The following is a 57,671-nucleotide window of genomic DNA, read 5'->3' as shown; positions in this document are numbered from 1 at the left end:
ATGAAGTTCCTGAAGGACGACGGCAAGGGCACCCAGTCCTTCGACGTCGAGCGCTTCGCGAAGGTCGTCGAGCTGGTCATCACCGCGATGGACATCTCCATCTGCTTCGCGGACTTCCCGACCCAGAAGATCGGGGAGAACACCCGCGCCTTCCGCCAGCTCGGCATCGGTTACGCCAACCTCGGCGCGCTGCTGATGGCGACCGGCCACGCCTACGACTCCGACGGCGGCCGCGCGCTGGCCGGTGCCATCACCTCCCTGATGACCGGCACGGCGTACAAGCGTTCCTCCGAGCTCGCCGCGGTCGTCGGCCCGTACGACGGCTACGCGCGCAACGCGGACGCCCACAACCGCGTCATGCAGCAGCACGCCGACGCCAACGCGGTGGCCGTGCGCATGGACGACCTGGACACCCCGGTGTGGGCCGCCGCCACGGAGGCCTGGCAGGACGTGGTCCGCCTCGGTGAGAAGAACGGTTTCCGTAACTCCCAGGCGTCCGTGCTCGCCCCCACCGGCACCATCGGTCTCGCGATGTCCTGCGACACCACCGGCGTCGAGCCCGACCTGGCCCTGGTCAAGTTCAAGAAGCTGGTCGGCGGCGGCTCGATGCAGATCGTCAACGGCACCGTCCCGCAGGCCCTGCGCCGCCTGGGCTACCAGGAGGAGCAGATCGAGGCGATCGTCGCCCACATCGCCGAGAACGGCAACGTGATCGACGCCCCGGGCCTCAAGCCGGAGCACTACGAGGTCTTCGACTGCGCCATGGGCGAGCGCGCCATCTCCCCGATGGGCCACGTCCGCATGATGGCCGCGATCCAGCCCTGGATCTCCGGTGCCATCTCCAAGACGGTCAACATGCCGGAGACGGCCACCGTCGAGGAGGTCGAGGAGATCTACTTCGAGGCCTGGAAGCTCGGCGTCAAGGCGCTCGCGATCTACCGCGACAACTGCAAGGTCGGCCAGCCCCTCTCCGCCAAGACCAAGGAGAAGGAGAAGACCGAGGTCACCGAGAAGGCCGAGGCGACCATCCGCGAGACGGTCGAGAAGGTCATCGAGTACCGCCCGGTCCGCAAGCGTCTGCCGAAGGGGCGTCCCGGCATCACCACGTCCTTCACCGTCGGCGGCGCCGAGGGCTACATGACGGCCAACTCCTACCCGGACGACGGCCTGGGCGAGGTCTTCCTGAAGATGTCCAAGCAGGGTTCGACCCTCGCGGGCATGATGGACGCCTTCTCCATCGCGGTCTCCGTCGGTCTCCAGTACGGCGTTCCGCTGGAGACGTACGTCTCCAAGTTCACGAACATGCGTTTCGAGCCGGCCGGCATGACGGACGACCCGGACGTGCGGATGGCGCAGTCGATCGTCGACTACATCTTCCGCCGCCTGGCGCTGGACTTCCTGCCCTTCGAGACGCGGTCCGCGCTCGGCATCCACTCCGCCGAGGAGCGTCAGCGTCACCTGGAGACCGGCTCGTACGAGCAGTCCCTGGAGGACGCGGACGTCGACGTCGAGGGCCTGGCCCAGTCGGCGCCGCGCGCCCAGGAGCTGAAGGCCGTCGTCACCCCGAAGGTCGAGGTCGCGGTGGCCGAGCCCGCCCCGAGGCAGGCTCACACCAGCGCCGAGCTGGTGGAGATGCAGCTGGGCATCCAGGCCGACGCCCCGCTCTGCTTCTCCTGCGGTACGAAGATGCAGCGGGCCGGTTCCTGCTACATCTGCGAGGGCTGCGGCTCGACCAGCGGCTGCAGCTGACGGGTCGACATGAAGTGAGGTAAGGGGCGTCGGCGTTGGCCGACGCCCCTTACCGTTGCTCCTGTTCGCTCGCCGTCACGGCCGGCCGAGGCCGCCCATCGCAGGGGCGAAGACGACGGGGTCGTCCTCGAAGCCGTGCAGACCGGGCCGGAAGCTCCAGTCTCCGGAGCCGTCGCGCACGAACTCCGCGACGGCGGCGGCCGTGGCACCGAGGACCGATCCGAAGTCGTCCTCGGCCAGCACGTTGTAGCCCTCCCGGACCCGCACCTGCGGGTTCAGGACGTTCACGAACGTACGGTGCGCCGACCGCTGCTGGATGACGACCCCGACCACCACACGGGTGTACCGGCTGTTGAGCCGGTCGAGTTCGAGCGTCATCACCTCGTCCCAGCCGAAGCCCTTGCCGTCCTGGCTGTCCCGGTTGAGGAAGATGGTTCCGTCGGGCGAGCGGCTGTCGAAGTGCACGAGGTAGGCCGCGTTCCCGTACGGGTCGTCCGCCGTGTACGTACCGGCAACGATGTCGAGATCGGTGGGTGCCTGCCCTGCCGGGCTGGGATCCCACTTCAGTGCGACCTCGACCTTGGTGATCGCCTTGCTGAAACCGCTCATCACGCGCCCCTTCCCCCCAGAGGTCCATTGCCCCGATCGGCCTGCTGCCAGGGCCTGTTGTCCATCGTGCCATGTGCGCCGGGGCGCGTGCGCGGGTGATCTCCGCCGGAGCGTGACCGGCGCCACGTCCCATGGCCTTACGATGGCGCGGTGCTGGTCAAGTGGATTCGCTGCACCGTGGTGGACCGCCGCGGCTTCGAGCGGGGGCAGCGGAAATGGGCGGGGCTTCTGGGGGAGCCGGGATTTCGGGGACAGGGCGGTGGCTGGAGTCGGCAGCGAGCCGGGGTGGCGCACACCTTCGCCTTCTGGGAGAGCCGCGCCTTCTACGATTCCTTCATGGCGCGCTCGCACGACCGCCTGGCCGCGTCCCAGTCCGGCACGTACAAGGACCAGCAGGTCAAGTTGTTCGAGTACCGGTTCGACGTGAAGACCGGCTTCGAGCCGCGCTTCACGGACTCCGACCTGGTCCGGGTGGCCCTCTGCCGGGTGCACGAGGAGCGCGTCGAGCACTTCACGCTGATGCAGGAGAAGGTCTGGAACCCGGCGATGGCCGGCTCGCCCGGCATGATCCGGGGGATGTTCGCGGAGGCCCCGGCGCACGAGTTCATGATCCTTTCGATGTGGCGGTCGGCCGCCGAGCACGGCAAGTACCGCACCGAGCGGGTGGAGCGCCTGGCGCTCCGCGCCCAGACGGAGACCGACATCGCGGCCCTCACCGGGGACATCGTGGAGCTCGAACCCAGCTGGATCGTTTGATCCTTCAATCCGTGATGGACCCATGATTTGCGTCACCAACGCGGGATGAGCCCCATCCGAGTGCTCGACTTCCGGTCACCCGATCTAGGGTTTTGGCATGGCACGACCACGGCGCATCGTCCTCGTCCGGCACGGCGAGTCAACCGGCAATGTCGACGACTCCGTGTACGAGCGGGAACCCGACCACTCCCTGGCCCTGACCGAGCGGGGCTGGCGGCAGGCCGAGGAGACCGGCAAACGCATCCGGGAGATCTTCGGCCAGGAGCCGGTCAGCGTGTACGTCTCCCCGTACCGCCGTACCCACGAGACCCTCCGGGCCTTCCACCTCGACCCGGACCTCATACGCGTACGCGAGGAGCCCCGGCTGCGCGAGCAGGACTGGGGGAACTGGCAGGACCGCGACGACGTGCGCCTGCAGAAGACGTACCGGGACGCGTACGGGCACTTCTTCTTCCGCTTCCCCCAGGGCGAGTCCGGGGCCGACGTGTACGACCGGGTCGGCGGCTTCCTGGAGAGCCTGTTCCGCAGCTTCGAGGCACCGGACCACCCGCCCAACGTGCTCCTGGTGACCCACGGCCTGGCGATGCGGCTGTTCTGCATGCGCTGGTTCCACTGGACGGTCGCGGACTTCGAGTCGCTGTCGAACCCCGGGAACGCCGAGATGCGGATGCTCGTTCTCGGGGACGACGGCAGGTACACGCTCGACCGGCCCTTCGACCGCTGGCGGGACCCGGAGGCCAACTGGATGAGCGGCTAGGCTGGCCGGGATGACCACTTCCTCCGAAAATCCGAACCCCGGGCGCCTGGACCGCGCCCTGGCCAGCCTGCGCGGACTCGCCACCGGCGACGCGCTGGGCTCACAGTTCTTCGTCCCGGTGCACTACCCGCTGCTCCAGCGGGGTGAACTGCCACCGGGCACCTGGCAGTGGACCGACGACACCGAGATGGCCGCCTCCGTCGTCGCCGTTCTCGCCGCCCATCACCGCATCGACCAGGACGCGCTGGCGCATTCCTTCGCCGCGCACCACGACTTCGACCGCGGTTACGGCCCCGCCGTCAACCGGCTGCTCCGGCTCGTCAGGGAGGGGGGCGACTGGCGCGAACTGGCGGCCGCGCTCTTCGACGGGCGGGGGTCTTGGGGCAACGGCGCGGCGATGCGGATCGCACCGCTCGGCGCCTGGTACGCGGACGATCCGGAGCAGGCCACCCACCAGGCCGAGATCTCCGCCTACCCCACGCATCAGCACCGCGAGGCGGTGGTCGGCGCCATGGCGGTGGCCGCGGCGGCGGCACTCGCGGCGGCGCCCGGCGGCCCACCCAGCCCGGAGGCGCTCCTCGACGGGGTCGTCGCGCTCGTTCCCAGGAGCGCCGTAGGCCAGGGCCTGCGCCGTGCCCGTGACATGCTCGACTACGACGACGCCGGGACCGTGGCGGCCGTCCTGGGCCGCGGGCGGCGCACGAGCGCGCATGACACCGTCCCCTTCGCCCTCTGGTCGGCGGCACGTTCCCTCGGCGACTACGAGGCGGCTTTCTGGACGACGGCTCGGGTCGGCGGTGATGTGGACACCACCTGTGCCATCGTCGGCGGTGTACTCGCGGCCGGCGTGGTCGGCGCACCCCCGGCGGCATGGGCGGAGCGCACCGAGCCGCTGCCGGAATGGGTGCCGACGGGAGCCGGGACCGCGGTCGGCTGACCGCCTACGACGTCATGGGGCGGCGCCGCCGACGGGTGACGAGGTGCTGGAGCCGTCGGCTGACTGCCGACGACGTGCCGGGGCCGCCGTCGGTTGACGGCCAACGGCGTACGGGGGTTTCCGGCGACTGGTGGCCGGCGGCGTATGAGGCTTCCGGCGGCTGCCGCCGGACTGCGTAAGCCACCAGTTCGACGCACCGGCGTCGAGGGCGGCGGGGGAACTCTGCGTGCCGAATGGGAACTCTCCGTGACCGTCGGCCGTTCTATCGGCATCCGCTCCGCCCTCCGTCCTCGTGCGGCCGGGGGGAGAGCAGGCGGACGGCGACCGGATGGGGAGGTGCTGATGATGTCCACGGCGGTGTCTCCCGCGACGCGGACGGCCGGACCGCAGCCGTTTCCGGCTGTCCCCTGGCGTCGGCCCGGCCGTCCGCGGCTTCGTTCGGACCTCGCGCGGTCAGCCCGCCACGGGGCCGGCCGTACCCGCGAGGGCCTCGAGATCGCTCTTCCGTACCTTGATCACCAGCCAGGCGGTGACCAGGCCGAGCGCCGCCATGACGGCGGCGGGGACGAACGCGGTCGAGATCCCGTGCGCGAGAACCTCGTGCCCCCAGGGCGCCGGCAGCTGGTGGGACTTGGCGAACTCCGCCTTCTGCTCCGGCGAGCCGCTGGTGAGGAACTTCGGCAGCTGCTTCTTCGCCTCGTCCTTGCTGGCCGTGCCGAAGACCGTGGTCAGGATGGACAGGCCCAGCGAACCGCCCACCTGCTGCATGGCGTTGAGCAGTCCGGAGGCCGCTCCGGCCTCGTGCTGGGCGACCCCGGAGACCGCGGTGACGGTCGCGGTCACGAAGTTCAGTCCCATGCCGAAACCGAAGATCAGCATCGGTCCGAGAATCCCGCTCAGATACGAGCTGTCGGGCTTGATGAACGACTGCCAGGTCAGGCCGACGACCACGAGCGCGGAGCCGGTCATCATGAACGGCTTCGGGCCCAGCCTGGGCAGGAACTGCTGGGACAGTCCGGCGCCGACGGCGATCGCCACGGTCACCGGCAGGAAGGCCAGGCCGGCCCGGATGGGGCTGTAGCCCAGCACGTTCTGCACGAACAGCACGATGTAGAAGAACATGCCGAACATCGCCGCGGCCAGGCTCAGCATGATCACGTACGTGCCGGAGCGGTTGCGGTCGGCGAACATCCGCAGCGGGGTGATGGGCTCCCTCGCCCGGTTCTCGATGAAGACGAAGGCCAGCAGAAGCACCACGGCGGCGCCGAAGGAGCCGAGGGTCAGACCGTCGCGCCAGCCTTCCTCTGCGGCCCGGATGAAGCCGTACACCAGGGACACCATGCCCAGCGTGGAGGCCAGCGCGCCCGCGATGTCGAACCGTCCGGGATGCCGTTCGGATTCGTTGATGTACCGCGGGGTGAGGGCGACGATCAGCAGTCCGATCGGCACGTTGACGAAGAACACCCAGCGCCAGTCGAGCCAGTCGGTGAGCATGCCGCCGGCCAGCAGGCCGATGGCGCCTCCACCCGCGGAGACGGCGGCGAAGACCCCGAACGCCCGGTTGCGCTCCGGGCCTTCCGGGAAGGTGGTGGTGATCAGCGCCAGCGAGGTCGGCGACGCTATCGCGCCGCCCATGCCCTGGAGGGCGCGGGCGGCCAGGAGTTGCCACGGTTCCTGGGCGAGGCCGCCGAGCAGCGAGGCGAAGGTGAACAACAGGATGCCGGTCATGAACACCCGGCGTCGGCCGAGGATGTCCCCCGCTCGTGCGCCGAGGAGGAGCAGGCCTCCGAAGGTCAGCGTGTAGGCGCTGACGACCCAGGTGAGGTCGGTGGTGCTGAACGCGAGCGCCTCTTGAATGTGCGGGAGCGCGATGTTCACAATCGTCGCGTCGAGTACCACCATGAGCTGGCAGGCGGCAATCACGGTGAGCGCGATGCCGGGGCGTCCCTGCCTGCGGGCGGCCCCGGGTTTCTGATCGGATATCAACTGAGAGGTTGTCACTGTGGATCCCCCACGGAAGTGTTAGTGAACGACCGCGTTCACTGTCGTCTCAACGGTAGTGAGTCCCCGGTAGAGAACGCAAGCGTTCACTTAACTGCGCGTCGTGTGCCGCGTCCCACTCTGCCGTCGCGCGCCGCGCCCACCCCCGCTCCGGAATCCCCCGCCTCCCCTCGCTTGCTGGAGAAACTCAGATGGTTACCTCGCGCTGGACTGCCGCTCCTCCCCAGGCGGCCTCTCCTCGTCGGCGCGGCGCGGTCCTCGAACGCGCGATCCTGGATGCCGCATTGGAGCAGCTCAGTACGGTCGGCTGGAACGGCCTCACCATGGAGGGCGTCGCCGCCGGCGCGCAGACCGGGAAGGCCGCGGTCTATCGGCGCTGGTCCTCGAAGGAGGAGCTGGTCGCCGACGCGTTGCAGGCGGGGCTGCCACGTTTGGAGGAGGCCCCCGACCTCGGAAGTGTGCGCGAAGACCTGCTGGTCCTGTGTCGGCAGGCCCGGGACGCGATGTTCTCGCGCCCCGGCTTCGCGTTGCGGTCGGTGATTCACGAATGCGATCCGACGCAGGTGGAGCGGTTTCATGGCGTGATCTTCGACGGCGTGGTCGGTCCGACCACCAAGTTGATCGGGGCCATTGTCGCCCGCGGCATCGAGCGGGGGGAGGTGCGTGCCGATGCGGCCAACGACTACGTCCTCGACGCCATTCCGGCGATGATGATGTACCGGAACAAGATTTCTGGAAGCGAATGGAGCGACCAGGAGGTCGAGAAGATGATCGACCAGTACATGCTGCCGCTGCTGCTCGCGCACGGATCCTGATCCACCCCTCCGGCCGCCCGTTCTGCCCCGGGGGTGGCCGGGGTGTCGCTCGGGGATCTGTGCGGCGTACGCTAAGGGCGCCATGCCGTACGAACCACCTACTCACACCGTCGAGCGCTCCCTTCGCGCCACGACCGGAGCGAAGGTCATCGCCGGAGTCGACGAAGTGGGGCGCGGTGCCTGGGCCGGCCCCGTCACCGTCTGTGCCGCGGTCACCGGTCTCCGCCGAGCGCCCGAGGGTCTCACCGACTCCAAACTGCTGACCGTCAAGCGCCGCACGGAGCTTGCCGAGGTGCTGCGGACATGGGTCACGGCCTTCGCGCTGGGTCACGCGTCGCCGGAGGAGATCGACAGTCTCGGGATGACGGCCGCGCTGCGGCTGGCCGCGGTCCGCGCACTGGAGGCGCTCCCGGTCCGCCCGGACGCGGTGATACTCGACGGGAAGCACGACTACCTCGGTACTCCGTGGCGGGTGCGCACGGTCATCAAGGGTGACCGATCGTGTGTCGCCGTCGCGGCCGCCTCGGTGATCGCCAAGGTTCAGCGCGACAAAATGATGGCCGAACTGGGTATCGACCATGCAGACTTCGGATTTGCGGACAACGCCGGATATCCGTCGCCCGTGCACAAGGCCGCACTGGAGGAGCGGGGCCCCACCCCGTACCACCGGTTGTCGTGGGCGTATCTTGATGCGCTGCCGCAGTGGCAGCACCTCAAGAAGGTCCGCAGCTGGGCGGAGGGAAGCGTTCCGGAGATCGAGGGTCAGCTCGGCTTCGACTTCTGACGTTCCAGTCGCACTGTTGTGCCATCCAGTTCACGTGACCTGCACCAATGTTTGATAGAAATCAGCTCATGCCTCTCATTCCCGAGGAGCCTCAGATTCACGAGAGTGCCCAGGGTCCCCGCGCCACTCCGGCCAGTGGCCGCGTCGCGCCGACCCCCCGTCCCGTACCCGGCCCCCGCCCCGCGGCTCCGTCGCGTCCCGGTCGTCCCGGCCCCCTGAGGCCGACGCCGCCGGTACAGCGCACGCCGCGTGACGTGGCCAAGCCAGGCCCGTCCGGCCCGGCCGTACCCGCCGCGGCAGCGGCGGGCCCGCAGATCCAGCTGATCCCGGCGTCCGTCGAGAGTGCTCTCGACTCCGCCGAGGAGGCAGTGGACATGCTGCTCGACTCGGGCCGTGCCCCCGGCGACGTGCTGGTGATCACCACCGGTGCACAGCACCCGTGGGCCGACCACGAGCTGTCCTTCGGTGAAACCTCCTACTGGGCGCAGCACGACTCGGGCGACGACGTCTTCTACGCGGACGCCGCCGTCGTCACCCGTGCCGGGACCCGCCCCGTGGTCGTCGTCGCCGTCAACGGCGGTTCCGACGCCGTCGCCGCCACCGCGCTGCCGCTGGCCCTCTCGCGGGCGGGTGCCCTGTTGATCGTCTGCGGCGACCCGCAGCGGATCAACTCGGTGCTGGGCGTCGGCGTCTGAGCGACTTCCGGCTCCTCCGGGATCCCGGAGGCACCGAAGCGGTTGTGGCGACGGTCTTGCACGGAGCTTCCTCAGGCATGCCCGGAAGCGGGGTGCGAGGTTCACGCCGTCGGGACGGTCGGTCGTAGGGCGGGCGGAGGAAGCCGGATCCTGGGCACGGGGCGGAGGCCGTCGAGTGCCTGGGCGCAGGCTCCACCTGTCATCGATTCATCGATGACACGGAGCCCGGTGAAGGGCCCCGGGAACACGCCGTGCGGCCTGTTTCAGGGGGCCGTGCCCTGCGGCGCGGATCCGGCGGGTGCCCCCGCGCGGGGACCCGGCTTCAACGGGCGGCCGCGCGGCGCAACACCTCGGAGACGGCGCCTCCGGTGCGCGGCGACAGGGGTGCGGCCTCGGACAGGGCGAGCGGTTCGGGAGGCGAGTCGGCGTTCGGCCGTCGCCCGCCGCGGCCTTCACCGAGCACCTGCCAGCCGTCGTGGGTCAGCGTGATGTACGAACCGCAGCGCAGCCCGTGCAGAGTGCAGGCGTCTCGCAGCCCCCACATCCAGGCACCGTCCTCCTCCGTCCAACGCCCGTCCCCCTCGCGGCAGTAGAGCAGTACCGCGGTCCGCACCGGGGTGCGACGGCGCAGGTCGTGCGGGATGACCCGGCGCAACTGGGCCAGCAGCGCGTTGCGGAACATCCAGCCGTCGGCCTGGACCGAGCGGCGGCTGAACGAGGCGCTGGCGCAAAGACGTTCCTCCGGGTCGAGGACGGCCACGATCGCCGTCGCCGGCTTGGGGCGGTGCCGGGCGTGCAACCCGCTCACCACCTCACGGGGGTTGCGGAGCAGCGGTATGCCGGCGTCGGCCCACTCCGCGGGCTCGAGCAGGCGGCTGGCGGAAGCGGCGGACGCGGACGTCGACAACGATGCTGGCGAGGACGGAGCGAATCCGAAGGTCACGTTCCTCCCTTCGGCTACGCGCCCACACAGCGGGCGAGATCGGATTCGGGGGAGCGCGCACCGCACTAAGGCCCAACCGGATCACGGACGAGCCGTGCGAGGAGCGGACCTCAATTCTTCCTGTCGAACTTGATTGCGGCAACGAGCAAATGGGGCCACCGACTGTTATCTGCTGGTGCGTGGCTTATATCCCTACCCGGTGGGGCCCCGGGGGACTCAGCGACGGCCGGGTGCGGCGTACGCGTTCGCCGCACCCGGTGCCGAATTCGAACAGTGTCGGGCGGATCACCCCTGTACGGCGAGGACCAGCGGCAGCACTCCGCGCGCCCCGGACCTGCGCAGCAGGCGAGCCGCGACCGCCAACGTCCAGCCGGTCTCGGTGAAGTCGTCCACCAGCAGGACCGGACCCTGGGTCCCGGCGAGCGCGGCGGACAGGGCGGGCGGCACGGTCAGCGCGCCGTCGAGGGCCTTGAGCCGCTGGGCGCTGTTGCTGCGCGAGGCGTGCGATGCGTCGCCCGTGTACGCCACGGAACCCAGCAGCGGCAGCCTGCCGATCTCGGCGATACGGGCGCCCAGGGACTCGACCAGCAGCGGCCGGGAGCGAGACGCGACGGTGACGACGCCCACCGGACGCGGCTGCGCATCCGCCGCGCCGGGGGCCCACCCGCCGGGACCCTTCGCCCAGTCGGCCAGTACCTCCACCACCGCGCGTGCCACGTCGTCCGGCACGGCCGCGTCAGGGGCCTGGGGCGCCAGCAGGGGCCGCAGCCGATTGCCCCAGCCGATGTCCGACAACCGTCCCAGGGCCCGTCCCGGCGATGCCTGTTCACCGGCCGGGATGCGGCCCTTGAGATCGATGCCGATGGCGGGCAGACCGGTGGGCCACATCCGGCGGGGCTCCACCTCGACGCCCGCGCGGTCGAGGTCGACCCGCGCGGCGTCCAGCGCCGCCGGAGAGGTGTCCGCCGTGAACCGGGGCCGCGCGCAGTTGTCGCAACGGCCACAGGGCTTCGCGCCCTCGTCGTCGAGCTGGCGCTGGAGGAACTCCATCCGGCAGTCCGTCGTGGCCGCGTACTCACGCATCGCCTGCTGCTCGGCCGCGCGCTGCCGCGCCACCCAGTCGTAACGGTCCGCGTCGTACGTCCACGGCTGCCCGGTCGCGAGCCATCCGCCCTTGACCCGCTTGACCGCGCCGTCCACGTCGAGAACCTTCAGCATGGTCTCCAGGCGGGAGCGGCGCAGCTCCACCAACGGCTCCAGGGCGGGCAGCGACACGGGGCCGCCGGCCCGGGAGAGGACGTCCAGGGTGCGTCGCACCAGATCCTCCGAGGGGAAGGCGAGCGAGGCGAAGTAGTCCCAGATCGCCTCGTCCTCCCGGCCCGGCAGCAGCAGTACCTCGGCGTGCTCGACACCGCGCCCGGCGCGGCCCACCTGCTGGTAGTAGGCGATGGGGGAGGAGGGAGAGCCCAGGTGCACCACGAAGCCGAGATCGGGTTTGTCGAAGCCCATGCCGAGGGCCGAGGTGGCGATCAGAGCCTTGACCCGGTTGCCGATCAGGTCGTCCTCGGCCTGCTGCCGGTCGGCGTTCTCCGTCTTCCCCGTGTACGACGCGACCGTGTACCCGCGCTGCCGGAGGAAGGCGGTCACTTCCTCGGCGGCGGCCACGGTGAGCGTGTAGACGATGCCGGATCCCGGTAGTTCGTCGAGGTGATCCGCGAGCCATGCCATCCGGTGGGCGGCGTCCGGCAGCCGCAGCACGCCCAGGCTCAGGCTCTCCCGGTCCAGCGGGCCGCGCAGTACCAGTGCGTCCGAGCCGCCACCGGTGCCGAGCTGCTCGGCGACGTCCGCGGTCACCCGAGCGTTGGCCGTGGCGGTGGTCGCCAGCACCGGCACGCCGGGCGGCAGTTCGGCGAGCATGGTGCGCAGCCGTCGGTAGTCCGGACGGAAGTCGTGTCCCCAGTCCGAGATGCAGTGGGCCTCGTCGACCACGAGCAGTCCGGTCGCCGCGGCGAGCTTGGGCAGGACCTCGTCACGGAAGTCGGGGTTGTTGAGGCGCTCCGGGGAGACCAGCAGGACGTCGACCTCGCCGGCCGCGATCTCCGACTGGATCGCCTCCCAGTCCTCCGTGTTGGAGGAGTTGATGGTGCGGGCGTGGATGCCGGCCCGGGCCGCCGCTCCCACCTGGTTGCGCATGAGCGCGAGCAGGGGGGAGACGATGACCGTGGGGCCGCTGCCCGCGGCCCGCAGCAGCGAGGTCGCCACGAAGTACACGGCGGACTTGCCCCAGCCGGTGCGCTGCACGACCAGGGCCCGGCGCCGGTCGGCGACCAGCGCCTCGATCGCCCGCCACTGGTCCTCGCGCAACCGGGCCGTGCCCGTGTCGTCGCCGACGAGACGGGCGAGGACGGCATCCGCCCGCGTCCGGAGTTCCGCGTTGTTCGTCTGCTCCATGGGTCCCATACAACAGGACGGGACCGACAGACGGCCGGGCTGTGGACGAGCCGGGACGGCGTTGTCGTGTCCCTGATTCGACTTGTCCACAGGAAAACCGGAAGCGCGGAATCCGCGGGATCGTCGCCGCATGACGAATCACAGCGAAACCACCGGACCCTCGGAAAACGGCGACTTCACCGACGGCCCGCAGCCAGTCGGCGGCTCCGCCCACGACACCCAGATCACGCTGCGCACCCCCGCCGAACTCGCCGACGCCCTGCCCTACCTGCTCGGGTACCGGCCCGAGGACAGCATGGTGCTGGTCGCCCTGCACGACCGGGGTGGCCGCGGCCGCTTCGGCGGGCGGGCCCGGCTCGGCATCCCCGCCCACCCCGACGACTGGGAATCCGCGGCACGTCAGCTGGCCCAGGGCCTGACGACAGGGAGCGAACGCCGTGGGAGCCGTCCCGAGCGGATGGTCGCCTACGTCTGCCAGGAACCGTCCCCGGGCGAGACGGGCCGGGACGTCATGCGCCGGCTCGCCCCGCTGGCCCAGCTGCTGCGAACCGAGTGCGGCCGCCTGGACGTACCGGTGATCGAGGCGCTCTGCGTCTCGCAGGGCCGCTTCTGGTCGTACTGCTGCCCGGCGGACGAGTGCTGTCCCCCGGACGGCGCCCCCATGGGCCTGCCCGGCACCTCCGTCCTCGCGGCAGCCGCCACCTACGCCGGTATCCAGGTGCGCGGCACCCTGCGCGAGCTGCGAGCCAGGCTGCAGCCGTGGGAGAGCGGCGCGGTGCCCGAACAGGAGGCCGCCCTGGACCGCGCCGGAATGTCCCTGGTGCCCCGCATCCTCCACGACGACTCCCGCGCGAAGGTCGCCGAGGAGACGCTCGCCCTGGCCGAAGAGCTGACGAAGCGGTACGCCTCGGCCATTCCGGTGTCCGGCATCCACCAGGCGGACCTCCGGGACGACGCCCTGCTCTGCCACGACGAGGCCGCACTGCTGATCCTCGGGCTGCAGGACCGCACCACCCGCGACCGGGCGGCCGCCTGGATGGAGGGTGACAAGGCCGCCCCGGTCCTGCGCCTGTGGCGAGCCCTCGCCCGCCGCTGCGTCGGCTCGTACCACGAGCACGCGGCCGCCCCTCTGACCCTGGCGGGCTGGGTCGCCTGGTCGACCGGGGACGACCTGGAGGCGCGGGAGGCCCTGGCGATGGCGTTGGGCGCGGACCCGGACTACCTCTTCGCCCGCCTGCTGCACCATGCCTGCAACGAGGGCCTGGACCCCGAGTCGATCCGCCGCTGCCTGCGTGGCGAACGCACGGAGAACGGGCCGGCCGGCGGCGCGCGAGACGTCGGAGCCACCGCGCCGGCCGACCCGCGCGGCGCCCATGACCCGTCCGCCGCACCCGGATCCGGGCGCCGCCGTGCACGCCCGGACGGCCGTCCGGACCCGCGTCGGCCACGGGCGGACGGTACCCGTCCGGCTTCGGCGGGCGCGGGGCGTGGCCGCACCCGCCCCGGTTCGCCCGGGCACGATGACGGCGCCCGCGTCCGTGCGGCGGAGAAGACCGACCCCCGAGGCGGCCGGACCGGGCGGGAGGACACCCCCGTCCGCAAGGGCCACAGCGAGAGCGACCGGTGAACGGCGGCCGGCCGAGGACGGCCCGCGCACGGTCGTGGGCCGGAGACGTCCGCGGCCGGGTACGGAAAATCCGTGTACCGGCGTGGTTCCCCGGCCGCCCGCCCGGGGGCCGGCACCGCGCCGGCCCGCCGGTGCTCGGCGTCCGCAGGCCCGGGCCGACCGCTGTGCGCGAGGTGACCCCGTGCCCTCGCCCCGCCGGGTCCGGTGGGCGGATGCGTGACCAGGAGGAGCCCTCATCCGTTCACCTGAGTGGCGGAACGCCTGGACGGGTTGTTCCGCCGCCCGTCCCCCGTCTCTCCGGAGCCCGACGACCGGCGCCCGGCACGTCCCAGGCGCACCGAGCGCAGAAGGTGCCTCCCATGCATCAGCCGACTCCGCCCTCGACCGCCGACCCCGACCGCCGGCTCCGGGACGGCCCACCACCTCGCCTCCCGTGGGCGGAAGGCCTGCCGGGACAGCTCCGCGGCCGCCCGACCGGAGCCGTGCCCCCACGGTCCGCTCCGGGCGTCCGGAGCCCGGGGTCCCCCGACGGGCTGCCGCCCGCCCACACCGCGCTGATCTGCGTCGCGCTGCCGGCCCTCGCCATCTCCACCGAACGGGGCCAACTGACCGGCCAGGGCCTGGAGGGGTTCTACCGGGCGGGCCGACGTCTGCTCGCACGCTGCCAGGTCCGTGTCGCCGGCCGCGAACCGCTGCCGGTGCAGGCCCGGATGTCGGGTGCGGACCGTGCCCGCTTCGTGGGCACCCTGAGGGCCTCCCGGGCCCCCGGGCCCGATCCGGACGTCGTCGTGGAACGGGACCGGCACGCCGACGGCACGGAGCGCATCACCCTGCACAGCTCGGCGCCCCACCCCCTGGGCCTGGCGCTGGAAGTGGCGCTCGGCACCGACCTCGCGGAACTGAGCGCCGTCGCCTCCGGGAGCCCGGGCCCCGAACTGCCGGCCAGCGTCCATGACTCCGGACTGCGCTGGACCAGTCCCACCGGAAGCTCCTCGGTCACGGCGCACCCGCCGCCCACCGACGCGCTGGCCTCCGCGGGGCTGCTGCGCTGGGAGTTCGAACTGTCCCCCGGCGGCACGGTGAGCGTGGAACTGCGGGTGCGCCCGGACAGCACGGGTCCGCTGCGCGCAGTGGGACGCGCCGCCACGAGCCCCCTGGCACCCGCCCGGGCCGCGGGCGACGACCCGAGAGCCGCGGCGCTGCTCAGGACCAGCGTCGAGGACCTCCAGGCGCTGCTGCTGCGCGACCCGGCCCACCCCTCCGACACCTACCTCGGGGCCGGGGCGCCCTGGCGCTGCGGTCTGGCCCCCGCAGAGGCGCTCGCCGCCGCCCGGATGACCCTGCCCCTCGGCACCCGCCTCGCCGCGGGCACCCTGCGCACCCTCGCCCGTACCCAACTGCGCGGCCCGGGAGCGCGGGCCGGCATGATCCCCGGCCCGCGCCGCGATGCCGGACCACATCTGCCCCCGGGCTGCACGGGCACGGAGGCCACCCTGCTCTTCCCCGTACTGCTGGCCGAGGCTCGCCGCTGGGGGCTCCCGGACCAGGAGTCCCGGGAACTGCTGCCCGCTGCCGAGCGCTGCCTGAACTGGCTGCGCGCCACGGTGGGCGACCGGACCTATCTCCGCGATCCGCAGCCGGGCGGGCCCGCGCGCGGCGAGACCCAGGCCCACGCCCACCGGGCGGCGCTGCTCGGCGCGGATCTGCTCGACGCGTACGGCCGGCCCGGCGGCGACGGGTTGCGGCAGTGGGCGGCCGGGCTGAGGGCGGCGTTCCAGGCGGACTTCTGGACACAGGACAGAGGCGGTGGCCGTCCGGCGGCCGCGCTGACCGAGGACGGTCGTCCCCTCACCCACCTCGGCTGCGGCGCCGTCCACCTGCTCGACACCGGCCTGCTCGGCGGCGGCAGCCCGGCGGTCGGCCTGCTCGACAAGGTGCAGACCGAGCAGCTCGCCCGCCTCCTCGGGGGCCCGGACATGGACTCGGGATGGGGCCTGCGGGGGCTCGGGGCCAAGGAGGCGGGACACAACCCGTTCGGTCACCGGGCCGGGGCGGTCCGGGTCCAGGAGACGGCGCTCGCCGTCGCGGGACTGGCCGCCGCCGGCTACGAGAAGGAGGCGGGCGGACTGCTGCGCGGACTGCTCGCGGCGGCCGAGCACTTCGGCCACCGGCTTCCCGAGATGTTCGGCGGCGGCCGGCGCACCGACGGGAGCGTTCCGCTTCCGCACCCCGCGGCCTGCCGCCCGGCAGCCACCGCGGCCGCCTCCGGGGTGCTGCTCCTCACCGCGCTCGCCGGTATCCGTCCCGATGCCCCCGCCGGGACCGTCACCCTCCGCCCCGTCCACAGCGCGCCTCTGGGCGAACTGGGACTGACCGGCCTGCGGGTGGCCGGTGCACCGTTCTCGATACGGGTCAGCCGTCTTGGCCTGGCGATGGTCGAGGAGGCCGCGAACGGCCTCCAGTTGGGAGCGTGACCCAGGGACGACCTCACGCGACGAGCGGGCGCTCGGCCGCTGGACGAACTCCGGAACGCACCACGAGACGCATTCCGGAGCGAAGTGGATCAGTCGTCGAAGCGAGCGCCGAAGGGAGTGTTTATCGTCAGGCAGACGACTATGATCACCGCATGCCCTACGACCCGTCAGCCTTTCCGCCCTTCGCCGTCACCGTGGACCTGGTCGTGCTGACTGTGCGCCGTCACGCCCTGTGCGCGCTGGCGGTACGCAGAGGCGAGCAGCCGTTCCAGGGGCGCTGGGCCCTGCCGGGCGGGTTCGTGAGGGCCGACGAGGATCTCTCGCAGGCGGCAGCGCGGGAACTCGCGGAGGAGACCGGGCTGCGCGCTCACGACCCCGAAGCGCCCGCACAGGACGGTGGAGCGCACCTCGAGCAGTTGGCGACCTACGGTGACCCCAAGCGCGACCCCCGGATGCGCGTGGTCAGCGTCGCGCACCTCGCCCTCGCCCCCGACCTTCCCGCGCCCCGCGCCGGCGGCGACGCCAGCAACGCGCGCTGGGCGCCGGTCGAGGAACTGCTCGCGCAAGGTGGCTACGGCCGGGACGGCGAACCCGTCGCGCCGCTCGCCTTCGACCACGCGCAGATTCTGTCCGACGGAGTGGAGCGCGCCCGCTCCAAGATCGAATACTCGTCCCTGGCCACCGCGTTCTGCCCGCCGGAGTTCACGGTCGGTGAGTTGCGCCGGGTCTACGAGGCGGTATGGGGCGTGGCGCTCGACCCGCGCAACTTCCATCGCAAGGTGACCGGTACTCCCGGATTCCTGGTCCCCACCGGCGGTACGACGACCCGTCAGGGCGGGCGTCCGGCCCAGCTTTTCCGTGCCGGAGGGGCGACTCTCCTCAACCCGCCGATGCTGCGACCGGAGGTCTGACCGCCCGACAGTGCGAACACCGCCAAGATTAAACCCTTCTATACCCGGAAAAACGGTCATTCCGCGCTATCTTCCCTAAGGTGATCGAGGCCTTCGGACTGACCAGCAATCCCCGCAAGGCGCACCCGCCCGCCGTCGACGACGTGACCTTCGAGGCGTGCCCGGGTCGCGTCACCGCACTCCTCGGCGAGGAGGGCGCGGGCAAGACCACGGCGCTCAGACTGATGCTCGAACTCCAACAGGGCCGTGGACTCACCTACTTCAGGGGCCGGCCCCTGCACCGCATCGCGCACCCCTCGCGCGAGGTCGGCGTCCTCCTCGGCGACGTCCCCGGTCACCCGGCCCGCTCCGTACGCGGACATCTGCGCATGCTCTGCGCGGCGAGCGGCATGCCGGTCCGGCGCGCCGACGAAGTCCTCGAAGCCGTCGGGCTCGTGAGCCTGCGCGAAGAGCGCCTGGGCACGCTGTCGCGCGGCGTGGACCGCCGGCTGGGCCTGGCCTGCGCGTTGCTGCCGGACCCGCACACGCTCGTGCTGGACGAACCCACGCACGGTCTCTCCACCCGTGAGGGTCACTGGCTGCATCGCATGCTCCAGGCGCACGCCGCGCAGGGAGGCACGGTCCTGTTCGCCACCTCCGATCCCAAGGAGGCCGCCCGCGCCGCCGACCGGGTGGTGACCCTGGAGGGCGGCAGACTCGTCGCGGACCAGGAGGCCACCGACTTCGCCCGCACCCGCCTGCGGCCACGCGTGGCCGTCCGCAGTCCCCACGCCGCCCGGCTCGCCGCCCTCCTCGTCAAGGAGGCCCGCACGAACCACCGCTCGGTGGAGGTCGTCAGCGAAGGCGGCAACCGGCTGTCGGTGTACGGCAGCACGACCGCCGAGATCGGCGAGGCCGCGTTCCGTCACGGCGTCCTCGTCCACCAACTCGCCGACGAGGTAGGTGACATGGGGGCGGGCGCGGGTGCGGAGCCGCGGACGGGCGACGTACCGGAGGGCATGCGGCGGCAAGGGGGTGCGAGCGAACCGACCGCGCCGGAAGTGGACCGGGCGGTCGACGAGGCACCGGCCATCGTCCGGCGGGAGACGTCCGGCGCGGACCGGCCACGGGACGCGACCGGGCCTGCGGTCACTCCGCAGCCTCGGACGTCGGCCGGATCGAGGCCGGTGAGTCAGCCGTGCGCCGCCGACCGGAAGCCGGGCACGGATCTGCCCCCGGACGCGGCCGAGCGCTCCGCTGCAACAGACCGGCAGGCCGGCGAATCCACCGGGACTCGCGCCGACGATCCGGCGGCAGCGCCCAGGGCTCCGCACGCGGAACCTTCGGACTGCGCCCCCGCCGCCGATGCCTCGACCGCGGCGCTCACGGCCCGGCCGGCAGGCACCTCCTCCGATGCCCGGCCGGCGCCGAACGGCACCGCGTCCGCATCGGCCACGTCCACGCCTCCGGCCTCGGCCGCGACGACCGAACCGCAGGCGCACTCCGCGGCCCCCGAGGTGATCTCCGCGACGGTCCCCGCCCAGCCGCCCTCCACCTCCGATTCCGCCCAGCCGTCCGTCGCCGCGACCGCCCATCCGGCGGCCGCCGCCTCGGCTCATTCCCCGGTCGCGGCCGCTGTCCAGGCATCGGTCGCCGCGTCATCCGTTCCCGCGTCGGCCGCCGCCGCATCAGCGCGGGCGCAGGCCGCGGCCGCGTCCGGCCCGCCCCAGGCGGCCGCCGTGTCCACCCGGTCGTCCTTCCGCCCCCTCGTGGACGACTCCTCCTCGCGTACCGCCTCCCCGCAGTCCCCGCAGTCCCCGCCTTCCGCGGCACCCGGCGAAGCACCGAACGCCGAGCCCTCCGGCACGCGGCCGCAGCCTGGCGAAGCCCAGTCGGTCAAGGTCTTCGCCCGGCTGCCCTGGCGGAGGCCGCAGGCGAGCCCCTCCTCGACGGCCGGTGGCGTGCCGGCCTCCGCTGCGGACGGGTCCCACCGGTGGACCCGCACCGTCACCTCCGACGAGTCGTCGCAGTTGCCGCCCGCCATCGCCGTCCGCAGCGCGCCCAGTCCGCTGCGCCCGCTGCGCTACGAGCTCCGCCGGGCCGCCGGGATCGGCGCGGGGTTCGTCACCTGCGGCGCTGTCCTGGTCGTGTCCGCCGTCATCGCCGTGCTGCTCGCCCGGCTCGGGCACACCCCGCAGGCCCGGCTGTTCGCCGCCTGGCCGCGGGAACTGCCGCTGCCCCCCGCGGCACTGGGCGCGGGACTCCTGGGCGCGCTGGCCTTCGGAGACGAGTTCCGCCACCCCGCGCTGGCGGCGGACCGCGGCACCGTGCCCCGACGGCTGGGGCTGCTCACCGCCAAGCTGGCGGTCTCCGGAGCCACCGCCGTGCTGCTCTCGTTCCTCGCCCTCGGCTGCGACGCCGAGATGCTCTACGTCGTCTACGGACGGGAGCTCGCCAAGGTTCCCGCGGACTGGCTTCCGATGACCGCGAGTTGGTTCGGGCTGGTAGTCGGCTGCGCCTGGGCCGGGGTGCTGGCGGCGGGCGTGTTCCGGTCCACCACCGCGGGCCTGGCCGCGGTCCTCGCCGTACCGGTCCTCGTCGTGCCCGTCGTACACAAGGCGCTGCAGGGGTCGGGTGTACGGATGGCCGCCGGACTGCCCGTGCGCATGCGCGAGACGATGCTGCTGCAGTGGCCCTTCGGAGGTGAGCGCTACCTGGTCGCGACACTCCGGATGCTGGGCCAACCCGTGGGCGGGGCAATGGCGTTGTCGCTTACGGCGCTGGTCTGCGCGTACGTGTTCACCACCCTGCGGGCCAGGCTCCGGTGACCGTGGAACCGGGCGCTTCCGATCCCCTCGTGGGCACAACTCCACGCAGAAAGGCCATTTCTTTCCGATAAGGCGTCAATTGCGATGGGGTGAGCGATCACCCTTTCGTGTGCTTTTCACCAAAGACCTCAAGGGAGTTGGAGGCAACGCCGACAAAGGATCCGTGAGTACCCTTGCGCACACCATGATGACCGCCGCCCGCTCCGCAGACTCTGGTCTGGTCGGCCCGGGCGAACTCGACCGCTACCCGTACGTGGACGCTCCCGTCACCGATCGCGTCGGGACGCCCTCCTGGGAGGGCCCCGACCCGGACCTGGGCCGTGTGGGACGACGTGCCGCGGGCAGCCGCGGCCGCGGGCTGCACGGACAACTCGTCCAACAGCTGGGTCAGATGATCGTCTCCGGCGACCTGGGTGCGGACCGCCCGCTCGTACCCGAGGAGATCGGCCAGCGATTCGAGGTCTCCCGCACCGTCGTGCGTGAGTCCCTCCGGGTCCTGGAGGCCAAGGGCCTGGTCAGTGCCCGGCCCAACGTCGGTACGCGGGTGCGTCCCGTCAGCGACTGGAACCTTCTCGACCCCGACATCATCGAGTGGCGGGCCTTCGGACCGCAGCGCGACGACCAGCGCCGTGAGCTCAGCGAGCTGCGCTGGACCATCGAACCGCTCGCCGCCCGGCTCGCCGCCGGGCACGGGCGTGAGGACGTGCAGCAGCGGCTGTCCGACATGGTCGAGATCATGAGCCACGCGATGGCGCAGGGTGACGCGCTGACGTTCTCGCGCGCGGACGCCGAGTTCCACTCGATGCTGATCCAGATCGCGGGCAACCGCATGCTGGAGCACCTGTCCGGCATCGTGTCCTCGGCCCTCCAGGTCTCCGGCGGCCCCGTCACCGGCTGTGACCGGCCGAACGAGACGTCGCTGGCCCAGCACGCCCGGATCGTCGACGCCCTCGGTACGGGCGACGCCACCGCGGCCGAGTCGGCCATGCGTCAGCTCCTCACCGTCCACCCCGAGGTCGAGCGCGTGGTCCCCGCCCCGCGTGAGCACTGACCCGCGTCGAGAGCGGTGCGCTCGGTCGGCTCCGCGCTCCGTGAGCGTCGTCGGCCACGGACCCCGCTTCCGCCGGACCTCGCCGGATCCCTCAGGGGCTCCGGCGAGGTCCGGCGGTGGGACGGGCGCGCAGCGGTCGTAGGACGGGCACCGCGACGGTCGAGCGGTGTGGGGCAGGCTCTGTGGCGGTCGCGCGGCACGTGCTCCGCCTTCCGGGCAGTCCCGAGAGATCATCGACGACAACCTCTGTCCATGTCTGACTGCTTTTGCGCGCTTACGGGGTGTGACTCGGGCCACGTAGATTGGGCGTAACGCTCTTGCGAACAACGCGATGACCTAATAGGTGACAGCCGCGGAGGGAATACGGACGCCATTCATGGCGCTGTGTATCTTCCCGGCCCCCCGCCCGCGCCGTCGGCCCATCCCCAAGCCGGCGGTCGGCTCCAGTCCGTCCAGGACGGGGCCGGAAGCCGTTTTCCAACGTTCCGAGAGGTTGTTCGTGTCGGCCAGCACATCCCGTACGCTCCCGCCGGAGATCGCCGAGTCCGTCTCTGTCATGGCTCTCATTGAGCGGGGAAAGGCTGAGGGGCAGATCGCCGGCGACGATGTGCGTCGGGCCTTCGAAGCTGACCAGATTCCGGCCACTCAGTGGAAGAACGTACTGCGCAGCCTCAACCAGATCCTTGAGGAAGAGGGTGTGACGCTGATGGTCAGTGCCGCGGAGCCCAAGCGCACCCGAAAGAGCGTCGCAGCGAAGAGTCCGGCCAAGCGCACCGCCACCAAGACCGTCGCGGCGAAGACGGTGACCACCAGGAAGGCCACCGCCACGGCCGCCCCCGCCGTGTCCCCCTCCGTGGCCGACGACCCGGCCGAGGAGGAGGCGACGGCCAAGAAGGCCGCCGCCAAGAAGGCCGCCCCGACCGCCAAGAAGGCGGCCGCGAAGAAGACCGCCACCGCCGCGAAGAAGGCGGTGCCGGCGAAGAAGACCGCCGCCAAGAAGGACGACGCCGAGCTTCTCGAGGAAGAGGTCCTCGAAGAGGCGAAGGCGGGCACCGAGGAGCCCGAGGGCACCGAGAGCGCCGGCTTCGTCCTGTCCGACGAGGACGAGGACGACGCGCCCGCGCAGCAGGTCGCCGCTGCCGGCGCCACCGCGGACCCGGTCAAGGACTACCTCAAGCAGATCGGTAAGGTCCCGCTGCTCAACGCCGAGCAGGAGGTCGAGCTCGCCAAGCGCATCGAGGCCGGTCTGTTCGCCGAGGACAAGCTGGCCAACGCCGACAAGCTCGCCCCCAAGCTCAAGCGCGAGCTGGAGATCATCGCCGAGGACGGGCGCCGCGCCAAGAACCACCTCCTGGAGGCCAACCTCCGACTGGTGGTCTCCCTGGCCAAGCGCTACACCGGCCGCGGCATGCTCTTCCTGGACCTCATCCAGGAGGGCAACCTCGGTCTGATCCGCGCGGTCGAGAAGTTCGACTACACCAAGGGCTACAAGTTCTCCACGTACGCCACCTGGTGGATCCGTCAGGCGATCACCCGCGCCATGGCCGACCAGGCCCGCACCATCCGTATCCCGGTGCACATGGTCGAGGTCATCAACAAGCTCGCGCGCGTGCAGCGCCAGATGCTCCAGGACCTGGGCCGTGAGCCCACCCCGGAGGAGCTGGCCAAGGAACTCGACATGACCCCCGAGAAGGTCATCGAGGTCCAGAAGTACGGTCGTGAGCCCATCTCCCTGCACACCCCGCTGGGCGAGGACGGCGACAGCGAGTTCGGCGACCTCATCGAGGACTCCGAGGCCGTCGTCCCCGCGGACGCCGTCAGCTTCACGCTCCTGCAGGAGCAGCTGCACTCGGTGCTGGACACCCTGTCCGAGCGCGAGGCCGGTGTCGTCTCCATGCGGTTCGGTCTCACCGACGGTCAGCCGAAGACCCTCGACGAGATCGGCAAGGTCTACGGCGTCACGCGTGAGCGCATCCGCCAGATCGAGTCCAAGACCATGTCGAAGCTGCGTCACCCCTCGCGTTCGCAGGTGCTGCGCGACTACCTCGACTAGGTCGCGGTTCTACCACCTTCGAAGGCCCGGTCTCCCTGTGGGGGCCGGGCCTTCGGGCTGCGGGTCGCGGTGTGCTGGATGACTCTGGGTGTCCTGGTACCACTCAGAGTGAGGAGCGTGCATGCGCCGCCCCATTGCCCCGGTCCTGATCCGACCGCTGATCCTGGCGGCCGTCGCCGCCGTGATACCGCTGACCGCGCCGCCTTCGGCAGTCGCCGACAGTGTCGTCGTCGGCGGGTTCCCCGTCGATGTCTCCCAGACTCCATGGACGGTCGCGCTGTCCAGTCGTGACCGGTTCGGAGGTACCCGGGCCGGTCAGTTCTGCGGCGGGGTGGCGATCGGCCGGACCACCGTGCTGACCGCGGCGCACTGCCTGGCCGACGACGTGATCGGGGGACCCGCCGACCGGGTGCGCGACCTCAAGGTCATCGCGGGCCGCACGGACCTGCTCTCGACGCGGGGCCAGGAGATCCCGGTGACCGCCGCCCGGGTCAATCCGCGCTACGACGCCGATGCGAACACCGGCGACTTCGCCGTCCTCACCCTGGCGCGGCCCCTGCCGGCCGACGCCGTCGTCAAGATGGCCGCGAAGGGCGACACCGCCTACCGGCCCGGCACCGGAGCGCTGGTCTCCGGATGGGGTGACGTCACGGGTGGCGGCGACTACGCACGCCGCCTGTACGCCGCACAGGTCCACGTGCTGCCCGACGAGGAGTGCGAGCGTGCCTACCCCGGCGGTGCCGACGGCACCTACCGGGCCGACTCCATGGTGTGCGCGGGGGAGGTGGCGGGCGGCCCCGACGCCTGTCAGGGCGACAGCGGGGGACCGCTGGTGGCCGAGGGCCGGCTGATCGGACTCGTCTCCTGGGGCAGCGGCTGCGGACGCCCGGGGAGTCCCGGCGTCTACACGCGCGTCTCCGAGGTCGTACGCGCTCTCGGGTCCGGCGGGGCCTTCAGCGACTCGCGGGGGCCACAGCGGCCCTCCTGAGGGCTTCTGTGCGCACAAGACGACGGGCGGTCACTCCCCGAAGGAGCGACCGCCCGTTCACCGGTCAGGAACCGGAGCTGGCTCGTCGTGTGTGCGAGAGGTCAGCGCTCATCTTCGGAGGCGGTGTTCGGAACGGTCGTCAGCCGCTCCGTCTCGTCCTGTATCTCAGCGGCGATCTTCTTGAGTTCCGGCTCGAACTTACGTCCGTGGTGGGCGCAGAAGAGCAGTTCTCCGCCGCTGAGCAGCACGACGCGCAGGTATGCCTGGGCGCCGCAGCGGTCGCAGCGATCGGCGGCCGTCAGGTGGCTCGCGGGGGTCAGAACAGTAGTCACGTCGCCTCTTCTCTAGCTCGACGAGCTGTCGTACCAGGGTCAACATCCAACCAGCCCGAAAACGTTCCCGCTCGGGGCTTCTCCTCGAAAAAAATCTTTCGAGGTGGCCGTCTGCTGCCGGTTGGCGGCGAATGTGCCGTATTGCGTCGTCTTCGGTGCTTACGGGTTCGCGCGATTCATCGGTTTCATCCTCCCGGCCGGGTTGCCGGTTGTTTGTGAGGACGTGCCCGGAGCCTAAATGGTTCATGCCTCGAAGGGAACGTGATATGTACTTCACTCCATCGAGGGATCGAACACGCATGCGACCCTGGACTAGGGTGAGTTCTCGACGAGGGTGGCGTTACAACGGCTCTACCAGGCCTCGGTACCCTCTGAACGGCGACCGAAGCCGGCCCCTTACCCAAAAGGGGCTCCACTGAAATTCAGCGAGGAGCGAACCGCGTGACCGCCGATACGTCCGTGCCGTCCACAGCGCTGCTGGCAGGAGCAGACCGGGACGGCTCCAACTACACCGCGCGGCACCTGCTCGTCCTCGAGGGCCTCGAGGCAGTGCGCAAGCGCCCCGGTATGTACATCGGGTCGACCGACAGCCGCGGTCTGATGCACTGTCTGTGGGAGATCATCGACAACGCCGTGGACGAAGCCCTCGGCGGCTACGGCGACCACATCGAGGTCATCCTCCACGACGACGCCTCCGTGGAGGTCCGGGACAACGGCCGGGGCATCCCCGTGGACGTCGAGCCCAAGACCGGCCTCTCCGGCGTCGAGGTCGTGATGACCAAACTGCACGCCGGCGGCAAGTTCGGCGGCGGCTCCTACGCCGCCTCCGGCGGTCTGCACGGCGTCGGCGCCTCGGTGGTCAACGCGCTGTCCGCGCGACTCGACGTCGAGGTGGACCGCGGCGGCCAGGTGCACGCCATCAGCTTCCGCCGCGGTGTCCCCGGCGCCTTCGCGGGAGAGGGCCCGGACGCGAAGTTCGAGGCCAAGAGCGGGCTGCGCAAGACCAAGAAGATCCCCAAGACCCGCAGCGGCACCCGCGTGCGCTACTGGGCCGACCGGCAGATCTTCCTCAAGGACGCCAAGCTCACGCTGGAGACCCTCCACCAGCGGGCCCGGCAGACCGCGTTCCTGGTGCCCGGTCTGACCATCGTCGTGCGCGACGAGTACGGCCTCGGCGCGGACGGCAGCAAGGGCGAGGAGTCCTTCCGTTTCGACGGAGGGATCAGCGAGTTCTGCGAGTTCCTGGCCACCGACAGGCCCGTCTGCGACGTCCTGCGCTTCTCCGGGCAGGGCACCTTCAAGGAGACCGTCCCGGTCCTGGACGACCACGGCCAGATGACCCCCACCGAGGTCACCCGCGAACTCGGCGTCGACGTGGCGCTGCGCTGGGGCACCGGTTACGACACGACCCTGAGGTCGTTCGTCAACATCATCGCCACGCCCAAGGGCGGCACCCACATGGCCGGCTTCGAGCAGGCCGTCCGCGAGACCCTCAACGAGGTGCTGCGCGCCAAGAAGCTGCTGCGCGTCGCCGAGGACGACATCGTCAAGGACGACGCCCTGGAGGGCCTCACCGCCGTCGTCACCGTCCGGCTCGCCGAGCCTCAGTTCGAGGGCCAGACCAAGGAGGTCCTCGGTACCTCGGCGGCCCGCCGGATCGTGAACAACGTGGTCACCAAGGAACTGAAGGCGTTCCTCACCTCCACCAAACGGGACTCGGCCGCCCAGGCCCGCGTGGTCATGGAGAAGGTCGTCGCGGCCGCCCGGACGCGCATCGCCGCCCGCCAGCACAAGGACGCGCAGCGCCGCAAGACCGCCCTGGAGTCCTCGTCCCTGCCCGCCAAGCTCGCCGACTGCCGCAGTGACGACGTCGAGCGCAGCGAGCTCTTCATCGTCGAGGGCGACTCCGCGCTCGGCACGGCGAAACTGGCCCGGAACTCCGAGTTCCAGGCGCTGCTGCCGATCCGGGGCAAGATCCTCAACGTGCAGCGGTCCTCGGTGACGGACATGCTCAAGAACGCCGAGTGCGGCGCGATCATCCAGGTCATAGGGGCGGGTTCCGGCCGCACCTTCGACATCGACGCGGCCCGCTACGGCAAGATCATCATGATGACCGACGCCGATGTGGACGGCTCCCACATCCGCTGCCTGCTGCTGACGCTGTTCCAGCGCTACATGCGGCCCATGGTGGAGGCCGGCCGGGTCTTCGCGGCGGTGCCGCCGCTGCACCGCATCGAGATCGTCCAGCCCAAGAAGGGCCAGGACAAGTACGTGTACACGTACTCGGACCGGGAGCTGCGCGACAAGCTCATGGAGTTCCAGAGCAAGGGCATCCGGTACAAGGACTCCATCCAGCGTTACAAGGGTCTCGGCGAGATGGACGCCGACCAGTTGGCCGAGACGACCATGGACCCGCGCCACCGCACCCTGCGCCGGATCAACCTCTCCGACCTCGAAGCGGCGGAGCAGGTCTTCGACCTGCTGATGGGCAACGACGTGGCGCCCCGGAAGGAGTTCATCTCGGGTTCGGCGGCGACGCTGGACCGCTCGCGCATCGACGCGTAGCCGCCTCGCCGGGCCCCGGCCGACGGCCGGGACGGTGCCGCGGTGCGCGGTGCCGGTGCCCGGTGTGCGGTGCGCGGTGCGCGGTGCGCGGTGTGGCCTGGCGGTGACCTGGGCGGGCCGGGTCCGTGGGACGACAGTGTTCCCACGGACCCGGCCCGCCCTGCCTCATCCGTGCCGCAGTGCCCGGCCGACGGGTCCGCCCCCGCCGGGGTCCCCGAGACAGGGCCGGCCGTCTTCCGGCCGCCCCGACCCCGCCCCACCACCGGTCTCTCCACCCTCGGGTGGAGAGATCCCGCTCGTCGGGTTCCACCCGCGATCCACCCACGCTCCGATCTGCTGACCTGCGAAGTTCCGTAGCGTCGGTGGTGTCGGCAGCTCCCGCTCCCGGCACCGCCCCTTCCCGTTCACGGAGGCTCTGATGCCCGGGCTCGTCAACGCGTTGCTGATCGTGGCAGTCGTCGTCGTGGTGATCGTGCGCCAGTTCCGCGCCCGTCCGATCGACACGGGCCGACGCTGGTGGCTGCTGCCGGTGATCCTCGCGGTCGTCGCCCTGCGTGAACCCGGCATACTCGACGCCCACCACCACACCGAGTCGGCCGTGCTCCTCGGCGCGGAGATGCTGGTGGGACTCGGGACAGGCGCCGCCTGGGCCTGGACCACCCGGGTGTGGACGGAGCCGGACGGCGTCGTGTGGACCAAGAGCACCAAGGCGAGTGCGATGGTCTGGTTCCTCGGGATAGGCGTGCGCGTCGGCCTCTTCGCCCTCGGCGCCGCCGTAGGCGTCCACCAGGACAGCTCGGCCTTCATGCTCGGACTCGCCCTCACCCTGCTGGTACGCGCAGGCATCCTCGTCTGGCGTGCGCAGCCGCTCCCCTCCGCCCCGTCCTCGGGCGGCCCCCTCCGGGCGTACGGTGACGACATGGCCGGGGTCATCAGGAAGGAAGGCGTGTGACGGAGAGCGTCTGGATGCGCTGGCCCTCGCGCGAGGCGCTGGGCCGCGTGGGGATCTCCCAGCCCCGGCGGGTACTCGGCTGGGGCGTGCGGCTCGTGGTCCTCGCGCTGCTGCTGTGGGGCGCCTTCAACCAGTCGCACGTCCACGGCTGGGAGATCCTCGCGGCGGTGGCGGGTGTCGGCGTGACCGCAGTGGCCTCCTGGGGCTTCTACCGGACCACCTACGCCCACCGGCTCGTGCCGTCCCTGCTCCTCATCGGAGTCCTCCTGGCCGTCGCGGTCACGGCGGAGGCCTGCGGCTTCCGGGGACCGGCCCTCGTGATCTGGTGCGGCTGCGGCATCTACGCCCTGGAACGGCTGCCGATCGCGGTCGCGGTGCCCGTCACGTGCGTGGCCCTGGCCTCGTACTCCGCGTTCAACAACGACGTGTGGCTGACCACGGCCGCCACCGTCGTCGGTCTGGCTCTCGCCGGCTATGTGATGAGACTGGACGCCGAGGCCCGCGGGCACGCTCAACGGCTGCTGGCCCAGGAACGCGCGGCCAGAGCGGCCGAGGCGGAGTCGGCGGCGCTGGCGGAGCGGGCCAGGATCGCGCGGGAGATCCACGACGTGCTGGCCCACAGCCTGTCGGCGCAGATGGTGCATCTGGAGGCGGCGCGGCTGCTGATCGAGCGCGGAGCCGACCGCGAGCAGATCCTCGAACGGGTCGTGGCCGCCCGGGGCATGGCCAGGGACGGGCTGGCCGAGACCCGGCAGGCACTGTCCGCCCTGCGCGGGGAACTGACCCCGCTGGAGGACTTCCTCACGGAGATCGTCGCGTCGACCGACGGCGCCGAGGTCACCGTCACCGGTGAACGCAGGGCCCTGCCGGCGGAGGCCTCGCAGGCCGTACGACGGGTCGCGCAGGAGGCGCTCACGAACGTCCGGAAACATGCGTACGGGGCGAAGGTCCAGGTATGGCTGGACTACCAGGAGCACCAAGTGACGCTGAACGTGAGGGACTCGGGCGGCCGTCCCGGCGATCTCACCGGTGTGGGCGGCGGGTACGGTCTGCTGGGTATGCGGGAGCGGGCCGAGCTGATGGGCGGTTCGCTGGAGGCGGGTCGGGACGACGAGGGGTTCGCGGTGACGTTGAGGGTGCCCGTATGACGGAGGAGGAGAAGAAGCCGGCGAGAGTGGTGGTCGCCGACGACCAGACCGTGGTCAGGGAGGGCATCGTGATGCTCCTCGGCCTGCTGCCCGGCGTGGAGGTCGTGGGAGCGGCGGGCGACGGTGAGGAGGCGGTGCGGCTGGTCGCCGAACTCGCCCCGGACGTGGTGCTGATGGATCTGCGGATGCCGCGCTGTGACGGTGTGGAGGCGACACGGCGGATCAGGTCGGAGTATCCGGGGACGCAGGTCGTGGTGCTCACCACGTTCGCGGACGACGAGTCGCTGTTCCCGGCGCTGCAAGCGGGTGCCCGTGGTTACCTCACCAAGGACGCGGGCGGCGACGAGATCGTGCGGGCGGTGCACAGCGTGCTCTCGGGAGACGCGGGACTGTCTCCGAGCATCCAACGGCGGCTCCTGGAACGGCTGTCGCAGCCTGAGCCGGTGGCCGTGGCCACGGAGGCGCCGGACGGGCTGACCGCGCGGGAGACCGAGGTCCTGGTGCTGATCGCCGAGGGTCTCACCAACCAGGAGATCGCCCGCAGACTGCACGTCTCCACCGCGACCGTGAAGACGCACATCAACAACCTGTTCGCCAAGACGGGCCTCAAGGACCGTGCCCAGGCGGTGCGTTACGCGTACGGCAAGGGACTGGTGCGGCCACCAGCGGATTGAGTCACCAGATGGGGTGAATAGTCCCGGGAAGAAGTGTCGGGGATCTTCCCGATCTGTCCATCCTTGGGCATGCAGTCAAGTAACGGTCGTCGCCGCGACGGCGGAGGCGGTCCCGAGAGCTCGGCCGAGCAGCCCCAGGACCAGGGCGATTACGGCTCGGCCTCCCGAGAAGTCAGGTACGAGGATCCCTGGTACGACGCGCTGGCCTCCGGGTGGGGCGAGTTGGACGGCACCGGGGTGCCGTCCCCCGTCGTACCGGCCGCGCGGACGGAGCGGGAGGGGGCGGCGGTTCGCGCGCGTGACGTGTATCTGGAGGTGCAGCGCAGCGCGGCCTTCCAGGAGGTGCGCAGCCGCTACCGGAGGTTCGTGGTGCCGGGAGTCGCCATCTTCCTCACCTGGTACGTGGGGTACGTGGTCACCGCGACGGCCGCGCCGGGGCTGATGGCCAGGCCCGTGGCGGGGGCGGTGAACGTCGCGATGGTGGCCGGGCTCGGACAGTTCCTCACCACCTTCCTGCTCACGTGGGCCTACGCCCGGCACGCGCGCCTGCGCAGGGACCGCGCCGCGTTGGAACTGCGTTGGGACACCCAGGAGCTGACCCGGGGCGCCCGGGGTGGGGTGTCATGACGGGGAATCATCAGACGCTGGCGTTGCTGCTGTTCAGCGCGTTCGTGGCGGTGACGCTCGGGATCACGACGTGGGTGAGTCGGCGTCGGCACGGTTCGGCGGAGGAGTTCTACGCCGGTGGACGGCTCTTCTCCCCGATGGAGAACGGGTTCGCCATCGCCGGCGACTACATGTCGGCGGCTTCCTTCCTCGGTGTGGCCGGGCTCATCGCGCTCTTCGGCTACGACGGGCTGCTGTACGCGGTGGGCTTTCTCGTCGCCTGGCTCGTCGTGCTGTTCCTGGTGGCGGAACTGGTCCGCAACTGCGGCCGGTTCACCCTCGCCGACGTGATCGCCGCCCGGATGCGGGAGCGGCCGGTGCGGATCGCGGCGGGCACGTCCTCGATCACCGTGTCCGTTCTCTACCTGGTGGCGCAGATGGTGGGAGCGGGCAGCCTGGTGGCCCTGCTGCTGGGGCGGACCAGTGAAGCCGCGCAGGTGTGGACGGTCATCGGGGTCGGCGCGCTGATGGTGATCTACGTGTCGTTGGGCGGGATGCGGGCGACCACCTGGATCCAGATCGTGAAGGCGGTCCTGCTGCTCAGCGGCACGGTGGTGCTGACCGTGCTGGTGCTGGTGCGGTTCCACGGCGATGTCGACCGCCTGCTGCTCACGGCGGCCGACCGCAGCGGACACGGGCGGGCGTTCCTGGCGCCGGGACTCAAGTACGGCGGCGGCTGGAGCGCCCGGCTGGACTTCATCAGCCTGGGGCTGGCGCTGGTGCTGGGCACGGCGGGGCTGCCGCACATCCTGTCGCGCTTCTACACGGTTCCCACCGCGCGGGCGGCCCGGCGTTCGACGGTCTGGTCGATCGGGCTGATCGGCGGTTTCTACCTGATGACGATCGTGCTCGGGTTCGGGGCGGCGGCCGTCGTCGGACCGGACGCGGTGCGCGCGTCGAACGAGTCGGGCAACACGGCGGTTCCGCTGCTGGCGCTCGACCTGGGCGGCGGTGTCGGCTCCACCGGCGGTACGGTCCTGTTCGCGGTGGTGGCGGCCGTCGCCTTCGCGACGATCCTCGCGGTGGTCGCCGGGATCACCCTCGCCTCGTCGGCGTCCGTCGCCCATGACCTGTACGCGTCGCTGCGCAGGCCGGGCGGCAAGCAGCGCAGTGAGGTGGCGGTGGCGCGGACGGCGGCGGTCGGCATCGGGGTGGTGGCGATCGCTCTCGGCCTGCTGGCCCGCGACATGAACGTCGCCTTCCTGGTCGGGCTGGCGTTCGCGGTGGCCGCCTCGGCCAACCTGCCGGCGTTGCTGTACTCCCTGTTCTGGCGGGGTTTCACGACCCGGGGCGCGGTGTGGGCCGTATACGGCGGGCTGGTCCCGGCCCTGGCGCTGGTCGTGCTGTCCCCGGTGGTGTCCGGAAGCCCGGGGGCCCTGTTCCCGGGAGTGGACTTCCAGTACTTCCCGTTGCAGAACCCGGGGATCGTCTCCATCCCGCTCGGCTTCCTCGCCGGGTGGCTCGGCACGGTCACCTCGGACGAGGTACCGGACGAGTCCAAGCAGGCGGAGACCGAGGTGCGGTCGCTGACCGGCGCCGGAGCCGTCTGATCCGGGCCGGTCTCCGCCGCTACGGCGCCACCCAGGCGTACCGGTGTTCCGGGCGGCCCGTGTCGCCGTACTTGAGGGAGAGGCGGAGCCGGCCCGCCTGTTCCAGGTGCCGGAGGTAGCGCTGGGCGGTGGAGCGGCTGAGGCCGGTCTCGGCCGCCACCTCGTGTGCGGAGAGCGGGTGTCCGGCGCGGTGCAGGACACCGCAGATGAGGTCGGTGGTGGGTTCGGAGTGGCCGCTGGGCAGTCCGGGCGCGGACGGGACCGGTGAGGTGCGCAGCGCGCCGAACATCCGGTCGACCTGCTCCTGGCCGGTCAGCCCGCGGCCGCCGACCCGGTCGACGGTGCGGCGCAGGGCCGCGTAGGAGTCGAGGCGGGTGCGCAGTGCGGCGAAGGTGAACGGTTTGACCAGGTAGTGCAGGGCGCCCAGGCGCATCGCCTTCTGGACGGTGGCCACGTCGGCGGCCGCCGTGATCATGATGACGTCCGTGCCGTGGCCCTGTTCCCGCATCCGGTTGACGAGTTCGAGTCCGGTCCGGTCGGGCAGGTAGTGGTCCAGCAGGACCAGATCGATGGTGCCGCGTTCCACGGCGGCCAGGGCCTGGGCGGCACTGTGCGCGCGGGCGGTCACCCGGAAGCCGGGAACCTTCCCCACGTATTTGGCGTTTATCTCTGCGACGCGGAAGTCGTCATCGACCACCAGGACGTCAATCATCAGGCCTCTCCTTCAAGGCCGGCGAGCGTTAAGCCCGTGTTTCGTCTGCGCAGTTGTAGCGCGCGCAAAACGAGCACAACAGATGCTTGCGAGCAAAAGAACGGCTTGCGCCCAGAAGACTGCTGCTGTGGGCCGTGCCACATCTACCGTCCCGGCCCATGAGCGCAGACACCAGCCCCGCCATCGAGCTGCGGGGCGCGAGCAAGATCTTCAAGACCCCGTCGGGGGGTCTGCACACCGCTGTCCGCGACCTCGACCTGACCGTGGGACGTGGTGAGTTCGTCGCCGTCGTCGGGCCGACGGGTTGCGGCAAGTCCACCACGCTGACCCTGGTCAGTGGCCTGGAGGAGCCCAGCCGGGGCGAGGTGCTGGTGGCCGGCGCGCCGGTGGCCGGTGTCGGCGACAAGGTCGGTTTCGTCTTCCAGCAGGACGCGACCTTCCCCTGGCGGACCGTGCTGTCCAACGTGATGGCCGGCCCCCGGTTCCGGGGCGTGCCCAAGGCGGAGGCGAAGGAGAAGGCCCGCGCCTGGCTGGCCCGGGTCGGACTCGCCGCCTTCGAGGACCGTTATCCGCACCAGCTCTCCGGCGGTCAGCGCAAGCGGGTGGCGCTCGCCGCGACCTTCGTGAACGACCCGGAGATCCTGCTCATGGACGAGCCGTTCTCCGCGCTCGACGTGCAGACCAGGGCCCTGATGTCGGACGAACTCCTGGAGTTGTGGGAGGGCACGGGCGCCTCGGTCGTCTTCGTCACCCACGACCTGGAGGAGTCCATCGCGCTGGCGGACAGGGTCGTCGTCATGACCGCCGGGCCCGCCACCGTCAAGCAGGTCTTCGACATCGACCTGCCCCGCCCCCGCAAGGTCGAGTCGGTGCGCCTGGAGCCGCGGTTCATCGAGATCTACCGCGAGATCTGGGAGTCCCTCGGCGAAGAGGTCCGCATCACCCGCGAGAGGGGTGCCGCCCATGTCGCCTGACGTCCTCAGCACACCGGTCGTCGACACGGCCAAGCCCCAGGACCGCGCCCAGTCCCGGGCCCGGGCCGCTCGTAGACGCAGGGCGATCGTGTTCGCCGTCCGCGTGCTGCTCCTGGTGGCCGTCCTCGGCCTCTGGGAGGCGCTGTCGCGGGCCGAGGTCATCGACCCGTTCAACTTCTCGATGCCGTCGAAGATCTGGGACCAGATCTGGACCTGGATCACACACGGCACCGCCCTCGGCTCGCTGGGCGAGCAGATCTGGTACACGCTCTACGAGGCGCTGCTCGGCTGGGTCATCGGGGTGGTCGCGGGTGTGGTCTGCGGTATCGCGCTGGGCCGTGTCGCCTTCCTCGCCGACGTCCTCGGCCCCTACATCAAGGTGCTCAACTCGATCCCCCGGATCGTGCTCGCCCCGATCTTCGTGATCTGGTTCGGGCTCGGCGCCTCCTCCAAGGTCGCGTCCGCGGTCGTACTGGTCTTCTTCCCGGTGTTCTTCAACGCCTTCCAGGGCGCCCGCGAGGTCGACCGCAACCTGGTCGCCAACGCCCGGATACTCGGCGCGAGCGACCGCAGGGTGACCCTCCAGGTCGTCATCCCCTCGGCTACGTCATGGATCTTCACCAGCCTTCATGTCAGCTTCGGCTTCGCCCTGATCGGTGCCATCGTCGGCGAGTACATCGGCGCCACCAAGGGCATCGGCCTGCTCGTCGCGCAGTCCCAGGGCACCTTCAACTCCGCCGGTGTGTACGCCGCGATGGTCATCCTCGCCGTCGTCGCGCTCGCCGCCGAAGGGCTGCTGACCTTCGCCGAGCGCCGCATTTTCCGCTGGAAGCCGTCGGACTCCGACAGCTGACCGGCCTCCCTCGACTCCACCCCCGCACCGCCTTCTCACAAGGACGTGAACCGACATGCGCAAGTCCGCCAGACTCTCCGCCCTGGCCGCCGCCGGCCTGCTCGCCCTCTGCTCCCTCACCGCCTGCGCCAACGACGCGGCGAGCACCGCCTCCACCGGCTCCGGCAGCAAGGGTGACGGCAAGGGCACGAAGGTCAAGATCATGGTCGGCGGCCTGGACAAGGTCATCTACATGCCGGCGATGCTCACCCAGCGGCTCGGCTACTTCGACGCCGAGGGCCTCGACGTGGAACTGCTGACCGAGCCGGCCGGCGTCCAGGCGGAGACCGCGCTCGTCGCCGGGCAGGTCCAGGGGACGGTCGGCTTCTACGACCACACGCTCGACCTCCAGACCAAGGGCAAGGCGGTGGAGTCCGTCGTGCAGTTCTCGCACGCCCCCGGTGAGGTGGAGGTCGTCTCCGCCAAGGCGGCCGGTGACATCGCCTCGCCCAAGGACTTCAAGGGCAAGAAGCTCGGCATCACCAGCCTCGGCTCGTCGACCGACTTCCTCACCAAGTACCTCGCCGTCAAGAACGGGGTGAAGGTCAGCGAGTTCTCGCCGGTCGCCGTCGGCGCGGGCGCCACCTTCATCTCGGCGCTCCAGCAGGGTTCCATCGACGGCGGCATGACCACCGATCCGACGGTCGCGACCATCCTGGACAAGAAGGCCGGCAAGGTCCTGGTCGACATGCGCACGCCGGAAGGGTCCCAGAAGGCGCTCGGCGGGCCCTACCCGTCGTCAAGCCTGTACATGCAGACGGACTGGGTCAACGGCCACAAGGACACCGTCCAGAAGTTGGTCAATGCATTCGTCAAGACGCTCAAGTGGATGTCCACGCACAGCGCGGCCGAGATCGCGGCCAGGATGCCCGCGGACTACGCCCAGGGCGACAAGACCCTCTACACGGAGTCGATCAAGAGCACGCTGCCGATGTTCACCGACGACGGCGTGATGCCCGAGAACGGCCCGGAGACCGTGGAGAAGGTGCTCAAGGCGTTCAACACGAACATCCAGAACGCGGACGTCGACCTCGCCAAGACGTACACCACCGAGTTCGTCGAGGCCGCCAAGTAGCCGCGGACCCGGGCGTTCGGCCGCGGGCCGCCCGCAAGGGACGGCCCGCCTCGCCGTACACGCCGGTCCGTTCGGCGACCTCCTGGGCCGAGAGCCGGTCCTGGCGTTCACCAGGGACCGGCACCCGCTGGACGTAGGCGGCGTCGACCGGGGCGTCCCGGGTGCCGTCGTCCACGACCAGGACCTCGATCATCGTGTCTCCTCGTAGGCGGGGGCGAGCGCCGCCTGCGGCTCCGGCTCGGTCAGCGCCTCGGGGAGTACGACCGTGAACTGCGCGCCCCCGCCGTCCGCCTGGTCCACGACCGCGCTGCCGCCCTGGCGTTCGGCGAGCCTGCGCACCAGCGAGAGCCCGATGCCGCGCTTGCCGTGCGCGGGCGGTTCCTTGGTGGACCACCCCTCGGTGAAGACCAGTTCACGCTGCTCGGCCCGGATCCCGGGCCCGGTGTCCCGCACCCTGAGGACGACCGTGCGGCCCTCGGCGCACAACTCGACCTCCACGCGCGCGTGCGGAGCGCCGGCGACCGCGTCCAGCGCGTTGTCCACGAGGTTGCCCACGATCGTCACCAGGCCCCTGGGGTCGATCAGCCGGTCCGGGAGCCGGGTGCGGTCCGACACCCACAGGGCGACCCCGCGCTCGGCCGCCACGGTGCCCTTGCCCACCAGCAGGGCGGCCAGCAGAGCGTCCTGGATCTTCTCGGTGACCTGTTCGGCGGTGACGCGATGGTCGCCCACCACCTCCCCGACGAACTCCACGGCGTCGTCGTACATCTCCAGTTCCAGCAGCCCGAGCAGGGTGTGCATGCGGTTGGCGTGCTCGTGGTCCTGGGCGCGCAGGGCGTCGATCAGCCCGTGCGTCGAGTCGAGTTCACGGCCGAGCCGTTCCAGCTCGGTGCGGTCGCGCAGGGTGGCGACGGCGCCCCCGTCGTCGGTGGGCATCCGGTTGGCGACCAGAACCCGGTTGCCGCGCACGGTGAGCAGGTCGGTGCCGGTCACCCGGCCGGCCAGGACGTCGGTCGTCCGGCCCTCGCCGAGCGCCTCGTCGGGGGTCCGGCCTACGGCCTCGTCGCCGATGCCGAGCAGCCGTCGCGCCTCGTCGTTCAGCAGTCGGACGCGGCCGCCGCGGTCGAGTGCGACGACCCCCTCCCGGATGCCGTGCAGCATCGCCTCACGCTCCGCGAGCAGCGCCGAGATGTCGGAGAAGGCCAGGTCGCGGGTCTGCCGCTGGACCCGCCGGGAGATCAGCCAGGCGGCCAGCGCGCCGACGGCGAGAGCGCCGCCCGCGTAGGCGAACAGCCCGGGGATCACGCTGATCAGGCGCGCCCGCACGCTGTCGTAGGCGATGCCGACCGACACCGCCCCGACGATCCGGTGCCGCGCGTCGTACAGCGGAACCTTTCCGCGCGCGGAGCGGCCGAGGGTGCCGCTGTCGATCTGCATGACCTCCCTGCCCTCCAGTGCCTCCTTGGCACTGGTCGAGACATGCTTTCCGATCTCCGAGGGTGTGGTGTGCGACCAGCGGAATCCCCGCAGGTCCATCACCACGACGTACTCGGCGCGGGTGGCCCTGCGGATCCGCTCCGCCTCCTTCTGCACCGGCCCGTCGACGGTGGGCGGGGTGGTCAGGACGCCCTCGGCGATCTGCGGGTCCTGCGCCGTGGTCTCGGCGATGGCCAGCGCCCTGCGCATCGCCTCCTGATCCAGCTGCTTGCTCAGCGGCGCCAGGAAGAGCCCGGTCGCGAGGACCGCGACCCCCGCGGCGATCGCCAACTGCATCAGCAGAACCTGGGAGAACACCTTCCGGGGCAGCCGGGGGCGCAGACGGCGTGCGGGGGGCGTGGGGCGGCTCATACCGACGAAGGTACGTGCGCGGGTGCGCCGTGCCTAAGGGGTCTGTCGCGTGGATCTCCTGACCGGCTCTCCTGGAGGGGCGGGGATCAGCCGGCCAGCGCCGACGTCCTCCCCAGCTCCCGCAGCGACACCACGTCCATCCGGGCGGGCGAGCCCAGTACCGACACCCCGCAGCTCTCCTCGCGGGGCGGCAGGGAGGTGCCCTGGGCCACGCCGACCCGCCAGTGGCGGCCGTCGGTGTGGGCGACGGTGACCTCCCAGCGCGGAGCCGCGCCCTCGGTCCGAACGACACTCAGCGCGCCGGCCGCGTACTCGCCCGCCGCCTCGCGCACGGCCAGCTCCGCGGCCTGTCCGGGCCGCTCCCAGGCGGAGCGTCCGCGGCAGCCCTCCAGCACCACGCGGCCCTCCTGCGCGCCGTGCAGGACCTCCTTGACGGCATGGGCCTCCGTCCGGCCGTACGCGTAGCCGTACGGCAGCACGAGCACCGTCGGCGAGAAGCGATGACCACCCAGATGGGTGACCTCCCAGGTGCCCGTCACCCCGGACGCGGCCAGCTCCGCGGCGAGCGGGCGGCCCAGCAGGGCGCAGCAGCGGTCCCGCTTGCCGTTGGTGCAGACGAGAGCGAGGGGGCCGCCCGGGTGCGGCCGGCCCCCGAGGGCCGTGCCGAACGAACGCGGATCGCCGGCACCGAGAGCGGCGAAGTCGAGGCCGAGCAGCCGCTCGGGGTCGCGGACGGCGGCGTTGTGCAGCCAGACGTTCCCGGGAACCGTGTGGGCCGCGTACACCTGGCGCACGGCGGGGCTGCCCGGATCGGCGTGCCGTCCGGGGCGGCGGATGAGCGCGACGCGTACGCCGGTCCCCTTGGCGGCGGCCTCCAGGGCGCGTCCCACCACCGGGTCCAGGTGGCTCGAAGTGAGCGCCTTGGCGCCCCACGGGCCGGGCTGTTCCAGCAGCAGCCACGTCGTCGCGGTGGCGGCGGTGCCGGAAACGGGCTCGTCGAGCAGCCGGGAGACGGTTGTGCACCTACTCACGGAGGTGAGCCTAACCTGACTTTGCCCGAGGTGACTTCCGGCCCCGTCCCGCGCCTCCGCCCGACGCCGCTTCCGGGCCCGCCCCGCGCGTCGGCCCGAGGTGACCTCCGGCCCTGCCGGGGCCGCCGGCGGTGGCGGACGGCCGGACGGGCCGCTCCCGCTACTCCGGCAGGGGCTGCGGCGGCCTCGGGCCGACGTAGTGACCGCTGGGACGCATCCGCAGCGGGCGTTCCCCGTACTCCTCCAGGGCGTGCGCGATCCAGCCCGCGGTCCGGGCCACCGCGAAGATCGTCTCGCCCGCGGTGGCCGGCATGCCGCAGGAGGCGGTGAACACGGCCAGCGCCAGGTCGACGTTGGCGTGCAGGGGAGCGTGCCGGGCGGTGGTGGCGACGACGTCCCGGGCGGCGAGCAGGGCGGGCCGCGCGCGGGGGACCTCCTCCAGGAGGCGGAACAGGACCGTCGCGCGCGGGTCCTCGCCCTGGTAGAGCCGGTGGCCGAGGCCGGGGACCCGGCGGCCTGCGCGGAGTTCGTCCGCGATCACCGGGACCGCGGTCCCCTGGTCGAGCACGTCGAGCAGCATCCGGTGCGCGAGGCCGCTGGAGGCGCCGTGCAAGGGGCCTTCCAGGACGCCGAGTCCGGCCGACACGGCGGCGTACGCGTGGGCGCGCGCGGAGGCGGCGAGCCGGACCGCGAGCGTGGAGGCGGCCAGGTCGTGGTCGACGAGCAGGGCCAGCGCCGTGTCCAGGACGCGCAGCTCGGCGTCGCCGGGGTCGATGCCGGTCAGCCGGCGCCACAGCCGCAGCGCCAGCGGGCCGTCGTCGTGCCGGCTCTCGCGGTGTACGGGCAGGGCCGCGACCAGGGTGGGGATCAGCACGCGCGCGGTTCCGAGCACGGCGTTCTCGGACAGGTCGAAGCGCAGCGGGTCCTCGGCGGCCGACGCGATCGTGGCGACCCGCAGTCGGTCGGTGGGGGAGGTGTGCTCCGGCAGCGCGCCGACGGCGCGCCGGGCGACGGCGACGGCGGACCGCGGCGCGGTGAGGCTCGCACCCGGGGTCAGCCGTCCCGTCCACAGCCACTCGGCCACCTCCTCGTAGGAGTGCCGCAGGGCCAGTTCGGTGGCGTCGACGCCCCGGAAGAAGTAGCGGTCCTTCTCGATCAGCGTGAGCCGGGTGCGTACCGACAGGTCCGTGCCAGTGCCCGATGTTCCGGCGGCCTCGCGCCTGTTGCGCCGGGCGAGCGCCTCGACCTCGTCCGCGTCGAAGGTGCTGGCGCGGCCACCGGGCGCACGTCTGCTGCTGAGCTGACCGCGGCTCACGTAGGCGTACACGGTCTCGGGCTTCACCCCGAGCAGCTCGGCGGTCTCCCTGGTGCTCAGCCGCCGGGCGGGGTTGCCGGGAGCTGGTTGTTGATCGCGCATGGCGTCACCGTAGTCGTATGGGGTGGACATTGATTCAATCAATATTGACAGAAATGAAGTCAAGCATGGACAGTCGGATCAAGTTCAGGGAGGAAAGCGGAGGCATGTCATGACCGTCAACAGGAGCGCGTCGACCCTTGTCGAGGTGCCGCGCGGGCTCGCCGGTGTCGTCGTCACGGACACCGAGGTGGGTGACGTCCGGGGGAGCGAGGGCTACTACCACTACCGGCACTACTCGGCCGTCGAACTCGCCCGCACCCGTGGCTTCGAGGAGGTCTGGCACCTCCTCGTGCACGGCGAACTGCCGGACCCGGCGCGCGCCGCCGCCTTCGCCGCCGAGACCGCCGCCCTGCGGCACCTGCCCGACGGGGTCCGGGCGGCGCTGCCCGCCGTGGCCGCGGCGAGCGGCGGCTCCGGGCCGCTGGCCGGGATGCGCACCGCGCTCTCGCTGCTCGGCGCGGCCCAGGGGTTCCGGCCGGTGTACGACATCGACACGGACCGCCGCCGCGCGGACACGGTCGCCGCCTGCGCGGCCGTGCCGACCCTGCTCACCGCCCTGTACCGGCTCGGACAGGGACTCGCCCCGGTGGAGCCCCGCGCGGACCTGCCGTACGCGGCCAACTACCTGTACATGTTGACGGGTTCGGAACCCGATGCCCGGCGCGCGCGGGCCGTCGAGCAATACCTGATCTCAACCATTGACCACGGATTCAACGCATCAACATTCACCGCCCGGGTCATCGCGTCGACGGGCGCGGACGTCGCCGCGTGCCTCGTGGGAGCGGTCGGCGCGCTGTCCGGACCCCTGCACGGAGGCGCCCCCAGCCGGGCGCTGGACACCCTGGACGCGATCGGTACCCCGGACCGGATCGACCCGTGGATCCGGGCGCGGGTCCTGGCCGGCGACCGCGTGATGGGCTTCGGGCACGCGGTCTACCGTACGGAGGACCCGCGTTCGCGCATGCTGCGCGAGATCGCCCAGGACTTCGGCGGTCCCCGGGTCGCGTTCGCCGTCGAGGTGGAACGCCAGGTGGAGCGCATCCTCGCCGAACTGAAACCCGGCCGCGAACTCCACACCAACGTCGAGTTCTACGCCGGCGTGGTCATGGAACTGTGCGGTCTGCCCAGGGAGATGTTCACCCCGACGTTCGCGGCGGGCCGCGCGGTCGGCTGGAGCGCCAACATCCTGGAACAGGCGGCGGACCCCAAGATCATCCGGCCGGTCGCGCGGTATGTCGGACCGGAGCCGAGGGTGGCGGACGCGGTGCGGTAGGCCGCCACGGCGACCGTCACGGGCCGGCGCCGCCGGGTTACGGCCGTCACGGGTCGGCGCCGCCGGGTTACGGCCGTCACGGGTCGGGCCCCCGGCCAAAACCGTCACGAGTCGGGCCGCCGACCGCGACCGTCACGGGTCGGCCTCCCGCCCGCGACCGACACGGGTCGGCCTCCCGCCCGCGACGGTCACCGGCCGGGACACCCGAGGCGGCGGGCAGGTCCGGGGCGGCACGCCGTTTCCTATGCTGGACCGGCCGCCACCCCGCCCGTGCGAAAGAGGTCCCCGTTGGAGCACCGCCGCAGCCCCCAGCAGATCCCGGTCGTCGTGCTCGCCGGATTCCTGGGCTCCGGGAAGACCACGCTTCTCAACCACCTGCTGCACCGCAGCGGAGGCAGTCGGATCGGCGCGGTCATCAACGACTTCGGATCCATCGAGATCGACGCGATGGCCGTGGCCGGCGCCCTCGGCGACTCCACCGTCTCACTCGGCAACGGCTGCCTGTGCTGCGCCGTCGACGCGAGCGAACTGGACCGCTACCTGGAACGGCTCGCCGACCCGGCCACCGGCATCGACGTGATCGTCATCGAGGCCAGCGGTCTCGCCGAACCCGAGGAACTCGTCCGGATGCTGCTCGCCAGCGAGCACCCCGGCATCGTCTACGGCGGTCTCGTCGAGGTCGTGGACGCCGTCGAGTTCGACGAGACGCGCGCCAAGCACCCCGGGATCGACCGCCACCTCGCCCTCGCCGACGTGGTGGTCGTGAACAAGCTCGACCGGGCCGGGCGGGGCGGCGAGCGTGTCCTCGGGCTCGTGCGGACGCTGAGCGGCCACGGGGCCGCCGTCGTGCCGGCCACCTACGGCCGCGTCGACCCCGAGTTCCTCTTCGACTGCCGGCCCGCCGAGGAACGCATCGGGCAACTGACCTTCGACGATCTCCACGAACACAGGGAGGACGACGAGCACGGGCACGCGCGCGGAGAAGTCGACGGGCACGCCGGACACCTGCACAGCAGGTACGACAGTCTGTCCTTCGTCGCCGGCCGGCCCCTCGACCCCCGCCGGGTGATGACCTTCCTGGACAGCCGGCCCGAAGGGCTGTACCGGATCAAGGGGTACGTCGACTTCGGGCCGCACGACACCGGGAACCGGTACGCCGTACACGCCGTGGGGCGTTTCCTGCGGTTCTACCCGGAGCCTTGGGGGCGCGGCGAGGAACGGCTGACCCAGCTCGTGCTGATCGGCTCCGGCATCGACGCACCCGCCCTGCGCAAGGAACTCGACGCGTGCGCGAGCGACGCCCCACACGCCGACGAGTACGGCATGTGGGGCGTGCTGCGCTACGTGCAGGGCCTGGAGGAGGGTCCCGCGGAGCGGTAGGTGCCTAGACCGGGCCCGCCACCACCGACACCGTCTTCGGCAGGGAGACGCCCGAGCCGTCGCGGCGCGGGTCGATCTCGGGCAGCTCTGCCGGTGTGCCGTTCTTCTGGGCCGCCTTCGCCGGCACCGGTCCCGCCCAGGCGAAGGCCAGGCAGTCCTCGCCCTTCAGGAACCGCTGGCAGCGCACCCCGCCGGTGGCACGGCCCTTGCGCGGGTACTGGTCGAACGGGGTCAGCTTGGCCGTGGTCTGCACCGAGTCGTCCAGGGTGCCGCGCGAACCCGCCACCGTGAACACCACCGCGTCGGCCGCCGGGTCCACCGCCGTGAAGGAGATGACCTTGGCGCCCTCGGTGAGCTTGATGCCCGCCATACCGCCCGCCGGGCGGCCCTGCGGGCGCACCTGGGAGGCCTGGTAGCGCAGCAGTTGCGCGTCGTCCGCGATGAACACCAGGTCCTCCTCGCCGGTGCGCAGCTCCATCGCGCCGACGATGCGGTCGCCCTCCTTGAGGGTGATGACCTCCAACTCGTCCTTGTTGGACGGGTAGTCGGGGACCACGCGCTTGACCACGCCCTGTTCGGTGCCGAGCGCGAGGCCCGGGGAGGACTCGTCCAGCGTGATCAGGCAGACCACCGTCTCGCCGTCCCCGAGGGTGAGGAACTCGGACAGGGGCGCGCCGCCCGCGAGGGTCGGGGCGCTCGCCGTCTCCGGGAGCTGCGGCAGGTCGACCACGCTGACGCGCAGCAGGCGGCCCGACGAGGTCACCGCGCCGATCTCGCCCCGCGCGGTCGCCGGGACCGCCGAGACGATCACGTCGTGCTTGGCGCGCTTGCCGTCGGCGTCCTCCGGGAACGGCTCGCCGTTCGTCGTGCGCGCCAGCAGGCCCGTCGAGGAGAGCAGCACCCGGCACGGGTCGTCGGCCACCTGGAGCGGCACCACGGCCGCGGGCGCGCCCGAGGCCTCCAGCAGGACCGTGCGCCGCTCGGTGCCGAACTTCTTGGCCACCACGGCCAGTTCGGCCGAGACCAGCTTGCGCAGTTCCGCGTCCGACTCCAGGATCCGGGTCAGCTCGGCGATCTCCGCCGTGAGCTTCTCCTTCTCCGCCTCCAGCTCGATGCGGTCGTACTTGGTCAGGCGCCGCAGCGGGGTGTCCAGGATGTACTGCGTCTGGATCTCGGAGAGCGAGAAGCGCTCCATCAGGCGCTGCTTGGCCTCCGCGCTGTTCTCGCTGGAGCGGATCAGCCGGATGACCTCGTCGATGTCGACCAGGGCGGTGAGCAGACCCTCGACCAGGTGGAGGCGGTCGCGGCGCTTGGTGCGGCGGAACTCGCTGCGGCGGCGGACCACCTCGAAGCGGTGGTCGAGGTAGACCTCGAGCAGTTCCTTCAGGCCGAGGGTGAGCGGCTGGCCGTCCACCAGGGCGACGTTGTTGATGCCGAAGGACTCCTCCATCGGCGTGAGCTTGTAGAGCTGCTCCAGGACCGCCTCGGGCACGAAACCGTTCTTGATCTCGACGACCAGGCGCAGCCCGTGCTCGCGGTCGGTGAGGTCCTTGACGTCGGCGATGCCCTGCAGCTTCTTGGAGTTGACCAGGTCCTTGATCTTGGCGATGACCTTCTCGGGGCCGACCGTGAAGGGCAGTTCGGTGATGACCAGGCCCTTGCGGCGGGCCGTGACCGTCTCCACCGCCACCGTGGCACGGATCTTGAACGTGCCGCGGCCGGTCTCGTACGCGTCCCGCACGCCGTCCAGGCCGACGATCCGGCCGCCGGTGGGCAGGTCGGGACCCGGGACGTGCTTCATCAGCGTGTCCAGGTCCGCGTTCGGATAGCGGATCAGATGGCGGGCGGCCGCGACCACCTCGCCCAGGTTGTGCGGAGGCATGTTCGTCGCCATGCCGACCGCGATCCCGGACGAGCCGTTGACCAGCAGGTTCGGGAAGGCGGCGGGGAGCGCCACCGGCTCCTGCTCCTGGCCGTCGTAGTTCGGCGCGAAGTCGACCGTGTCCTCGTCGATCGACTCGGTCATCAGGCTGGTGGCCTCGGCCATCCGGCACTCGGTGTACCGCATGGCGGCCGGCGGGTCGTCGTTGCCCAGCGAGCCGAAGTTGCCGTGGCCGTCGACCAGCGGGACGCGCATCGAGAAGGGCTGCGCCATGCGCACCAGCGCGTCGTAGATCGACGCGTCGCCGTGCGGGTGCAGCTTGCCCATCACCTCGCCGACCACGCGGGCGCACTTCACGTAACCGCGCTCGGGGCGCAGTCCCATCTCGTTCATCTGGTAGACGATGCGGCGGTGCACCGGCTTCAGGCCGTCGCGGGCGTCCGGCAGGGCGCGCGAGTAGATGACCGAGTACGCGTACTCGAGGTAGGAGCCGCGCATCTCGTCCACGACGTCGATGTCGAGGATCCTCTCCTCGTACGAGTCGTCGGGCGGCGGGGTCTTCGTGCTGCGGCGGGCCATCGCTGCCGGCTCCTTGCTCATGCGTGAACGGATCTGACGCTGACCATTGTGGACCGCGGCACCGACAACCCGGGCCAGGACCCGGTCTCCGCGGCCCGCCCCGGTGCCGGGGAGGCGTCCGGGGGCGAGTGGGACGCAGGCTACGCGATCCGCTCTGGGCGTACGTGGTGCGGGAACTTCGCCGGGTCCCCGCGCGCTTGCATACAGTGGCAGGACCGGTAGAAAAACCGCGGTTCGCGACCGCTTCCGCGAGTGAGTGACGCGAGTGAAGGGACGTACATGCCCATGGGTCACACGACCACGGCCGAGACAGGCTCCGGAGGCCTGACAGCGACCGAGCACCGCTTGGCCAACGGTCTGCGCGTGGTGCTCTCCGAGGACCACCTGACCCCGGTCGCGGCGGTCTGCCTCTGGTACGACGTCGGTTCCCGGCACGAAGTCAAGGGACGCACCGGCCTGGCTCACCTTTTCGAGCACCTGATGTTCCAGGGTTCCGCGCAGGTGTCGGGCAACGGCCACTTCGAGCTGGTCCAGGGCGCCGGCGGCTCGCTCAACGGGACCACCAGCTTCGAGCGCACCAACTACTTCGAGACCATGCCCGCCCACCAGCTGGAGCTCGCCCTCTGGCTGGAGGCCGACCGCATGGGCTCGCTGCTCGCCGCCCTGGACGACGAGTCGATGGAGAACCAGCGGGACGTCGTCAAGAACGAGCGCCGCCAGCGCTACGACAACGTCCCCTACGGCACCGCCTTCGAGAAGCTCACCGCGCTCGCCTACCCGGAGGGCCACCCCTACCACCACACGCCGATCGGCTCGATGGCGGACCTGGACGCGGCCACCCTGGAGGACGCCCGGGCGTTCTTCCGCACCTACTACGCGCCCAACAACGCGGTGCTCTCGGTGGTCGGCGACATCGACCCCGAGCAGACCCTCGCCTGGATCGAGAAGTACTTCGGTTCCATCGAGGCGCACGACGGCAAGCCCGCCCCGCGCGACGGCTCGCTCCCCGAGATCATGGGCGGGCAGCTGCGCGAGGTGGTCGTCGAGGAGGTGCCCGCACGCGCGCTGATGGCCGCCTACCGGCTGCCGGAGGACGGCACGCGCGCGTCCGACGCGGCCGACCTGGCCCTCACCGTCCTCGGCGGCGGCGAGTCCTCGCGCCTGTACAACCGCCTGGTGCGGCGCGACCGTACCGCCGTCGCCGCCGGCTTCGGCCTGCTGCGCCTGGCCGGGGCGCCCTCCCTGGGCTGGCTCGACGTGAAGACCTCCGGTGACGTCGAGGTGCCGGTCATCGAGACCGCCATCGACGAGGAGCTCGCCCGGTTCGCCGAGGAGGGCCCCACGCCGGAGGAGATGGAGCGCGCCCAGGCCCAGTTGGAGCGCGAGTGGCTGGACCGGCTGGGCACCGTCGCGGGCCGCGCGGACGAACTGTGCCGGTTCGCCGTCCTGTTCGGCGACCCCCAGCTCGCCCTGACCGCCGTCCAGCGCGTCCTCACGGTGACCCCGCAGGAGGTCCAGGAGGTCGCCAAGGCCCGCCTGCGGCCCGACAACCGCGCGGTGCTCGTCTACGAGCCCAAGTCCCCGGAGGCGGTCGAGGACGCCGACGTGCCCGCGGACCCCGAGGCCGAGGCCACGGTCGAAGCCGGCGACAACAACGAGGAGACGGCCAAGTGACCGAGCTCGCCACCATGGACTTCCACCCGCAGCCCCAGCCCGGCGAGGCGCGGCCCTGGGCCTTCCCGGCCCCCGAGCGCGCCACCCTGGACAACGGGCTCACCGTGCTGCGCTGCCACCGTCCCGGCCAGCAGGTCGTCGCCGTGGAGGTGCTCCTGGACGCGCCCCTGGACGCCGAACCGGCCGGCCTGGACGGCGTCGCCACGATCATGGCGCGCGCCTTCTCCGAGGGCACCGACAAGCACTCCGCCGAGGAGTACGCCGCCGAGCTGGAGCGGGCCGGCGCCACCCTCGACGCACACGCCGACCACCCCGGCGTCCGGCTCAGCCTGGAGGTGCCGGCCTCCCGGCTGGAGAAGGGGCTCGGGCTGCTCTCCGACGCGCTGCGGGCGCCCGCCTTCGCCGACAGCGAGATCGAGCGGCTGGTGCGCAACCGGCTCGACGAGATCCCGCACGAGCTGGCCAACCCCAGCCGCCGGGCCGCCAAGCAGCTCTACAAGGAGCTGTTCCCGTCGACCGCGCGGATGTCCCGGCCTCGCCAGGGCACCGAGGACACCGTCGAGAAGATCGACGCGGCCGCCGTGCGCGGGTTCTACGACCGGCACGTACGGCCCGCCACCGCCACCGCGGTCGTCGTCGGCGACCTGACCGGCATCGACCTGGACGAACTGCTCGGCCAGACCCTGGGCGCCTGGCACGGCACCGCCGGCCGGCCCCGGCCGGTGCCCCAGGTCTCCGCGGACGACACCGGCCGGGTCGTCATCGTGGACCGCCCCGGCGCCGTCCAGACCCAGCTGCTCATCGGCCGCGTGGGCGCCGACCGGCACGACCGGGTCTGGCCCGCCCAGGTGCTCGGCACCTACTGCCTGGGCGGCACCCTCACCTCCCGCCTGGACCGTGTCCTGCGCGAGGAGAAGGGCTACACCTACGGCGTCCGCGCCTTCGGGCAGGTGCTGCGGTCCGCCCCCGACGGCAGCGGCGCCTCGATGCTCGCCATCAGCGGCTCCGTGGACACCCCGAACACCGGCCCGGCGCTCCAGGACCTGTGGACGGTGCTGCGCACCCTCGCCTCCGGCGGACTCACCGACGCCGAGCGCGACGTCGCCGTGCAGAACCTGGTCGGCGTGGCGCCGCTGAAGTACGAGACCGCGGCGGCCGTCGCCGGCACCCTGGCCGACCAGGTCGAGCAGCACCTGCCGGACGACTTCCAGGCCACGCTCTACCGGCAACTGGCCGCCACCGGCACCGTGGAGGCCACCGCGGCGGTCGTGAACGCCTTCCCGGTCGACCACCTGGTCACCGTCCTGGTCGGCGACGCGGCGCAGATCAGGGAGCCGGTCGAGGCCCTCGGCATCGGCGAAGTGACGGTCGTCGCCGCGGAGTAGCCGGGCGACGCCCCGCGCGTGAACGGAGCCCTGGTGACCACCCGGCCACCAGGGCTCTGAAATGTCCGGATTGGTGCGGAGGTTGCCTGTCTGCCCTGTGGGATGCGCGACAAAATCCGCGTTCCGTTTGAGGATTGCGAGGACGCCCTCGTAGGTTCTTCCAGGCTGTCCGCACGACACTGCGCCGCGCCCGCGGCACCGGACAGTCATCGCCGAGTCCCCGTACGGCGCGAGCCAGGGGAGCCGGGGACCCACGCAGTCCCTGGGGTGAATCGGGCGCCCGCGCTAGTCGCGAGGGGGCCCGTAGGAGACCTTCCTGCTCCGAACCCGTCAGCTAACCCGGTAGGCGAGAGGGAAGGAAAGGACCAGCCTCTACATGGCGTTCATGTGCGCCTCCGGGAAGCACCGTCGTCCCGGCCGGGTGAAGCGCACCACCGCGCAGGCCGCCGGCATCGCGGCCCTCACCACCACCGGTGTCATCGGCACCGTCTCGGCGGCCCCCGCGCTCGCCGCGGAGAACTCCGTCCAGCAGACCGGCCTCACGCCGGTGATCACGGTCAGTGACTCGGTCGTCGAACAGATCGACGCCCAGGCCGCCGCGCAGACGGCCGCCGCCGAGCGCGAGGCGGCCGAGAAGGCGGCCCGCGAGAAGGCCGCGGCGAAGGCCGAGAAGGAGCACGCGGCCGCGGCGCGTGCCGCGCGGGAGGCCGAGCGCAAGCGTCTCAACGCCTTCGTCGTGCCGGTCACCGACTCGTACGTCTCCACCGGCTACAAGACCGGCGGCTCCCTGTGGTCCTCCGGCGCCCACACGGGCATCGACTTCCACGCGGCCACCGGCACCGAGGTGCACGCGGTCGGTACCGGCACGGTGGTCTCCACCGGCTGGGGCGGGTCGTACGGCAACCAGATCGTCATCAAGATGGCCGACGGCATGTACACCCAGTACGGCCACCTGTCGTCGATCGGTGTCTCGGTGGGCCAGAAGGTCACCCCGGGCGAGCGGATAGCCCTGTCCGGCGCGACCGGCAACGTGACCGGCCCCCACCTCCACTTCGAGGCTCGTACGACCCCGGAGTACGGCTCGGACGTCGACCCGGTCGCCTACCTCCGCAAGCACGGCGTCGACGTCTGACCCGAGCGCGGCGGCAAGCATGTGACGCCGTCCGACGAGCTTTCCGAAAGCCCCGGCCTCCACGCCGGGGCTTTCGTCGTTTCCGTGACCTCGGTGTCCAAAAAATACGCATGGATTCAAGGCCCCCTTCGGAAATTCCGGCCCATTGCAATAGAGTCACGGAACGGACGTCACTCGGCGGCTTTTCACGGGGACCAGGGCGGAGGTCGGACATGCGTATTCCGGCGCACTCGGTATGCACGGCGATCCGGGACGACATCGTCGCGGGGGTCCATGAGCGCGGCAGCCGGCTCACCGAGGAAGTCCTGGCCCGCCGCTACGGCGTCTCGCGCGTCCCCGTCCGCGAGGCCCTGCGCACCCTGGAGGCCGAGGGGTTCGTGGTGACGCGCCGGCACGCGGGCGCGTGCGTCGTGGAACCGACCGAGCAGGAGGCCGCCGACCTGCTGGAGATGCGTCTGCTCCTGGAGCCGCTCGGCGCCTCCCGGGCCGCGCAGCGCCGTACCGAGGCGCACCTCAAGGTGCTGCGCGGACTGGTCAGGCTGGGTCAGGAGCGGGCCCGCAGGGGCGGCAGCGAGGATCTGCGGTCGCTGGGCGGCTGGTTCCACGAGACGCTCGCCCAGGCGACCGGCAGTCATGCCCTGACCTCGGCACTCACCCAACTGCGGCACAAGATCGCCTGGATGTACGTCGTCGCGGCGCCCGCCGACCCGGTGGGGTCCTGGGCCGAGCACGGCGCCATCGTGGACGCGGTGGCGCGCGGCGACGGCGAGCGCGCGCGGGCGCTCACCGCGCTGCACACCGAGCGGTCCACGCTCTCCCACCGGCTGCGCTTCTCCGGCGGCACGGACCGGGGCGGTGGTGTGAGGACTTCGCAACATCCCGTAAACATGTCGGGCCCGCGGCATTAACACGGGCGCCGTATACAAAGAGATGTAATTCGGCGGAGCGGTCTTTCCGCTGCCTTTATCTGTGCGTGCCGGTAATTCCCGGTGACGCGCCATTCGTGTGCCCGGCGTGAATTTTCCCGCGCCATGTGGAACACGGGTGCCGCGCCGACCGCCGCCGAGGCCGCGTGATCCCTGCGACGAAAACAACGGGAACTACCGGAACAACGGGAACGGCAGACGACGGAAACCCGGACGCCGGAAACCCGCACGGCGGAAACGGCGGGGCCGCGCCGCCCTCGCAGGGGTGGCGCGGCCCGGTGGTGCGGGAGCCGTGCGGCTCAGACGGTCTCGGGGAGTTCCTCGAGACCCTCGCCGACCAGCTTGGCCAGGCGGTCGAGAGCGGCGTCCGCGCCCTCGGCGTCGGAGGCGAGGACGATCTCCTCGCCGCCCTGCGCACCCAGGCCCAGGACAGCCAGCATGGAGGCCGCGTTGACGGGGTCGCCCCCGGCCTTGGCGATGGTCACCGGGACGCCTGTGGCCGTGGCGGCTCGGACGAAGATGGAAGCGGGGCGGGCGTGGAGGCCCTCGGCCCAGCCGACGTTGACGCGGCGCTCAGCCATGTGATGCTGCCCTTCGGTTTTCAGGGTTGTCTAGACCAGTTTCCCATATCGTGAAGCATGCCCGGAGCGGGACATGGGTCCCCCGGGTGTGTCGCCGGACCGCGGCCTCGGTCCGGCTTCCGTCCTCCACAGACTGCCTCGCGCCCCTGTCGGACGCGAGCCGTACTCTGGGGCCCATGCAGACCCCGGCGGACCGGCAGGACCGGCACGTGTACCCCTCCCACTGGGAGGCGGACGTAGTGCTGCGCGACGGGGGTACCGCGCGCGTCAGGCCCATCACCGTCGATGACGCCGACCGCCTGGTCAGCTTCTACGAGCAGGTCTCGGACGAGTCGAAGTACTACCGCTTCTTCGCGCCCTACCCCCGGCTCTCCGCCAAGGACGTCCACCGCTTCACGCACCACGACTTTGTGGACAGGGTGGGACTCGCGGCCACCATCGGCGGCGAGTTCATCGCCACCGTACGCTATGACCGTATTGGCCCCGGTGGCATGCCCGCCTCCGCGCCCGCCGACGAGGCCGAGGTCGCCTTCCTCGTCCAGGACGCCCACCAGGGCCGGGGCGTCGCCTCCGCCCTCCTGGAGCACATCGCGGCCGTCGCGCGGGAGCGAGGCATCCGCCGGTTCGCCGCCGAGGTGCTGCCGGCCAACAACAAGATGATCAAGGTGTTCACGGACGCCGGGTACACCCAGCAGCGCAGTTTCGAGGACGGCGTGGTCCGGCTGGAGTTCGACCTCGAGCCCACGGACCGCTCGGTCGCCGTCCAGCGCGCGCGGGAGCAGCGGGCGGAGGCCCGTTCGGTACGACGGCTCCTGACGCCCGGTTCCGTGGCGGTGATCGGCGTCGGCCGGGCGCCCGGCGGTGTCGGCCGCAGCGTCCTCGGCAACCTCCGGGACGCCGGCTTCACCGGCCGCCTGCACGCCGTGAACAGGGCCTTCCCGGACGACCTGGAGGAGGTCGACGGGGTGCCCGCGCACCGCCGCGTGCGCGACATCGACGGGCCGGTCGACGTGGCGGTGGTCGCCGTACCCGCCGAGCAGGTCCCGGACGTGGTCACCGACTGCGGCGAACACGGTGTCCAGGGGCTCGTCGTGCTGGCCGCCGGATACGCGGAGAGCGGCCCGGACGGCCGTGAACGCCAGCGCGAACTCGTCCGGCAGGCGCGCACGTACGGCATGCGGATCATCGGTCCGAACGCCTTCGGGATCATCAACACCGCCGCCGACGTGCGGCTGAACGCCTCGCTCGCTCCCGAGATGCCCCGCCCCGGCCGCATCGGCCTGTTCGCGCAGTCCGGTGCCATCGGGATCGCCCTGCTGTCCCGGCTGCACCGGCGCGGCGGGGGTGTCACCGGCACCACCGGCGTCTCGACCTTCGTGTCGTCCGGCAACCGCGCGGACGTCTCCGGCAACGACGTCCTCCAGTACTGGTACGACGACGCCGAGACCGACGTCGTCCTCATGTACCTGGAGTCCATCGGCAACCCGCGCAAGTTCACCCGCCTCGCGCGCCGTACGGCGGCGGCCAAGCCGCTGGTCGTGGTGCAGGGCGCCGGTTCCGCGCCGCAGGGCCACGCGGTCCGGGCCACGCGGCTGCCGCACGCCACGGTGTCCGCGCTGCTCCGGCAGGCCGGGGTGATCCGCGTCGACACGATCACGGAACTGGTCGACGCGGGGCTGCTGCTCGCCCGGCAGCCGCTGCCCGCCGGACCCCGGGTGACGATCCTCGGGAACTCCGAGTCGCTGGGGCTGCTCACCTACGACCGGTGCCTGGCGGAGGGACTGCGGCCGGCACCGCCGCTGGACCTGACGACCATGGCCACACCCGCCGACTTCCACCGGGCGCTGTCCCAGGCGCTGGCGGACGAGTCGTGCGACGCGGTGGTCGTCACGGCCATTCCGACGATCGGGGAGGGGGCGGTCGGGGACGGCGAGCTGGCGGCGGCCCTGCGCTCGGCGGCCGAAGGGGCGCACGGGAAGCCGGTGCTGGTGGTGCACGTGGAGCTCGGCGGGCTCGCGGAGGCGCTGTCTGCCGCGGGGCGCACCGCGCCGCAGACGCAGGTCATGGCCCCCGGTGCCTTCGGCGGCACCCACCGGTTCCACCCCGCCCCGGCGCGGAAACCGCAGGAGACCCCGTCCACCACATCGACGGCACCCCCCGGCACACCGCCCGCCCAGACCCCGCCCACCGCACCGTCGGCGGACCCGGGCGCCGCGCCCACCGCACCGTCGGCAGGCTCGGGCGCCGCGCCCACCGGACCGTCGGCAGGCCCCGGCACCGCGCCCGACGCGCACACGGCACGGCCGGGTGCCCCGGCGTCCGCCGGGGCACCGGCGTCGGACGCCGTGGGCGTCGTCCGGACTCCTCCCGCGGCCGTCACCGAGGGCGTTCAGCCGCCCACTCCGCACGCCTGTTCCCGGCTGATCCCCGCCTACCCCGCCGCGGAACGTGCCGTCCGGGCCCTCGCCGAGGCCGTCAGGTACGCGCAGTGGCGGCGGGAAGCCGTCGATCCCGGGAAGGTCCCCGAGTACGACGACATCGACGAGAAGGGGGCCGCCGAGCTGATCGGCGCGCTGCTGGAGCGAGGGGAGGGGCTCGCCCTCGGGACCGAGGAGACCTGCGCGCTGCTCGGCAGGTACGGCGTCGCCGTGCACCAGGCCCTGCCCGCGCCCACCGCGGAGGCCGCCGTCGGGGCCGCCGGAGAGCTCGGCTACCCGGTCGCCCTCAAGGCCACCGCCCCGCACCTGCGCCACCGCGCGGACCTGGGCGGAGTGCGCCTGGACCTGGCCGACGAGGAGCAACTCCGCCGGGCCTACTCCGAATTGACCGAACTGTACGGCAAGCCCGAGGAACTGCGCCCGGTCGTGCAGCGGATGGCCCCCCGGGGCGTCGACACCGTCGTGCGGGCCGTGATCGACCCGGCGGCCGGGGCGGTGCTCTCCTTCGGGCTGGCCGGAGCCGCCTCGCAGCTGCTCGGGGACACGGCCCACCGACTGGTCCCGGTGACCGACCGGGACGCCACCTCGCTGGTGCGGTCGATCCGGACCGCACCCCTGCTGTTCGGCTGGCGCGGCTCCGCCCCCGTCGACACGGCCGCCCTGGAGGAGCTGCTGCTGCGCGTCTCCCGGCTGGTCGACGACCATCCCGAAGTGGTCGCGGTCACCCTGGAACCGGTCGTGGTCGCCCGGCGCGGAGTCAGCGTGCTCGGAGCCACGGTCCGTCTGGCGCCCCCGCCGGCCCGCGACGACCTGGGCCCGCGCACCCTGCCCGCCTACTGAGCCGCGGCGAACCCCCGCTCCCGCGGTGGCTTTCGACCAGGGTGCGTCGACTGGCCCGGACCCCCCGTGCCCACGGATTAGGATGGACGCCATGGCCAAGACCAGTACGACGACCCAGGGGCTGCGCGTCGCGATCGAGCGCAGCGGCTACTACCCGGCCCTCGTGGCCGAGGCGGTGGAGGCCGCCGTGGGCGGTGAGCCGATCCGGTCGTACCTGGTCCACCAGGAGACGACGTTCGACCAGAACGAGGTGCGGCGGCACGTGACCGTGCTCGTCCTCACCGGCAACCGTTTCATCGTCAGCCACACCGACGAGCAGGCGGAGGACAGCACCTCCCCGACCCCGTACGCCACCACGTCGACCGAGTCCGTCAAACTCGGCCGGATCTCGTCGGTCGTGGTCAGCCGGGTGGTGGCCAACCCGGAGCAGTACACGCCGGGCACCCTGCCCCGCGAGATCGTGCTGACCATCGGCTGGGGCGCCGTCTCCCGCATCGACCTGGAGCCCGCCGCCTGCGGCGACCCCAACTGCGAGGCCGACCACGGCTACACGGGCAACTCCACGGCCGACGACCTGAGCCTGCGCGTCAGCGAGGCGGGGGACGGCCCGGAGACGGTACGCCAGGCGCTCGTCTTCGCCCAGGCCATCTCCGAGGCGACCGCGGACGTCGCGCACTGATGGCCTACGCCGCCTGGGATCACCCGGAACCGCTGGCCCTCGGCTCCGCACCGCTGCCCGAGTACGGCAGCGGTTCCCTCGCCGACCTGCTGCCCACCCTGGCCGCCGGGATGTCCGTCCCCGGCACGACCGCGACGATCACGGAACTGACCGCGGCCGACCGCAACTGCGTCTTCCTGGTCGACGGTCTGGGCTGGGAACAGCTGAGGGCCCACCCGGACGAGGCGCCCTACCTGGCCTCGCTGCTCGGCAGTTCACGCGGCGGCACCGGACGGCCGATCACCGCCGGCTACCCGGCGACCACCGCCACCTCCCTCGCCTCCGTCGGGACCGGCCTGCCGCCCGGCGCGCACGGGCTGCCCGGTTACACCGTCCGCGACCCGGCCACCGGCGAGCTGATGAACCAGCTCCGCTGGCAGCCGTGGACCGACCCGGCGGCCTGGCAGCCGTACCCCACGGTCTTCCAGCTCGCCGCCGACGCCGGTGTGCACTCGGCCCAGGTGTCCTCCCCGCACTTCGAGCACACCCCGCTCACCAAGGTCGCGCTCAGCGGCGGAACGTTTCACGGGCGGCTCACCGGCGAGGAGCGGATGGACTTCGCGGCGGAGCAACTGGCCGCGGCCGACCGCTCGCTCGTGTACACGTACTACGCCGAACTGGACGGCGCCGGGCACCGCTACGGCGTCGACTCCGACACCTGGCGCGGCCAGCTGATGCACGTGGACCGGCTGGTGCAGCGGCTCGCCGAGCAGCTCCCGCCCCGCAGCGCGCTGTACGTCACGGCCGACCACGGCATGCTCGACGTGCCGTTCGACGAGCAGCACCGCATCGACTTCGACGAGGACTGGGAACTGCGGGCGGGCGTCGCACTGCTCGGCGGAGAGGGCCGCGCCCGGCACGTGTACGCGGTCCCCGGCGCCGCCGACGACGTGCTGACCTGCTGGCGCGAGGTGCTCGGCGAGCAGTTCTGGGTGGCCTCCCGGGACGAGGCGATCGCGGCCGGCTGGTTCGGCCCGCCGGACCGGTTCGACGAACGGGTGTACGGCCGGATCGGCGACGTGGTCGCGGCCGCGCACGACGATGTCCTGATCATCGCCTCCGAGCGGGAGCCCAAGGAGTCGGCGATGGTCGGCAACCACGGTTCGATGACCCCCGTCGAGCAGCTCGTCCCGCTGCTCGAAGTACGTTCCTAGTTCCCACCCCCCCACCGCCCCCGAAAGGTGCCCGACTTCCCATGCCCGAGCCGGACTTCTCCTCCGCGACGATGGACTGCGAGAGGTCGACGGACCTGCTCGGGCACGCGCCGTCGGCCGATCGTGCCGTCCGCTCCCGCTCGTCCCGGAAGGCCCCGGTCCGCTGATGTCCGAACTGGTGTTTTTCTCGGGAACGATGGACTGCGGGAAGAGTACTCTCGCGCTGCAGATCGGCCACAACCGCTCGGCCAGAGGGCTCCAGGGCGTGATCTTCACGCGCGACGACCGCGCCGGGGAGGGGAAGCTGTCCTCCCGGCTGGGGCTGGTGACCGAGGCGGTGGAGGCGGGCCCGGGGCGGGATCTGTACGCCTATGTGGTGGAACAGCTGTCGAGGGGCGGCAAGGTCGACTACGTCATCGTCGACGAGGCGCAGTTCCTCGAGCCCGAGCAGATCGACCAGTTGGCCCGCATCGTCGACGACCTGGATCTGGACGTGTTCGCGTTCGGTATCACCACCGACTTCCGTACCCGGCTCTTCCCCGGCTCCCAGCGGCTGATCGAACTGGCCGACCGGCTGGAGACGCTGCAGGTCGAGGCGATGTGCTGGTGCGGTGCCCGGGCCACGCACAACGCGCGCACCGTGGGCGGTGAGATGGTGGTCGAGGGCGAGCAGGTCGTGGTCGGAGACGTGAACCGGCCCACGGAGGACGTCGGGTACGAGGTGCTGTGCCGGCGCCACCACCGCAGGCGGATGACGAGCGCCGCCGCTCGGGCGGGCGCGTTGTCCCCCGACGTACTACCGGTCGCCTCGGCCTGACGCCACCGGCGTCGGGGCCTCCGTCAGACGTCACCGGCGTCGGCCGCGCAAATTGACGCCACCGGCGTCGGCGGTGCCCGTCGAACGGGACCGTCCCGTGGTGCGGTGAGGCGGTTCGGACGTGCCGGAGCCGTGGTGCCCGAAAGCCTCGCCCTCCGAGCCGAGCCGGCGGGCGAGAGCGGTCACGGGATGCCGTGCCGTCGCCACCGGCACCGGATGACCGCCGCACAGGCCCGCGCGGCGGCCCGCTTCCCCGGACGCGCCGCCCGTGGCGAACCGGTTCAGCGCGGACTCTCGACCACCGAGAAGACCGCGCCCTCCGGGTCGGCAACCGTGGCGACCCGGCCGTGATCGCTCTCCCGGGCCGGCTTCAGCACCTGCCCGCCCAGCTCCGCGACCTCGCGCAGGGTCGCGTCCGCGTCGGCCACCTCGAAGTACGTCAGCCAGTGCGGCCCGCGGTCCCGGGGGAGCGAGAGACCGACGCCGTGGATCCCGGCCACCGGGCGGCCCTCGGCGTGCAGGGTCACGTAGTCGAAGTCGGCGGAGACCACCGGGTCCTCCTCGTACCCGAACACCGCCTCGTAGAACTTGGCGACGCTCGCCGTCTCGAAGGTGAGCAGCTCGTTCCAGGCCGGGGTGCCGGGGACA

46 protein-coding genes and 1 riboswitch (2 of these 47 running past the window's edge) are annotated in these 57,671 nt (G+C 71.7%); of the genes, 34 read left to right on the top strand and 12 right to left on the bottom strand.

The genetic code is table 11. The annotated features are described in order from the left end of the window. Positions 1-1,749, top strand: the 3' portion of a protein-coding gene (locus tag ACFY3I_RS05000) for a vitamin B12-dependent ribonucleotide reductase (RefSeq protein ID WP_390859341.1). 1,152 nt of this gene lie to the left of the window's left edge; the window shows 1,749 of its 2,901 coding nt (coding positions 1,153-2,901); the start codon falls outside the window, past its left edge; it ends in the stop codon at positions 1,747-1,749. Between the two features lie 75 nt (positions 1,750-1,824). On the opposite strand, the gene ACFY3I_RS04995 is transcribed toward ACFY3I_RS05000, so the two are convergent. Then, positions 1,825-2,358: a TerD family protein gene (locus ACFY3I_RS04995; RefSeq protein ID WP_390859340.1), complete on the bottom strand. Its 534-nt coding sequence runs from the start codon at positions 2,356-2,358 to the stop codon at positions 1,825-1,827. Positions 2,359-2,508: 150 nt separating this feature from the next. Between ACFY3I_RS04995 and ACFY3I_RS04990 the strand changes: the two genes are divergently transcribed. The 3 genes from ACFY3I_RS04990 to ACFY3I_RS04980 all read left to right on the top strand — a co-directional run bounded on the left by ACFY3I_RS04990 (position 2,509) and on the right by ACFY3I_RS04980 (position 4,808). Further along, positions 2,509-3,114, top strand: coding sequence for a YdbC family protein (locus tag ACFY3I_RS04990; RefSeq protein ID WP_365288653.1), 606 nt, complete (start codon positions 2,509-2,511; stop codon positions 3,112-3,114). A gap of 97 nt (positions 3,115-3,211) precedes the next feature. Then, a complete protein-coding gene (locus ACFY3I_RS04985; protein WP_365288655.1) occupies positions 3,212-3,871 on the top strand; it encodes a histidine phosphatase family protein in 660 nt (219 codons plus the stop codon). 10 nt (positions 3,872-3,881) lie between these two features. Beyond that, entirely contained in the window at positions 3,882-4,808 is a 927-nt protein-coding gene (locus ACFY3I_RS04980; protein WP_390859339.1) for an ADP-ribosylglycohydrolase family protein, read from the top strand. Between the two features lie 453 nt (positions 4,809-5,261). Here ACFY3I_RS04980 and ACFY3I_RS04975 read toward each other — a convergent pair whose 3' ends face one another. Further along, entirely contained in the window at positions 5,262-6,809 is a 1,548-nt protein-coding gene (locus ACFY3I_RS04975) for an MFS transporter (RefSeq protein ID WP_390859338.1), read from the bottom strand. 191 nt (positions 6,810-7,000) lie between these two features. Here ACFY3I_RS04975 and ACFY3I_RS04970 point away from each other — a divergent pair, with 191 nt between their 5' ends. The 3 genes from ACFY3I_RS04970 (at position 7,001) to ACFY3I_RS04960 (ending at position 9,103) form a co-directional block, all read left to right on the top strand. Beyond that, positions 7,001-7,624, top strand: a complete 624-nt coding sequence (locus ACFY3I_RS04970) for a TetR/AcrR family transcriptional regulator (RefSeq protein WP_365288661.1) — start codon at positions 7,001-7,003, stop codon at positions 7,622-7,624. A gap of 82 nt (positions 7,625-7,706) precedes the next feature. Then, the gene (locus ACFY3I_RS04965; protein ID WP_365288663.1) at positions 7,707-8,408 is read left to right on the top strand and encodes a ribonuclease HII; all 702 of its coding nucleotides are present in this window, start codon (positions 7,707-7,709) and stop codon (positions 8,406-8,408) included. A 68-nt stretch (positions 8,409-8,476) separates the two neighbouring features. Continuing rightward, positions 8,477-9,103: a hypothetical protein gene (locus tag ACFY3I_RS04960; protein WP_390859337.1), complete on the top strand. Its 627-nt coding sequence runs from the start codon at positions 8,477-8,479 to the stop codon at positions 9,101-9,103. Between the two features lie 322 nt (positions 9,104-9,425). Here ACFY3I_RS04960 and ACFY3I_RS04955 read toward each other — a convergent pair whose 3' ends face one another. Beyond that, a complete protein-coding gene (locus ACFY3I_RS04955; RefSeq protein WP_390859336.1) occupies positions 9,426-10,046 on the bottom strand; it encodes a hypothetical protein in 621 nt (206 codons plus the stop codon). A gap of 285 nt (positions 10,047-10,331) precedes the next feature. Beyond that, positions 10,332-12,497: a RecQ family ATP-dependent DNA helicase gene (locus ACFY3I_RS04950; protein ID WP_390859335.1), complete on the bottom strand. Its 2,166-nt coding sequence runs from the start codon at positions 12,495-12,497 to the stop codon at positions 10,332-10,334. Positions 12,498-12,627: 130 nt separating this feature from the next. On the opposite strand from ACFY3I_RS04950, the gene ACFY3I_RS04945 reads away from it, so the two are divergent. The 7 genes from ACFY3I_RS04945 to ACFY3I_RS04915 all read left to right on the top strand — a co-directional run bounded on the left by ACFY3I_RS04945 (position 12,628) and on the right by ACFY3I_RS04915 (position 24,408). After that, on the top strand, positions 12,628-14,124 hold the full coding sequence (locus ACFY3I_RS04945) for a DUF4192 family protein (protein WP_390859334.1): 1,497 nt from the start codon (positions 12,628-12,630) through the stop codon (positions 14,122-14,124). A 359-nt stretch (positions 14,125-14,483) separates the two neighbouring features. After that, positions 14,484-16,598 (top strand): glycogen debranching N-terminal domain-containing protein, encoded by a 2,115-nt coding sequence (locus ACFY3I_RS04940; protein ID WP_390859333.1) that lies wholly within the window; start codon positions 14,484-14,486, stop codon positions 16,596-16,598. 152 nt (positions 16,599-16,750) lie between these two features. Continuing rightward, positions 16,751-17,509, top strand: coding sequence for an NUDIX hydrolase (locus ACFY3I_RS04935; RefSeq protein WP_365288676.1), 759 nt, complete (start codon positions 16,751-16,753; stop codon positions 17,507-17,509). Between the two features lie 80 nt (positions 17,510-17,589). Beyond that, positions 17,590-20,316 (top strand): ATP-binding cassette domain-containing protein, encoded by a 2,727-nt coding sequence (locus ACFY3I_RS04930; protein WP_390859332.1) that lies wholly within the window; start codon positions 17,590-17,592, stop codon positions 20,314-20,316. 163 nt (positions 20,317-20,479) lie between these two features. Continuing rightward, complete coding sequence (locus tag ACFY3I_RS04925; protein ID WP_365288680.1) at positions 20,480-21,367, top strand: FadR/GntR family transcriptional regulator; 888 nt, start codon at positions 20,480-20,482, stop codon at positions 21,365-21,367. Between the two features lie 499 nt (positions 21,368-21,866). Continuing rightward, positions 21,867-23,420, top strand: a complete 1,554-nt coding sequence (locus ACFY3I_RS04920) for an RNA polymerase sigma factor (RefSeq protein ID WP_390859331.1) — start codon at positions 21,867-21,869, stop codon at positions 23,418-23,420. A gap of 121 nt (positions 23,421-23,541) precedes the next feature. After that, positions 23,542-24,408 (top strand): serine protease, encoded by an 867-nt coding sequence (locus ACFY3I_RS04915; protein ID WP_390859330.1) that lies wholly within the window; start codon positions 23,542-23,544, stop codon positions 24,406-24,408. Positions 24,409-24,509: 101 nt separating this feature from the next. Here ACFY3I_RS04915 and ACFY3I_RS04910 read toward each other — a convergent pair whose 3' ends face one another. Beyond that, positions 24,510-24,740: a hypothetical protein gene (locus ACFY3I_RS04910; protein ID WP_365288686.1), complete on the bottom strand. Its 231-nt coding sequence runs from the start codon at positions 24,738-24,740 to the stop codon at positions 24,510-24,512. 441 nt (positions 24,741-25,181) lie between these two features. Here ACFY3I_RS04910 and ACFY3I_RS04905 point away from each other — a divergent pair, with 441 nt between their 5' ends. The 6 genes from ACFY3I_RS04905 (at position 25,182) to ACFY3I_RS04880 (ending at position 32,295) form a co-directional block, all read left to right on the top strand. After that, entirely contained in the window at positions 25,182-27,305 is a 2,124-nt protein-coding gene (locus ACFY3I_RS04905) for a DNA topoisomerase IV subunit B (RefSeq protein ID WP_365288688.1), read from the top strand. A 418-nt stretch (positions 27,306-27,723) separates the two neighbouring features. Further along, positions 27,724-28,257, top strand: coding sequence for a DUF1453 domain-containing protein (locus tag ACFY3I_RS04900; protein WP_365288690.1), 534 nt, complete (start codon positions 27,724-27,726; stop codon positions 28,255-28,257). Continuing rightward, positions 28,254-29,405 (top strand): sensor histidine kinase, encoded by a 1,152-nt coding sequence (locus tag ACFY3I_RS04895; RefSeq protein WP_390859329.1) that lies wholly within the window; start codon positions 28,254-28,256, stop codon positions 29,403-29,405. Before ACFY3I_RS04900 ends, ACFY3I_RS04895 begins: the two co-directional genes overlap by 4 nt. Further along, the gene (locus tag ACFY3I_RS04890) at positions 29,402-30,079 is read left to right on the top strand and encodes a response regulator transcription factor (protein WP_365288693.1); all 678 of its coding nucleotides are present in this window, start codon (positions 29,402-29,404) and stop codon (positions 30,077-30,079) included. Before ACFY3I_RS04895 ends, ACFY3I_RS04890 begins: the two co-directional genes overlap by 4 nt. Positions 30,080-30,148: 69 nt before the next feature. Continuing rightward, positions 30,149-30,706, top strand: a complete 558-nt coding sequence (locus tag ACFY3I_RS04885; RefSeq protein ID WP_390859328.1) for a DUF485 domain-containing protein — start codon at positions 30,149-30,151, stop codon at positions 30,704-30,706. Beyond that, the gene (locus ACFY3I_RS04880) at positions 30,703-32,295 is read left to right on the top strand and encodes a cation acetate symporter (RefSeq protein WP_365288697.1); all 1,593 of its coding nucleotides are present in this window, start codon (positions 30,703-30,705) and stop codon (positions 32,293-32,295) included. The genes ACFY3I_RS04885 and ACFY3I_RS04880 overlap by 4 nt, the downstream gene beginning before the upstream one ends. Positions 32,296-32,314: 19 nt before the next feature. On the opposite strand, the gene ACFY3I_RS04875 is transcribed toward ACFY3I_RS04880, so the two are convergent. Beyond that, positions 32,315-33,007, bottom strand: a complete 693-nt coding sequence (locus ACFY3I_RS04875) for a response regulator (protein ID WP_390859327.1) — start codon at positions 33,005-33,007, stop codon at positions 32,315-32,317. Between the two features lie 158 nt (positions 33,008-33,165). Between ACFY3I_RS04875 and ACFY3I_RS04870 the strand changes: the two genes are divergently transcribed. Genes ACFY3I_RS04870 through ACFY3I_RS04860 form a run of 3 tightly spaced genes read left to right on the top strand, consistent with a single transcriptional unit; the run spans position 33,166 to position 35,948 of the window. Next, complete coding sequence (locus ACFY3I_RS04870; protein ID WP_365288700.1) at positions 33,166-33,981, top strand: ABC transporter ATP-binding protein; 816 nt, start codon at positions 33,166-33,168, stop codon at positions 33,979-33,981. After that, the gene (locus ACFY3I_RS04865) at positions 33,971-34,834 is read left to right on the top strand and encodes an ABC transporter permease (RefSeq protein ID WP_390859326.1); all 864 of its coding nucleotides are present in this window, start codon (positions 33,971-33,973) and stop codon (positions 34,832-34,834) included. Before ACFY3I_RS04870 ends, ACFY3I_RS04865 begins: the two co-directional genes overlap by 11 nt. A gap of 55 nt (positions 34,835-34,889) precedes the next feature. Continuing rightward, positions 34,890-35,948: an ABC transporter substrate-binding protein gene (locus tag ACFY3I_RS04860; protein WP_390859325.1), complete on the top strand. Its 1,059-nt coding sequence runs from the start codon at positions 34,890-34,892 to the stop codon at positions 35,946-35,948. 189 nt (positions 35,949-36,137) lie between these two features. On the opposite strand, the gene ACFY3I_RS04855 is transcribed toward ACFY3I_RS04860, so the two are convergent. The 3 genes from ACFY3I_RS04855 to ACFY3I_RS04845 all read right to left on the bottom strand — a co-directional run bounded on the left by ACFY3I_RS04855 (position 36,138) and on the right by ACFY3I_RS04845 (position 40,244). Next, the gene (locus tag ACFY3I_RS04855; protein ID WP_390859324.1) at positions 36,138-37,796 is read right to left on the bottom strand and encodes an ATP-binding protein; all 1,659 of its coding nucleotides are present in this window, start codon (positions 37,794-37,796) and stop codon (positions 36,138-36,140) included. A gap of 86 nt (positions 37,797-37,882) precedes the next feature. Beyond that, on the bottom strand, positions 37,883-38,827 hold the full coding sequence (locus ACFY3I_RS04850; RefSeq protein ID WP_390859323.1) for a sucrase ferredoxin: 945 nt from the start codon (positions 38,825-38,827) through the stop codon (positions 37,883-37,885). A gap of 160 nt (positions 38,828-38,987) precedes the next feature. Then, positions 38,988-40,244: a citrate/2-methylcitrate synthase gene (locus tag ACFY3I_RS04845; protein WP_390859322.1), complete on the bottom strand. Its 1,257-nt coding sequence runs from the start codon at positions 40,242-40,244 to the stop codon at positions 38,988-38,990. A 109-nt stretch (positions 40,245-40,353) separates the two neighbouring features. On the opposite strand from ACFY3I_RS04845, the gene ACFY3I_RS04840 reads away from it, so the two are divergent. Further along, the gene (locus ACFY3I_RS04840) at positions 40,354-41,517 is read left to right on the top strand and encodes a citrate synthase/methylcitrate synthase (RefSeq protein WP_390859321.1); all 1,164 of its coding nucleotides are present in this window, start codon (positions 40,354-40,356) and stop codon (positions 41,515-41,517) included. Positions 41,518-41,805: 288 nt separating this feature from the next. Then, complete coding sequence (locus tag ACFY3I_RS04835) at positions 41,806-42,897, top strand: CobW family GTP-binding protein (protein WP_390859320.1); 1,092 nt, start codon at positions 41,806-41,808, stop codon at positions 42,895-42,897. Between the two features lie 4 nt (positions 42,898-42,901). Here ACFY3I_RS04835 and ACFY3I_RS04830 read toward each other — a convergent pair whose 3' ends face one another. Next, positions 42,902-45,358, bottom strand: a complete 2,457-nt coding sequence (locus ACFY3I_RS04830) for a DNA topoisomerase (ATP-hydrolyzing) subunit A (protein ID WP_390859431.1) — start codon at positions 45,356-45,358, stop codon at positions 42,902-42,904. Between the two features lie 279 nt (positions 45,359-45,637). Between ACFY3I_RS04830 and ACFY3I_RS04825 the strand changes: the two genes are divergently transcribed. From ACFY3I_RS04825 to ACFY3I_RS04810, 4 genes are all read left to right on the top strand, one after another. After that, positions 45,638-47,032 (top strand): pitrilysin family protein, encoded by a 1,395-nt coding sequence (locus ACFY3I_RS04825; protein WP_365288710.1) that lies wholly within the window; start codon positions 45,638-45,640, stop codon positions 47,030-47,032. Continuing rightward, on the top strand, positions 47,029-48,417 hold the full coding sequence (locus ACFY3I_RS04820; protein WP_390859319.1) for a M16 family metallopeptidase: 1,389 nt from the start codon (positions 47,029-47,031) through the stop codon (positions 48,415-48,417). The genes ACFY3I_RS04825 and ACFY3I_RS04820 overlap by 4 nt, the downstream gene beginning before the upstream one ends. Positions 48,418-48,617: 200 nt before the next feature. Continuing rightward, positions 48,618-48,781, top strand: a riboswitch (cyclic di-AMP (ydaO/yuaA leader). 12 nt (positions 48,782-48,793) lie between these two features. Beyond that, on the top strand, positions 48,794-49,549 hold the full coding sequence (locus ACFY3I_RS04815; protein WP_390859318.1) for a M23 family metallopeptidase: 756 nt from the start codon (positions 48,794-48,796) through the stop codon (positions 49,547-49,549). A 212-nt stretch (positions 49,550-49,761) separates the two neighbouring features. Continuing rightward, a complete protein-coding gene (locus tag ACFY3I_RS04810; protein WP_365288713.1) occupies positions 49,762-50,457 on the top strand; it encodes a GntR family transcriptional regulator in 696 nt (231 codons plus the stop codon). Between the two features lie 317 nt (positions 50,458-50,774). Here ACFY3I_RS04810 and ACFY3I_RS04805 read toward each other — a convergent pair whose 3' ends face one another. Beyond that, complete coding sequence (locus ACFY3I_RS04805; RefSeq protein ID WP_365288714.1) at positions 50,775-51,056, bottom strand: HPr family phosphocarrier protein; 282 nt, start codon at positions 51,054-51,056, stop codon at positions 50,775-50,777. A gap of 176 nt (positions 51,057-51,232) precedes the next feature. Between ACFY3I_RS04805 and ACFY3I_RS04800 the strand changes: the two genes are divergently transcribed. From ACFY3I_RS04800 to ACFY3I_RS04780, 5 genes are all read left to right on the top strand, one after another. Further along, complete coding sequence (locus tag ACFY3I_RS04800; RefSeq protein ID WP_390859317.1) at positions 51,233-54,334, top strand: GNAT family N-acetyltransferase; 3,102 nt, start codon at positions 51,233-51,235, stop codon at positions 54,332-54,334. A 91-nt stretch (positions 54,335-54,425) separates the two neighbouring features. Further along, positions 54,426-55,013 (top strand): DUF5998 family protein, encoded by a 588-nt coding sequence (locus ACFY3I_RS04795; protein ID WP_365288716.1) that lies wholly within the window; start codon positions 54,426-54,428, stop codon positions 55,011-55,013. Continuing rightward, the gene (locus ACFY3I_RS04790) at positions 55,013-56,206 is read left to right on the top strand and encodes an alkaline phosphatase family protein (RefSeq protein WP_390859316.1); all 1,194 of its coding nucleotides are present in this window, start codon (positions 55,013-55,015) and stop codon (positions 56,204-56,206) included. Before ACFY3I_RS04795 ends, ACFY3I_RS04790 begins: the two co-directional genes overlap by 1 nt. 41 nt (positions 56,207-56,247) lie before the next feature. Continuing rightward, positions 56,248-56,373 (top strand): hypothetical protein, encoded by a 126-nt coding sequence (locus ACFY3I_RS04785; RefSeq protein WP_390859315.1) that lies wholly within the window; start codon positions 56,248-56,250, stop codon positions 56,371-56,373. Next, the gene (locus tag ACFY3I_RS04780) at positions 56,373-57,023 is read left to right on the top strand and encodes a thymidine kinase (RefSeq protein ID WP_365288719.1); all 651 of its coding nucleotides are present in this window, start codon (positions 56,373-56,375) and stop codon (positions 57,021-57,023) included. Before ACFY3I_RS04785 ends, ACFY3I_RS04780 begins: the two co-directional genes overlap by 1 nt. Before the next feature lie 281 nt (positions 57,024-57,304). Here the strand turns inward: ACFY3I_RS04780 and ACFY3I_RS04775 are convergent, their stop codons facing one another. Further along, positions 57,305-57,671: the final stretch of a VOC family protein gene (locus tag ACFY3I_RS04775; RefSeq protein WP_365288720.1), read on the bottom strand. Its footprint extends 437 nt past the window's final position; only the last 367 of its 804 coding nucleotides appear in the window; the start codon falls outside the window, past its right edge — the gene reads right to left on this strand; its stop codon occupies positions 57,305-57,307.

The organism is Streptomyces sp. NPDC001068, assembly GCF_042897315.1.
In the GTDB taxonomy this organism is placed as follows: domain Bacteria; phylum Actinomycetota; class Actinomycetes; order Streptomycetales; family Streptomycetaceae; genus Streptomyces.
This window is presented reverse-complemented; position numbering and strand designations above follow the sequence as displayed.

Excerpts from the sequence above, each read along its gene's own strand:
- ACFY3I_RS04995 (WP_390859340.1), bottom strand. The coding sequence starts at position 2,358 with ATGAGCGGTTTCAGCAAGGCGATCACCAAGGTCGAGGTCGCACTGAAG.
- ACFY3I_RS04985 (WP_365288655.1), top strand. The coding sequence starts at position 3,212 with ATGGCACGACCACGGCGCATCGTCCTCGTCCGGCACGGCGAGTCAACC.
- ACFY3I_RS04980 (WP_390859339.1), top strand. The coding sequence starts at position 3,882 with ATGACCACTTCCTCCGAAAATCCGAACCCCGGGCGCCTGGACCGCGCC.
- ACFY3I_RS04970 (WP_365288661.1), top strand. The coding sequence starts at position 7,001 with ATGGTTACCTCGCGCTGGACTGCCGCTCCTCCCCAGGCGGCCTCTCCT.
- ACFY3I_RS04965 (WP_365288663.1), top strand. The coding sequence starts at position 7,707 with ATGCCGTACGAACCACCTACTCACACCGTCGAGCGCTCCCTTCGCGCC.
- ACFY3I_RS04960 (WP_390859337.1), top strand. The coding sequence starts at position 8,477 with ATGCCTCTCATTCCCGAGGAGCCTCAGATTCACGAGAGTGCCCAGGGT.
- ACFY3I_RS04950 (WP_390859335.1), bottom strand. The coding sequence starts at position 12,497 with ATGGAGCAGACGAACAACGCGGAACTCCGGACGCGGGCGGATGCCGTC.
- ACFY3I_RS04945 (WP_390859334.1), top strand. The coding sequence starts at position 12,628 with ATGACGAATCACAGCGAAACCACCGGACCCTCGGAAAACGGCGACTTC.
- ACFY3I_RS04940 (WP_390859333.1), top strand. The coding sequence starts at position 14,484 with ATGCATCAGCCGACTCCGCCCTCGACCGCCGACCCCGACCGCCGGCTC.
- ACFY3I_RS04935 (WP_365288676.1), top strand. The coding sequence starts at position 16,751 with ATGCCCTACGACCCGTCAGCCTTTCCGCCCTTCGCCGTCACCGTGGAC.
- ACFY3I_RS04915 (WP_390859330.1), top strand. The coding sequence starts at position 23,542 with ATGCGCCGCCCCATTGCCCCGGTCCTGATCCGACCGCTGATCCTGGCG.
- ACFY3I_RS04900 (WP_365288690.1), top strand. The coding sequence starts at position 27,724 with ATGCCCGGGCTCGTCAACGCGTTGCTGATCGTGGCAGTCGTCGTCGTG.
- ACFY3I_RS04890 (WP_365288693.1), top strand. The coding sequence starts at position 29,402 with ATGACGGAGGAGGAGAAGAAGCCGGCGAGAGTGGTGGTCGCCGACGAC.
- ACFY3I_RS04885 (WP_390859328.1), top strand. The coding sequence starts at position 30,149 with ATGCAGTCAAGTAACGGTCGTCGCCGCGACGGCGGAGGCGGTCCCGAG.
- ACFY3I_RS04880 (WP_365288697.1), top strand. The coding sequence starts at position 30,703 with ATGACGGGGAATCATCAGACGCTGGCGTTGCTGCTGTTCAGCGCGTTC.
- ACFY3I_RS04875 (WP_390859327.1), bottom strand. The coding sequence starts at position 33,007 with ATGATTGACGTCCTGGTGGTCGATGACGACTTCCGCGTCGCAGAGATA.
- ACFY3I_RS04870 (WP_365288700.1), top strand. The coding sequence starts at position 33,166 with ATGAGCGCAGACACCAGCCCCGCCATCGAGCTGCGGGGCGCGAGCAAG.
- ACFY3I_RS04865 (WP_390859326.1), top strand. The coding sequence starts at position 33,971 with ATGTCGCCTGACGTCCTCAGCACACCGGTCGTCGACACGGCCAAGCCC.
- ACFY3I_RS04860 (WP_390859325.1), top strand. The coding sequence starts at position 34,890 with ATGCGCAAGTCCGCCAGACTCTCCGCCCTGGCCGCCGCCGGCCTGCTC.
- ACFY3I_RS04855 (WP_390859324.1), bottom strand. The coding sequence starts at position 37,796 with ATGAGCCGCCCCACGCCCCCCGCACGCCGTCTGCGCCCCCGGCTGCCC.
- ACFY3I_RS04845 (WP_390859322.1), bottom strand. The coding sequence starts at position 40,244 with ATGCGCGATCAACAACCAGCTCCCGGCAACCCCGCCCGGCGGCTGAGC.
- ACFY3I_RS04840 (WP_390859321.1), top strand. The coding sequence starts at position 40,354 with ATGACCGTCAACAGGAGCGCGTCGACCCTTGTCGAGGTGCCGCGCGGG.
- ACFY3I_RS04830 (WP_390859431.1), bottom strand. The coding sequence starts at position 45,358 with ATGGCCCGCCGCAGCACGAAGACCCCGCCGCCCGACGACTCGTACGAG.
- ACFY3I_RS04825 (WP_365288710.1), top strand. The coding sequence starts at position 45,638 with ATGCCCATGGGTCACACGACCACGGCCGAGACAGGCTCCGGAGGCCTG.
- ACFY3I_RS04815 (WP_390859318.1), top strand. The coding sequence starts at position 48,794 with ATGGCGTTCATGTGCGCCTCCGGGAAGCACCGTCGTCCCGGCCGGGTG.
- ACFY3I_RS04810 (WP_365288713.1), top strand. The coding sequence starts at position 49,762 with ATGCGTATTCCGGCGCACTCGGTATGCACGGCGATCCGGGACGACATC.
- ACFY3I_RS04805 (WP_365288714.1), bottom strand. The coding sequence starts at position 51,056 with ATGGCTGAGCGCCGCGTCAACGTCGGCTGGGCCGAGGGCCTCCACGCC.
- ACFY3I_RS04800 (WP_390859317.1), top strand. The coding sequence starts at position 51,233 with ATGCAGACCCCGGCGGACCGGCAGGACCGGCACGTGTACCCCTCCCAC.
- ACFY3I_RS04795 (WP_365288716.1), top strand. The coding sequence starts at position 54,426 with ATGGCCAAGACCAGTACGACGACCCAGGGGCTGCGCGTCGCGATCGAG.
- ACFY3I_RS04790 (WP_390859316.1), top strand. The coding sequence starts at position 55,013 with ATGGCCTACGCCGCCTGGGATCACCCGGAACCGCTGGCCCTCGGCTCC.
- ACFY3I_RS04785 (WP_390859315.1), top strand. The coding sequence starts at position 56,248 with ATGCCCGAGCCGGACTTCTCCTCCGCGACGATGGACTGCGAGAGGTCG.
- ACFY3I_RS04780 (WP_365288719.1), top strand. The coding sequence starts at position 56,373 with ATGTCCGAACTGGTGTTTTTCTCGGGAACGATGGACTGCGGGAAGAGT.